Source organism: Streptomyces phaeochromogenes, from assembly GCF_001418655.1.
Classification (GTDB): domain Bacteria; phylum Actinomycetota; class Actinomycetes; order Streptomycetales; family Streptomycetaceae; genus Streptomyces; species Streptomyces phaeochromogenes.
In genome coordinates, this window is sequence record NZ_LIQZ01000149.1 from 1 (window position 1) to 57,371 (window position 57,371).

A 57,371-nucleotide genomic window follows, 5' to 3' on the forward strand; every position below is an offset into this window, starting at 1 on the left:
AGCCCGGGCCGCGAAATCTTCAGCCCCTCCGGCGTTTGAGGAGCGGGGGTTCGGGGGCGGAGCCCCTGAGTAAGGGACGGGATTGGGTAGGGGCGGCGGGGGCGGAAAAAGTCCGCGGCCCCTACCGCAGCTGCCACTTCTGGTTCGCAGCCCCCGTGCAGGACCAGATCTGCCCCCGCGCCCCGTTCGCGGACGAGTTGTCGCTCACGTCCAGGCACTTGTTCGCGGCCGTGTTGACGACGTCACCGGTCGAGGCGTTGTACGACCAGCGTTGGGCGCCGGAGCCGTTGCAGTCGTAGAGCTGGACCTTCGCACCGTCGGCGACGGACGCGCCGGTGACGTCGAGGCACTTCCCGAGGGAACGGACCGAACCGTCCGCGGCGACCGTCCAGTTCTGCGCGGTCGAGCCGTTGCAGTCGTACAGCTGGACCGCCGTGCCGTTGACCGACGAACCGCCCGCCACGTCCAGGCACTTGCCCGCGAGCCCCACGAACGCCCCCGCCCGCTCGCCGCCGCCCGACTGGGTGCCGGACCAGGTGAAGGTCGCGGACGTCTTGCCGGGGAGCGAGTAAGTGGCGTGCTGCGAGCCCCAGTTGATCGTCACGGTCTTCGCCGCGCTCGCGTCGTTGTACGCGATCAGCGCCTTCGAACCGTCCGTGTTGCGCCACGCCACGTTCGGCACCGACGAGCTCGCCGTGGAGGCGATGCGCTGGGCTCCGGGACGTACGAACTTCGTCAGGTGGCCCATCGTGTAGTACTCGACGGTGTAGTCGACCTGGCCGTGCCGGGAGTCCCCGTTGTGGACGGTGACCAGACCGTCGCAGGTGCCGCAGCCGCCGTTGTGCGGGCCGCGGTTCTGGTCCACGGCCAGCGACCACTTGGTCACCGACTTCGCCCAGTTACGGGTGTAGTCGATGATGTTCATCATGTCCTCGCGCTGCTGGTTGGCGATCCAGGTGCCGCCCGAGTGCTCGGTACCGAAGGCGTCCAGCTGCGGATACTGGTTGTGCACGGTGGTCTGCTTGGCGACGTCGCCGCCGTAGCCGTGCCAGGCGATCCCGCCGAAGTTCGGGTGCGAGCGCACCGCCGCGTCGTCGACGGTCTGGGCGGCGTACGCGTCGTACGTGTCCCAGTTCCAGTCGTGTGCCAGCACCTTCGTGGACAGGCCCGCGCCCTGGAGCTTGGGCAGCAGCTCGCTCTTGGTGAAGTACGCGAGGCCCGAGCCGTTCCAGCTCATGGAGGGGTAGCCGGAGCAACAGGTCGGCTCGTTCTGGGCGGTGACGTAGTTGACGGGGACGCCCTGGTCGCGCCACGCCTGGAGGTACTTCACGAAGTAGTTGGCGTACGCCCCGTAGTTCTCGGACTTCAGCCAGCCGCCGTTGAGCTGCCCGTTGTCCTTCATCCAGGCGGGCGCGGTCCACGGCGACGCCATCAGCGTGAGGGACGGATTGAGCTGTCTGGCCTGCCGGGTGAGCGGCAGCACGTCCTGGAGGTCGTGGGCGATCGAGAACTCGGAGAGGTCGGGGTCGGTCTGCCCGGCCGGCATGTCGTCGTACGTGTAGCCGAAGCGGGCCAGGTCCGAGCCGCCCATCGGGTTGCGGAGCAGGGAGAGCCCGATGCCCTCGGTGGGGGAGAACAGCTTGCGCATGGTCGCGTCACGGGTCGCCTGGGTCAGGGCGCCGCTGCCGTCCATCAGCCAGGCCGCGGTGTCCGTGAAGGACGCGCCGCCGCCGGAGAACGACTGGTAACGCGTGTTCTCGTCCACGGAGATGTTCTCGCCGCTGCCGCCACTGCCGGCCTGGAACGCGAAGGGGGTCTGCGCCTGCAGACCCCGCACGACATTCCGGCCGCCGGAGTCGCTCGTCGTGGTGAGCCAGGCCGTGACCTGCTCGCCCGCGGCCTGTGCGGGCGTGGCACCGACGGTCGTCAGCCCCGCGGTGGTGAGCAGCCCGGCGAGGAGGAGCCGGGCCACCCGGAGGGGTCTTCTGGGGGTGCTCATGGTGCGCCGCCCTTCTGGAGGTGGGGGATGTGGGCGTGCGAGGCGTGAGTAAATGACGGCTTCGGACGGGCGTCAAGGGGGTGCGCGTTCAGTTTCTGAAGGAGCAACGGCCCTGATCCGGCCGGGAGTTGGGTGTGTACCGCTTCTGGCGTGAAGTCTTGACGGCTTGGCGGGGCATCAGTTAACTCACGCCGTGAGGTAAGTCCTGAGAGGTCAAGTCATAACAGCTGCACCAGAGCCGAGGGAAGGTCCATGCGAAGAACCGCCCTGCTCGTCTCCGCCACCCTGCTGACCGGGCTGCTTCCGTTCGCCGTGGCGGGCCCCGCCTCCGGGGCGGACGATCCCGCCCCCGTGCCCGTCGACAACTTCGAGGGCGAGATCCCGTTCGCGAACCCGCCCGCCGAGGGCATCTTCACCTGGGGCAGCGACACCGACGACCCGCCCACGCTGGAGCTCGCCGCCCGGGACGACGCGCCGCAGGGCGAGAAGGTCCTCTCCGGTACGTACGACATCAGCGGCTACGGCGGCTTCACGCACGACTTCGCCTTCGACAAGCCGGCCCACGACTGGTCCGCGAGCAAGGGCATCCGCTTCTGGTGGGACGGCCGGAACAACGGCAAGAAGGTCAGCTTCGAGCTCAAGGACGGCGGCGCCAACGGCGAGGCCTCCGAGCTGTGGACGACGTCCTTCACCGACGACTGGACCGGCTGGAAACAGCTGGAGATCCCCTTCACCGACTTCACCTACCGCACGGACTACCAGCCCGTCGGAGGTATCGACCAGATCCTCGGCCTCACCGAGATGTGGGGCTACGCGCTCACGCTCCCGGTCGGGGGCGCGGATCAATTCGCCATGGACGGCGTTGAGTTGTACGGCAAGGCCGACCAGTCCCTGCGCGCCAACGTCGTCACCGACGCGGCCGTCCACCCCGTCAAGGAGGGCCGCTCGGCCGCCGTGAAGATCACGGTCGCCACCACCGGCTCGGCGCCGATCGAGGAGCCCGTCACCGTCGCGTACGAGACGGCCGGCGGCACCGGCGAGTCCGGCAAGGACTACACCCCGGTCGAGGGCGAGCTGACCTTCCCGGCGGGCACGGCCTCCGGGACCTCGCGGACCGTCACCGTGGCGACCCTGCGCGACAAGGCGGGCGAGAACGCCGAGACCGTCCCGCTGAAGCTGACGGTCACCGGCGCCAAGGCGCCCGCCGAGAACCCGCAGGTCGTGATCGACGCCCACGGACTCCCGTACCTGGACGCGAAGTTGCCGGTGAAGAAGCGGGTCGCAGATCTGCTCTCCCGGATGTCCCTCGCGGAGAAGGCCGGCCAGATGACCCAGGCGGAGCGCGGCGCGCTCACCACGCCGGGTGACATCGCCTCGTACGACCTCGGCTCGCTGCTCTCAGGCGGTGGTTCCACACCGACGCCGAACACGCCCGAGGCCTGGGCGAAGATGATCGACGGCTTCCAACTCCGGGCGCAGGCGACCCGGTTCCAGATCCCGCTCATCTACGGCGTGGACGCGGTGCACGGCCACAACAACCTCGTCGGCGCCACGATCATGCCGCACAACATCGGCATCGGTGCGACGCGCGATCCCCAAGTCGCCTACGAGACAGGCAAGGTGACCGCGGCCGAGGTCCGGGCCACCGGCATCCCGTGGGACTTCGCGCCCTGCCTGTGCGTGACGCGCGACGAGCGCTGGGGGCGGACCTACGAGTCGTTCGGCGAGGACCCGGCGCTCGTCGAGTCCATGGAGACCGTCATTCAGGGCCTCCAAGGGGCGGCCAGCGGTAAGGACTTGAAGAAGAACGACAAGGTCCTCGCCACCGCCAAGCACTTCGTCGCCGACGGCGGCACGGAGTACGGCTCGTCCACGACCGGCACGTACACCATCGACCAGGGCATCACCAAGGTCACCCGGCAGGAGCTGGAAGCCGTCCACCTCGCGCCCTATCAGGACGCCGTGGACCGGGGCGTCGGCACGGTCATGCCCTCGTACTCCTCGCTCGACATCCTCGGCGACTCCGAGGGCCCGGTGAAGATGCACGCGGACGCCGCGATGATCAACGGCGTGCTCAAGGACCGCATGGGCTTCGACGGCTTCGTGATCAGCGACTGGCAGGCCATCGACCAGATCCCCGGCGACTACGCGAGCGACGTCCGTACGTCCGTCAACGCGGGCCTCGACATGATCATGGTCCCGTACGCGTACAAGGACTTCCACAAGACGCTGTCGGACGAGGTGACCGCCGGCCGGATCTCCGGGAAGCGGATCGACGACGCCGTGTCCCGCATCCTCACCCAGAAGTTCAAGCTCGGGCTCTTCGAGAAGCCGTACGCCGACACGAGCGGTGCCTCGGCGATCGGCTCGGCGAAGCACCGGGCCGTGGCCCGCGAGGCGGCGGCCGAGTCCCAGGTCCTGCTGAAGAACGCGGGCGGTGTGCTGCCGCTGAAGAAGTCGCAGAAGGTCTACGTCGCCGGGTCCAACGCCGACGACATCGGCAACCAGGCCGGCGGCTGGACCATCACCTGGCAGGGCTCGTCCGGGAAGATCACGGACGGGACGACGATCCTGGAGGGCATGCGGAAGGCCGGGAGCGCGGTCACGTACTCCAAGGACGCGTCGGCGCCGACCGACGGCCATGACGTGGGTGTCGTGGTCGTCGGCGAGACCCCGTACGCCGAGGGCATCGGCGATGTCGGCAACGGCAACGACCTGGCGTTCTCCGCCGCCGACCGGGCCGCCGTCGACAAGGTGTGCGGCGCCATGAAGTGCGCGGTGCTGATCGTCTCCGGGCGGCCTCAGCTCGTCGGCGACCAGCTCGGCGACATCGACGCGCTGGTCGCGTCCTGGCTGCCGGGCACCGAGGGCGACGGCGTCGCGGACGTGCTGTACGGGAAGCGGGCCTTCACCGGTCAGCTCCCGCTCACCTGGCCGAAGTCGGAGGCCCAGCTGCCGATCAACGTCGGCGACTCCTCGTACGATCCGCAGTTCCCGTACGGATGGGGTCTGACCACGCTGACCTCCGTGCCGGGCGGGGGCACCAGTGCCCTGAAGGCCCTCGCCGTCGCTGCCGCCGTGGCGGAGAAGGCCGGGTCCGAGACGGCCGGCCGCGCGATCGTCACCAAGGCGCGGCTGCTCGTCCAGCAGAAGATGGGGCAGACGATCACGGCGGCGAGCGCGAAGCCCTTCGCCGACGCCGATCACCTGCTGCTGACCGGCCGCTACGGGCAGGCGGTGGCGAAGCTGACGGCGGCGTACCGGGCGGTCTGACCCCGCTGGACCGTACATGCCAGGTCCGGTGAGTGGCCCAGGTCCGGTGGGCGGCGAATGCGCCGCCCACCGGACCTGAGGTTCGTTTTCGCCCACGCAGGAGTAGCTTCGAAGGTATGAAGGCCGCACAGACCCTCAGGCTAGGACTCTCCGTACTCCTGATCGCTTTCGCGGCCTTGGCGGTGCTGTCCGTCGGGGCCACGGGCGCCCACGCGGCGACGGACGTCTCGACGGTCGCCGACGCCCTGAAGAAGAGCCCGGTGTACGTCGACCCGTCGATGTCCGGACAACTGTCGTCGGCCGACGCCGACGCCCTCGCCGAGCAGATCGAGAGGGCCGACAAGCCCGTCTTCGTCGCCGTGCTCCCCGCGGACTTCCCGAAGCAGGACCTCTTCCCGAACCTGCGCACCGCGACCGGCATCACCGGCCTGTACGCGATCCGGCTGGGCGACCAGTTCGACGCGAAGGCCGACTCCTCGGTCCTGTCGCAGGACGCCGTGAAGAACCTCGTCACCAGCGTCCGGGGAGAGGACACCAAGACCCAGCTCGACAACTTCACCGACCGGGCCCTCGCCAACGTCGGCGGCTCGGCGCCCAGCGGCTGGAGCGAGGGCGGGGGCGGCGTGGACACGGGCGCCCTGATCGGGGCCGGCGCGGTGATCGTGGCGGGCGGCGCCGGCGCGTACACCCTCGTGCGCCGCAACCGCCGCAGGAAGGAGGCCGAGCGACAGGCCGCGCTCGACAAGCTGCGGGTCGTCGTCGACGAGGACATCACCGCCTTCGGCGAGGAGCTCGACCGGCTCGACTTCCACCCCGCGGAGGCGGGCGCGGACGACGCGATGCGCGCCGACTACGAGCGCGCCCTCGACTCCTACGACAAGTCGAAGTCCTTCATGGCCGCGGCCACCCGCCCCGAGGAGGTGCGGGCCGTCACCCAGTCCCTGGAGGACGGGCGCTTCTCGCTCGCCGTGCTCGCCGCGCGCCGCGAGCACCGGCCCGTCCCCGAGCGCCGGGCCCCCTGCTTCTTCGACCCGCGCCACGGCCCGTCGGTCGCCGACGTCACCTGGACGCCGTCGGGCGGGGCATCGCGCGAGGTGCCCGTCTGCGCCGCCGACGAGGTCCGTCTCGCCGAGGGCCACGACCCCGCCGTCCGCGAGGTCGACACGGAATCCGGCCGCCGCCCCTACTGGGAGGCGGGCCCGGCCTACGGCCCCTGGGCGGGCGGCTACTTCGGCGGAGGCCTGCTGCCCGGCCTCCTCGTCGGCACGATGCTCGGCTCCATGATGGCCAGCCCGTCGTACGCGGCCGACTACGGCTCGGGGTACGGGAACTTCGGCGGCGGAGGATACGAGGGCGGGGACGTGTCCGGCGCCGACTTCGACTCCGGTGACTTCGGCGGCGGCTTCGGAGGCGGTGACTTCGGGGGCGGCGGGGACTTCGGCGGGGGTTTCTGAACCCCGGCTCAACTCCGGCCCACGGCCGAGTCGTTCGTCCTTCGGTGGTGCGGAGCCCTTCGGTGGTGCGGGCACAGGCCCGGCGCTGAGCAGCGCCGGGCCTGTGGAGGTCGTACGGGAGACGGGGCAGGCGTCAGAGAGTCGCTGCCGCTGCCGTGATGGCCGAGGCGAAGGTCGAGACCTCGGAGTAGACGCCGGGCGCGTTGGGCCGGGCGCAGCCGATGCCCCAGCTCACGATGCCGACCTGGATCCACGCGTTGGCGCTGTCCCGGCGGAACATCGGGCCGCCGGAGTCGCCCTGGCAGGTGTCGACACCGCCGGCCGCGTAGCCGGCGCAGATCTCGTCGCCCGCGACGAGGCCGCTGTAGCCGCTGTAGGTGCGGCAGGTGGCGTCGCTCACGAACGGCACGGTCGCCTTGAGCATGTACCGCTGCTGGGCGCCGCCCTCGGAGGCCGAGCCCCAGCCGGCGACGGTGAAGGTGCCGGTGTTGTACTGCGTGGTGGTGGCGATCTTCAGGGTGGCCTGGGTGGTGATGGGCGAGGCGAGCTTGATGAGCGCCCAGTCCTTGCCGTTGCCGTTGTAGCCGGGGGCCCGGTAGACGTAGGTGGACCTGACCTGGACCCGGCCGGTGGTCGACTGGAGGTCCACGACACCGGCGGTGGCCGTGATGCTGGTGTTGGCGCCGGTGCCGCTCACACAGTGCGCGGCGGTGAGCACGATCTGCTGGGTGAGCAGCGAGCCGCCACAGCCCATGGAGAGCCGGACCATGAACGGGAACTCGCCCTGCGCGGCGCGGGTTCCGCCGACCACGGGCGCGGGGGCGGCCTGGGCGTTGGAGACGGGCTGAAGGCTGACGACCGCGAGGGCGGCCGCACCGGCGACCGCGCATCTCTTGAGGGCCTTGACGAGGTTCTTCAACGTGATGCCTTCCGTGGGGGGTTGACATGCGAGCTGGTGGAACCGGATGCGGGTGCGGCAGAAATGGCAGGCACATGCCAAGGAATGCGACAAATAATCGCGTTTGCTGGCATGAGCCGGTCAATTTCTGTTGAGGGATTATGTGAACGCTGTGAGCGCCGCCACAAGGGGTGAAATTCGGCCGCCCCTATCCGGTCAGGCCGATTCCCGTGCTCCTGCCCGGCCGATTCCCGTGCCCCGCTCAGGCCGAGTCCGTGGTCCGGTCAGGTCGAACTCCCGGCCCCCGGCACGACCAGACCCGTCTCGTACGCCATGACCACCGCCTGGGTCCGGTCGCGCAGCCCGAGCTTCGACAGCACCCGGCTGACGTGCGTCTTCACCGTCTCCTCGCCCACGTGCAGACGCCCGGCGAGCTCGGGATTGGACAGCCCCTCGGCGAGCAGCCGCAGCACCTCCGACTCGCGCGGAGTGAGGACCGCGAGCGCGTCCCGGCGCGGCGCCCTGGGCTTCAGCCGGGCGAACTCCGCGATCAGCCGACGCGTGACCCCGGGCGCCAGCAGGGCCTCCCCGGCCGCGACCACACGTACGGCGTCGAAGAGCCGCTCCGCCGTGACGTCCTTGAGGAGGAATCCGCTCGCTCCGGCGATGAGGGCGTCGTACACGTGCTCGTCGAGGTCGAAGGTGGTGAGGATCAGCACGCGGGGCGGCTGCGCGGGCCCGGCGTCGCCCATGAGTTCGGCGGTCGCCTGGATGCCGTCCGACACCGGCATCCGTACGTCCATCAGCACCACGTCGGGCCGCTGCTCCCGGCACACCCGGACCGCCTCCGCCCCGTCCCGCGCGGTGCCCACGACGGTGAAGTCCGGCTGGGTGGCGAGGAGTCCGGCGTATCCGGCACGGACGACCTCGTGGTCGTCGGCGACGACTATGCGGACGGGGTGGGGTCGGTCCGGTACGTCGGCCGTCGTCCTGGCGTCCGGCCCGGTGGTTGCTCCGGGAGCGGCTTCGGGGGTCGTCATGCGAGGGCCTCCGCCCGTACGGGGAGGCGTGCCTCGACCAGGAAGCCGCCGCCGGGTGCCGGGCCGGTGCGGAGGGTGCCGCCCACGGTCGCCGCGCGTTCGTGCATGCCGAGGAGGCCGTGTCCGACGCGGTCACGGTGTGCGGGGTCCGCGAGCTCCGTCGGGTGCGCGGGGTGCCCAGGGCCGGAACCGGGGCCAGGTCCTGGGCCGTTGTCGCGTACGCGGAGCTCCAAGTCGTCCGTCCCGTACCGGAGTTCCACGTCGACGGCGGCGCCCGGAGCGTGCCGGCGGGCGTTCGTCAGGGCCTCCTGGACGATGCGGTAGGCGGTGACCTCGATGCCCGGGTCGAGCGGGGCGACGGTGCCGCTGACGATCAGCCGGGTACGGGTGCCCGCTGCGTCCCGGGAGTCGTCGACCAGCTCCATCAGCTGGCGCAGGCCCGGCTGGGGGCGCCGGGTGACCCCCACGTCAGCGTCCTCGCGCAGCACTCCGAGCAGCCGCCGCATCTCCGTCAGCGCGGCCCGCGCGGTGTCCCCGATGGCGAGCAGCCGGTTGGCGCCGTCGGAGGGCAGCCCCTTGGTGGTCAGCCGGGCGGTCTCGGCCTGTACGGCGATCATCGAGATGTGGTGGGCGACGACATCGTGCAACTCCCTGGCGATACGCGCCCGTTCACCCCGTGCCGCGTGTTCGAGCAGGGTGTCGGCGAAGGCCCGTTCCGTGGCACTGTGCGCCTGCGCGGCCGTCCGTACGTGCCGGGTGATGCCCGTGGCCGCCGCGGCGGAGGCGAGCGTGGCGACCAGGACGGCCACGACACGGACGGTGGAGTCGGCGGGGTCACCTGCCGCGGCCAGCGCGAGACCGACGTACGGCAGCACGAGCAGACCGCTGAGCAGAGGCGTTCCCGCCCGGCCCAGCGCATGGACGGTGACCAGCTGGGCCGCCGCCCCCGCGAGGGTGAGGGCGCGGAAGGGTTCCAGGGCCAGGGCGCAGGCGGTCGTGAGCGCGATGGCCGCGGTGCCGCGGACCGGCGCCCCGCGCTCCGGCGCGAGGACGAACCCCACGGGCAGTGTGGTGCACAGCGCGAGCAGCAGGGCGAGTGCGAGATTCCCGCGAAGCCCGTCGGCACGGACCAGGATCTCGACGGAGGCGAGCACCGCGAGACCGACGGAGAGCACGACGGGGGAGAGGGGCCCGGCACCGGCCGCCCTGACGGCACCGGCGGAGAACAGGGCCGAGGAGCGGGGGCGTGACGCGGGGGAGAGGCGGCGTATCGCCCGGCCGACGGCGTGTACGCCACGGCCGGGGGCGCGTGTGCCGTGGCCGACGGCCCGTACGCCGTGGTCGAGGGTGTCTGCGCCGCCGCCGCGGTCGTGCGAGCGCGTGGCGGCGCGGGAGGCGGCGGCCCGACGCAGCCCCAGCGGCCAGGATCGGCGCAGCCCCGACCGCCCGGGTCGACTCGCCCCCAACTCCCAAGCCGGACAAGGGCGTTCCGCGGGCCGGGGAACCGCCCGCCCTGTCGTCACCTCGCCCGTCTCGTTCGCGTCGCCCGCCTCGTCCACGTCCGCCATTCTGCCGCCGCCCGCGCCGGACCGCGTCCCCCAGGTCAGCAGTGCCGTGTCCCTCACGCGGGGGATGCCGTCCCCCGGGCCGGGGGCGGCGAAGACTGCTCCCGGGCGGGACGACGCCGCGTGCCGGGCTCCCTAGCCTCACTGGCATGGACGCAACCATCGAAGTCCGGGACCTCCGCAAGAGGTTCGGGCAGACCGTCGCCGTGGACGGGCTCTCCTTCACGGTCGAACCGGGCCAGGTCACCGGCTTCGTCGGCCCGAACGGGGCAGGCAAGTCGACGACCATGCGGACCGTACTCGGCCTGGACGCCCCCGACGCGGGCCACGCCCACATCGGCGGGCGCCCCTACCACGCCCTGCGCACCCCGCTGTTGGAGGTCGGCGCGCTGCTCGACGCCGCCGCGCTGCACCCGGCCCGCCGAGGCCGCGACCATCTGCGCTGGCTGGCCCACTCGCACGGCCTGCCCATGCGCCGGGTCGACGAGGTCCTCGAACAGGTCGGCATGGAACAGCCGGCCCGACGCAGGGCGGGCGGCTACTCGCTCGGCATGCGCCAGCGCCTCGGTATCGCCGCCGCGCTGCTCGGCGACCCGCCCGTGCTCCTCCTGGACGAACCGGTCAACGGCCTCGACCCCGAGGGCATCCAGTGGATCCGCGGCCTGCTGCGCCGCCTGGCCGCCGAGGGCCGGGCGATCCTCGTCTCCAGCCATCTCATGAGCGAACTCGAAGACACCGCCGACCACTTGGTCGTCATCGGCCGCGGGCGACTGATAGCCGACACGGCCGTCGCCGACCTGCTGGCCGCCGCGACCGGCGACCGCGTGGCCCTGCGTACGAGTGCGCGTACGGAGGCGATGGAACTGCTCGCCCACAAGGGCGGCACGGTCGCGGTGACCGGCCGCGACACCCTCACCGTCACCGGTCTGCCGCCCGAGCGGATCGTGGCGCTCCTCACCGAGGCCGGGATCGCCTTCGCGGAGGTGGGCTCACACCGGGCCACTCTGGAAGAGGCGTACATGGAACTGACCCGGGACTCCACGGAGTTCGTCTCCGCGGTGGACGGCGAGGTCACGCGATGACGTCCTCCTCGACGCCGCCCTCACTCACTCCCTCGACACCTCCCGAGCGCACGCCGAGCACCCCGTACAGGTCCCAACTCCACCCGGGACGGGACGGGTTCGTACGGTTGCTGCGCGCGGAGTGGAGCAAGTTCTGGACCGTACGGAGCTGGCTGCTGGTCCTCGTGCTGGCCGCCGCCGCGACGGTCGTGATCTCACAACTCGGCGCGAGCGGCTCAGTGAACGACTCCAACGGCCGGGTCCGCATCGTCTCCGCCCCCGACGGCACCCGCGTGGACGACACCTTCCGCTTCGTCCACCGGCCGCTCACCGGGAACGGCAGCGTCACGGTCCAGGTGTCCGGCATCGAGGGACGCGAGGGCAGGTCCCCGGAGCCCTGGGCGAAGGCCGGCGTCATGGTCAAGTCGAGCACGAAGCCCGGCAGTTCGTACGTGGCCCTGATGGTGACCCCGGACCACGGCGTCCGTATGCAGTGGGACTTCACCCACGACGAGCAGGGCTCGTCCTCCGGTGCGCGCTGGCTCCGGCTGACCCGTTCGGGCCAGGAGCTGACGGGCTACGAGTCGCCGGACGGCCGCGAGTGGACGAAGATCGCGACCGTCCGCCCGGCGGACCTGCCGAAGGCGGCCCGGGCGGGTCTCTTCGTCGCCACCCCGCCGCACACCACCCTGCGCCGCTCCTTCGGCGGCACCTCCGCGACCGCCGGAATCGCGACCGCGACGGCGGACTTCGACCACGTGGAACTGCGCGGCAGCGCCGCCGACCCGTCCTGGACCAGCACCGACGTGGGCGCCCCCGACCCGGACGACCCGGACCTCCCGGCGTCGGGCCCGGCCCGGCCGATCCCCGGCAGCACGAAGGTCACCGGCGCCGGCGCCTTCACGGTCACCGGCCAGGGCGACATCGCCCCGGACCAGACCGCCGGCGACACCGTCCAGATGAGCTTCCAGGGTGTCTGGGTGGGCGTCCTGTTCATGGTGGCGCTCGGCGCGCTCTTCATCACCGCCGAGTACAAGCGCGGCATGATCCGTACGACGTTCACGGCGAGTCCGCGCCGGGAACAGGTGCTGGCGGCGAAGGTCCTGGTGATCGGGGGAGTGACGTTCGCCGCGGGGCTCGTGGCGGCGGCGGTGGCGTTCCCGCTCGCCCAGGACACGCTCCGCTCCAACGGTTTCAAGCCACCCGCGTTCCCGGATCTGTCGCTGCTGGAGGGGGCGGCCCCGCGGGCGGTCGTCGGCAGCGCGCTCCTGCTGTCCCTGGTCGCGGTCCTCGCCCTGGCCGTGGGCGCGCTGCTCCGCAGCAGCGCGGGCGCGATCACCGCGGTGGTGGTCCTGGTGATCCTGCCGCAGATCCTGGCGTTCGCCCTCCCGCTGCCGGCCGCCGAGTGGCTGCTGCGGCTGACCCCGGCGGCGGCCTTCGCGATCCAGCAGGGGGTCACCCACTACCCACAGGTGGACCACAACTGCCTGCCGGAGAGCGGCTGTTACCCGATGACCCCCTGGAACGGCCTGGCGGTGCTGGGCGCTTACGTGGCGGTGGCCCTGGCCCTCGCGGTCTGGCGCCTGCGCAGGAGGGACGCGTGAGCCGCTTGAGTGCGCTGCGCCCGCTGCACGCCGAGTGGACGAAACTCCGTACGCTGCACAGCAGTTGGTGGCTGCTGGCGGCGACCGCGGTCCTCACGCTCGCGGTCGGCGCGGCCTCGGTGTCCGCCGTCGGCACGGGTGCGTGCCCGTCGGCGGCCGACTGCCACGAGGACACCGTGAAACTGAGTCTGACGGGCGTCTGGCTGGGCCAGGCGACGGCCCTCGTCCTCGGTGCGCTGTCGATGGGGGCGGAGTACGGCACGGGCACGATCCGCACGACACTGACGGCGATGCCGCACCGGGTGGCGCTGCTGGTGTCGAAGGCGGCGGTCCTGGCCGCCATGACGGCGGCTGCGGGAACGGCGGCGATCCTGGGTTCCCTCTACGCGGGCCGGCTGATCCTCCCCGGCAACGGCTTCACCCCGGAGGCCGGCTACCCGCTCCCGTCCCTTGCCGACGGTCCCACACTCCGCGCCGCCTTCGGTTCGGTCCTCTGCCTGACCCTGACGGCCCTGCTCGGCCTCGGCCTCGCGGCCCTGCTGCGGGACAGCACGGGCGCCATCACGACGGGCCTCGGCCTGCTGTACGCGGTCCCGCTCCTGGCCGGCCTCCTGGGCGACCCGAACTGGCGCGACCGTCTCGAACGCTGGGCCCCGATGCCGGCGGGCCTCGCCATCCAGGCCACGCGTGACCTCTCCCGCCTCCCGATTGGCCCATGGCCGGGCCTCGGGGTACTGGCGGCGTACGCACTGGGGTTGCTGCTGGTGGCGGGGGCGGCTTTCAGGGTGCGGGACGCGTAGGAGTCCGTGGCGCGCAACTGCTGTGACAGTCACGGCAGTTCAACGGCTCGGCGGACAGGTGGTTCAGTGGTTCGGCAGTCAGGTGGCGCGGGGTTCAGTCGGCCAGATCCGGCAGCGCCAGCCATTCCTTCCAGGACAGGTCGCGTCCGATGAACCGAGGCCGCTCGAAGGGCCACGCCTCACCGATCCACCGCGGCACGAGCGCGTCGAGATCCCGCTCCAGAGCGGTCCCCACCTGCTCGTCGACGACCCACCAGGAGACCTCGGCATCGGCCCCGGCCTTCTCCGGCGGATCGATGTAGACGCACCCGTACTCGACGCTCTCCGCCTCGTCGAACAAGACATAGTTGAACGACTCGTGAGCGGTGATCTCGGCCTCGTGCCGCTCCAGGTCCGCCAGGTTCGCCTCGTACGTGATCGTGGCGGCGGGCCATCCCCAGGCCTCCCCGAAGATGGACCACAGCCGCTCCCGGGACCCCATGACCGTCGGGTAGTCGATCGCGGCGTCGCCCCCGGTGATCGGCCGCAGATGATGGCCGCCGGGCACGTCGACGCGCAGCGGATGGACGAAGTCAGCGGGCAGCCAGGTCATCCCCGGAGGCTAACCGCCCGCCCGCCGACCCGCACCGGGTTATTCCATGGGCTGTCCGAGGGCGCGCCCACTGTCATCGGAGCGGACGCCATCCGCGTGGGCGCCGTCCGCGTGGACGCCGTTGCTCACGCGGACCGCGAGAGCCCCTGTCCGTCGCGCGGCCTCTCCCACCACCACGGCGAGCCCCACCAGCACGGCACTCACCCACACCGGCGAGCGGTACCCAAGTCCCGCCCCGATCGCGAGCCCGCCCAGCCACGGCCCCAGCGCCCCGCCCACGTTGAACGCGGCCGTGGCGAAACCGCCCGCCAGGGTGGGTGCGCCGGCCGCCTCGTACAGAACCCGGGAGATCAGCGTGGATCCGACGCCGAACGACAACACGCCCTGTACGAAGGCGAGTACGACCGCCGCCACCGGGTTCCCGGCGGTCAGGCCGAGGAGGCCCCAGCCCACGAGCAGAGCCACTCCGCCCCCGACGAGAACCCGGCCGGGCCGGGCGTCGGCGATCCGCCCGGCGACGGCGACCCCGACGAACGACCCGAACCCGAAGAGCGCGAGCACGAGGGGCACCCAGGCCTCTCCCAGCCGGGCGACCGAGGTGATGAGCGGTGCGAGATAGGTGAAGGTGCAGAAGGTGGCCCCGTTCACCAACGCCCCGAGGAGGAGGGCCACTTGAAGCCTGGGCTCGCGAAGTGCCCGCCCTTCGCTGCGCACACTCGCGCGAGCGGCCCCGGACACCCCGCCCGGCACGGACCGCACGATCGCGAAGAGGGCGGGCACGGAGAGGACGACCACGGCCCAGAAGGCGGCCCGCCATCCCCACAGCTGCCCGAGGACGGCACCTCCCGGCACCCCCGCCACACAGGCGACGGTGACCCCGCCGAGCAGCACGGACGTGGCCCGCCCCTTGGCATCGGCGTCGACCATCGCCACGGCCGTCACCACGGCGATCGCCAGGAACCCGGCGTTGGCGAGCGCGCCCACGACCCGGGTGACCAGCAGCACGGCGAAGCTGTCGGTGACCGCACCGACGACATGAACAACGAGGAAGACGCCGAGAAACCCGAGCAGGGCCGTACGCCGGGACCAGCGCCGCGCCAGGACGGCCATGAGTGGCGCCCCCACCACCATCCCGGCGGCGAACGCCGAGGTCAGCGACCCGGCCGCCGGTACCGACACCCCCATCTCCCGCGCGATGTCCGGCACCAGCCCGGACAACATGAACTCGGAAGTCCCCTGAGCGAAGACAGCGAGCCCCAACAGATACAGACCGAACGGCATGACAGAACTCCGCACACCCGAAAACGAACATGACAGGCTGCACGGCGTTCCGGTGACGGGCACGGTGACGGTGACTGTGAAGACAGTTGTGACTGTGACGACAGCGACAACGGCAGGAGCGTGTACGCGCTCGACCGCGACGCTTCAGCCGGACATCCCGAGCAGCCACCGGAAGGCCGGTGGCCGGAGTCTTGACGCCTCGGGGCTGGACATGGGGGCAGGCTAGCGACGCCCGGCTTCCCCGGTCCACTCAATTGCCGGAGAACCTCTTCGCGAGGTCGCGATGCCGTTCCGCGGCCTGCTTCGCCTCCGTGCCGCTGATGGTCGATCCGGGCATGAGGCCCAAGCGTTCGACCATTTCCGCGAGCCGCAGATGCTCACGCCCCGCGTGCTCACGGCAGGCGAGGCAGGTGACGCGGTCCGGACGAGGAGAGGTCATCGCGTACGGCACCCGCAGCCCGCACCCCGTGTCTACGACACTCGGCACGTCACCGGCCAGCCCGAACGTGGACGCCAGCACATTGCGGACAGCGGCGTCACCCCGGCCGACTTTCGCCTCGACATGGATGTGCGGATCATGACCGTGCTCTTCCATGTGCCCTCCTCACGACCCCGCCGAAGCCGGCTCGTCGAAGATCCACCGCCCTGAATGCCCCGGCGGAAGGGCCAGATCATTGCGCACCGCGGAGTAGTACCGCTCCCGGGCCGCCCGCTGGCGGGCCAGCAGCGTCGACCAGGCCTCGGGGTCGTGGGTGCGGGTGTCCAGGAAGCGTTCCATCTCGATGACCAGGACGACCCACTCGCGGGCCCGTTCCACCACGCCCGGCGATCCGAGCATCAGGAGCGCCTCGCCGACCGGATCGCGGGCTTCGAGGGCCGAGGCCAGCTGGGGCGCCGCCTCCTCGGGGGAGAGGGGATGCGGGTGCGGGTCGTTGCCGAGGTGGGAGGAGACCCGGTAGGTCAGGGTCACGCTCTTCTTCAGGACGCGGGCGTAGTCGGAGTACACGGTGAGGCGCCGTTCCTCCCAGCGCGCCGTCTGCTCGCGCCGGAACCGGACCTTGTCCCCGCGCACGATCGCCAGATACGAGCCGAGGGCGCCGACTATCACGCCTATCAGGGCGGGGAGTTGCTGTATGAACGCGGACACCGGCGCACAGTAACGTCAGAGTTCCGTACCGCCAACCGGCCCTTGTAGGACAGAAGCTGTCCTAGTCCCGCCCTACTGTCTCCCCATGGACGAGACCTCCGGCACTCCCTCCGGTACCCCCGAAGCCCCCGACACCCTCGGCGGCGTGGAGATCAGGACCTTCACGGACGTGGCGGACCTCGAAGCCTGGATGTCCGCCAACATCGGGCTCCGCGGCGGCATCTGGCTGAAGATCGCCAAGAAGGGTTCCGGCCTGCCGTCGGTCACCATCGGGGAGGCCCTCGACGTGGCCCTCTGCCACGGCTGGATCGACGGTCAGCGGCGGGGCCTCGACGACTCGTACTACCTGCAGAAGTACACCCCGCGCAGGCCCGGCAGCCTCTGGTCGATGGTCAACGTGCGCAAGGTCGAGGCCCTCACCGCGGCCGGCCGGATGCGGCCCCCGGGGCTCGCGGCGGTCGCGGCGGCCAAGGCGGACGGCCGGTGGGAGGCGGCGTACGAGTCCCAGCGGAACGCCAAGGTCCCGGACGACCTGGTCGCCGCCCTGGACCGCAGCCCGCGCGCGAAGGCCTTCTTCGAGGGGCTCGGCAGGACGGACCAGTTCCTGGCCTTCCTGGGCCTGCTGACGGCGAGGACCCCTGAGGTCAGGGCGGCCCGGCTGGAGAAGGTGGTCGCCGGGCTGGAGTCGGGGCGCCGGGTCCGGGCCTGAGGAGCTCGTCGAGGCCCCGACAAACCCGAGCGCCCGCCTCCCGCTCCCCGAGGATCAAGGGGAGCCGGACGACGGGCGCGCTCAGAGGGAGACCAGAGGGCGATCAGGGGACTTTGGGAGGTGAATCAGTGGAGAAACAGAACCCCGAACCCGATCAGCCGGCGTTCTTGATCGCCGAGATGTCGAAGTTGAGCTTGATCTTGTCGGAGACGAGCACACCACCGGTCTCCAGCGCCGCGTTCCAGGTGAGGCCCCACTCGGAGCGCAGGATCTCGGCCTTGCCCTCGAAACCGACGCGCTCGTTGCCGAACGGGTCCTTCGCGGCACCGTTGAACTCAAGGTCGATGGAGAGCTGTCGGGTGGTGCCGAGAATCGTCAGGTCACCGGTGATGCGGTAGTCGTCGCCACCGAGGGCCTCGGCCTTGGTGGAGCGGAACGTCATCGTCGGGAACTCGTCCGTCTTGAAGAAGTCCGCGCTCTTCAGGTGACCGTCACGGTCGGCGGAACCGGTGTCGATGCTGTCCATCTTGACGTCGAAGGAAGCCGTCGACTGCGACGGGTCGGCACCGTCGAGGTGCAGGCTGCCGGAGAAGTCCTGGAAGCCGCCCTTGACGTTCGTCACCATGGCGTGACGGGCGACGAAGCCGAGCGTCGTGTGCGACGGGTCGATCGTGTACTCGCCGGTGAGAGCTGCAAGGTCGGGGTTCACGGCGCCGGGCGTCGCGGTCGTGCTGTCGGTCTTGTCCTTGCTGCCGAAGAGGCCCATGACTAACTCCTTGAGGGGACGAGCCCCGGCCCTGCGCCGAAGCTGTTTAACGTTCAACGACATCGACCATAGACCTATTCCCTACGGGTTTCAACAGAGCGCATGGCGTGTCGCGCCGATTACACCCGGTTGCCATTGGTCTAGTCCTAAGATCACCCGTTGCCCCTCTGGTGGGCACATGGGCACCTCGGGCACCATCGCCTGGCATGACCCCCACCCGCCGTACGTTCCTCCTGGCAGCGGCGCTCACGGCGAGCCCGGCGCTCATGCCCACCACGTCCGCCCACGCGGTCCCCGACGAAGACGAGTACGACACCCTCCGCCTCCGCTGGCTGGAGATCGCCCTCGGAGCCCGCTACGACCCGGCCGCCGAGCCGTACGCCTCCCGCCTCGCCGAGACCGGCGAACTGGCCCGCGGCTTCCGGCAGACCATGGCCCCGACCGCGACTTCCCTCTGGCCCGGTTACCCCTACGACCCGCCGACAGGCATCACCCAGAGCTACAGCCGGCTCTGGACGATGACGCAGGCGTACGTCCAGCAGGGCACCGGCTCCACCGGCGACGCGGGCCTGCGAGCGGACATCCTCCGCGGCCTCGACCACCTCTCCGCCACCGTCTACAACCCCTCCACCACCCGTTACGGCAACTGGTGGGAGTGGCAGATCGGCAGCCCACGCCTCCTCATGGACATCGTGGCCGCCCTCCACGGCGAGCTCACCGCCGCCCAGGTCGCCGCCGCCTGCGCGGCCGTCGACCACTTCGTCCCCGACTCGATGCTCCGCGACTACTCGGGCACCTCGACCGGCGCCAACCGCGTCGACCTGTGCCGCTCGGTCGCCCTGCGCGGCATCCTCGGCCGCGCCCCCGAGAAGATCGCGCTGGCCCGGGACGCGCTCTCGCCGGTCTTCCCGTACGTCACGAAGGGGGACGGGCTGTACGCCGACGGGTCGTTCGTCCAGCACACCTGGGTCGCCTACTCGGGAACGTACGGACAGGTCCTGCTCGACGGACTCGGCCGCCTCTTCGCGCTGCTGGCCGGTTCGACGTGGGAGGTGACCGACGCCGACCGGCAGATCATTCTCGACAGCGTGGAGGGTGCCTACGCGCCCCTGATCCACGACGGGCTGATGATGGACAGCGTCAACGGGCGTGCCATCAGCCGCGGTTACCTCAAGAGCGACGACCTCCACGTCATGCGCAGCGACCACTTCCACGGACAGGGGCTGATCGCCGCGATCGCGCTCCTCGCCCAGGGCGCGAGCGCGGCGGAGCGCGAGCGCTGGCACGCGAGCGTCAAGGGCTGGATCGAACGGGACACCGTCACACCGCTCCTGACGGCACCACAGTTCGGCGTCGGCGACCTGGCCCGGCTGCACGCGGTCGCCGGCTCGGCGGTCGAGGCCGCGCCCGAACCGGTCGGCCACCGCCTCTTCGCCGCCATGGACCGGGCCGTCCACCGCCGCCCCGGCTTCACCGCGAACATCGCCATGGCGAGCGACCGGATCGCGTACTACGAGTGCGGCAACGGCGAGAACCCGCGCGGCTGGCACACGGGCGCCGGAATGCTCTATTGGTGGGCCGACAGCCTCGGGGTCTCGTCCGACCAGTACACAGACTGGTACTGGCCCACCGTCGACTGGTACCGGCTGCCCGGCACGACCGTGTCCACCAAGCGGCTCGCGGACAAGGCCGGAGGGGAGTGGGGCGAGCCCAAGCCCGCCGTGCGCTGGGTCGGCGGCGCGACGGACGGGGAGTTCGCGGCCGTCGGTCAGCACCTCTTGGGCCTCGGGTCGACCCTGGAGGCCCGCAAGTCCTGGTTCTGCCTCGCGGACTCGATCGTCTGCCTGGGCGCGGGCATCACGGCCACCGACGGCGTTCCGGTCGAGACGGTCGTCGACAACCGCAACCTGGGGGAGGGCGGCACCCGGACCCTCGTACGGGGCCCCGGGTGGGCGCACCTCGAAGGCCACGGCGGCTGGGTGGTCCTGGACCGGTCAGCCCTGCGCACCCTCCGCGAGGACCGCACCGGCGCCTGGTCCGACATCAACACCACCAGCACCACCGAAGCCCGGACCCGCCGCTGGCAGACCCTCTGGCTCGACCACGGCACGGACCCGGTGGACGCCACGTACGCGTACGCCGTCCTGCCCGGAGCCTCGCGCCGCACGGTCGCCGCCCATGCGGCAGACCCCCGCCGGCTGTCGGTCCTCGCCAACGACTCCGGCCGCCAGGCCGTGTCCGTGCCCTCCCTGGGCCTGACCGCCGCCAACTTCTGGCGGGCGGGCCGGGCGGGCCCGCTCACCGCCTCGGCCCCCGCGAGCGTGCTCGTACGCCGCCGTGGCCGCACCGCTACCCTCTCCGTCAGCGAACCGCCGCGCACCGGAGAGGCCCTGGAGATCGTCTGGGACCGTCCCGTACGCCGGGTCGTGCGCGCCGATCCCGGTGTCGAGGTACTCGCCACCGGACGCCGTCTGAGGGTGCGTGTCACTCCGGGGATGGCATGCGCCACGCACGGATGTGAGGTGACTCTCAGCTGACGGCTTTGTGCGACCCCTACAAGCCACACGCCCCCTGAGCAGTCGGATCGCCTGCATGCGGTCGTGGTTCTGTTCAGGGGTACCAGTAAAACGGGCCGGAGACTGTACGGAGTCGACGGCCCGCTTTCCTTGGTGGGCTTCGTAAGGTCGCTACATGACCGTTTTGGACGAGACCGGATCCTCGGCAGGCGAACCCACCGACGCCCGCGGGCGCGTGGCCGAACTGCACGCGATCCGTGCGGAGGCTCTTCGCGGACCCAGTGACAAGGCGACCGCGGCGCAGCACGCCAAGGGCAAGCTGACATCCCGGGAGCGGATCGAGCTTCTGCTGGACGCCGGCTCGTTCAACGAGGTCGAGCAGCTGCGCCGGCACCGGGCGACCGGCTTCGGCCTGGAGGCCAAGAAGCCGTACACGGACGGTGTGATCACCGGCTGGGGCACGGTCGAGGGCCGCACGGTCTTCGTGTACGCGCACGACTTCCGGATCTTCGGCGGCGCGCTGGGCGAGGCCCACGCCACGAAGATCCACAAGATCATGGACATGGCCATCGCGGCCGGTGCCCCGCTGGTCTCGCTCAACGACGGTGCGGGCGCCCGGATCCAGGAGGGCGTCAGCGCGCTCGCCGGTTACGGCGGCATCTTCCAGCGCAACACCCGCGCCTCGGGCGTCATCCCGCAGATCTCCGTGATGCTCGGCCCGTGCGCGGGCGGCGCGGCCTACAGCCCCGCCCTGACGGACTTCGTGTTCATGGTCCGCGAGACCTCGCAGATGTTCATCACGGGCCCCGACGTCGTCAAGGCGGTCACCGGCGAGGAGATCACCCAGAACGGCCTGGGCGGCGCCGACGTGCACGCCGAGACCTCGGGCGTCGCGCACTTTGCGTACGACGACGAGGAGACCTGCATCCACGAGGTGCGCTACCTCCTGTCGATGCTCCCGCAGAACAACCGCGAGAACCCGCCCCACGCCGACTCCGAGGACCCCGCCGAGCGGCGCTCGGACGTGCTCCTCGACCTGGTCCCGGCGGACGGCAACCGTCCGTACGACATGACCAAGGTCATCGAGGAGCTCGTCGACGACGGCGACTACCTGGAGATCCACGAGCGCTGGGCCCGCAACATCATCTGCGCCCTCGCCCGGCTCGACGGCCAGGTGGTGGGCATCGTCGCCAACCAGCCGCAGAGCCTGGCCGGGGTGCTGGACATCGAGGCGTCGGAGAAAGCTGCGCGTTTCGTCCAGATGTGCGACGCTTTTAACATCCCGATCGTCACGCTGCTGGATGTACCCGGCTTCCTTCCGGGTGTCGATCAGGAGCACGGCGGCATCATCCGCCACGGCGCGAAGCTCCTCTACGCCTACTGCAACGCGACCGTGCCGCGGATCTCACTGATCCTCAGGAAGGCCTACGGCGGCGCGTACATCGTGATGGACAGCCAGTCCATCGGCGCCGACCTCACCTACGCGTGGCCCACCAACGAGATCGCCGTGATGGGCGCCGAGGGCGCCGCCAACGTCATCTTCCGCCGGCAGATCGCCGACGCCGAGGACCCCGAGGCGATGCGCGTGCGCATGGTCAAGGAGTACAAGGCCGAGCTGATGCACCCCTACTACGCGGCCGAACGCGGTCTGGTCGACGACGTCATCGACCCCGCCGAGACCCGCGAGGTACTCATCCGCTCCCTCGCGATGCTGCGTACGAAGCACGCCGATCTGCCCTCCCGCAAGCACGGAAACCCGCCGCAGTAGTAACTCGGCGGACCCACCGCGGCAACCCCGCGGACCCCTCTCTCACGGAGACTCACCCACATGGACATCCCTGATATTCGCGTCGAGAAGGGCCACGCCGAGCCCGAGGAAGTCGCCGCCATCACGGCCATCCTCCTGGCCCGCGCCGCCTCCGCCCCGGCCGCGGCCCCGACCCACCGAGGCCGCGCGAAGGCCGGCTGGCGCCGGCTGGAGCGAGAGCCGGGCTTCCGCGCCCCGCACAGCTGGCACTGAGCTTCCCGAAAGGGCCCCCTCCACACAGGAGGGGGCCCTTTCCCGTGTGCCCGGACCCTGTGGTTGCGCTCGCGCAGTTCCCCGCGCCCCTAAAGGACAAGGGGTGGACCGGTGCTTCTAAGGGGCGCGGGGAACTGCGCGAGCAACCACGGCGTGCCCGCACTCGAAGGCGAACGGGAACCTACCCAACACAAAGGGGACCCCTCCCAATAGGAAGGGGCCCCTTCGTACGGCTGAGCGCCGCAGGCCTACCGCAGGCGGGCCATCAAGGCATGCTCCACCAGCGTGATGAGCGCCGACTTGGCGTCCGCGCGGTGGCGGGCGTCCGTGGTGATGATCGGGGTGTCGGGCCCGATCTGGAGCGCCTCCCGGACCTCGTCCGGGTTGTACGGCTGGTTGCCGTCGAAGCCGTTCAGGGCGATCACGAACGGCAGCCCGCTGTTCTCGAAGTAGTCGACCGCGGGGAAGCAGTCGGCGAGACGGCGGGTGTCGACCAGGACGATCGCACCGATCGCGCCGCGTACCAGGTCGTCCCACATGAACCAGAAACGGTCCTGGCCGGGCGTACCGAACAGGTACAGGATCAGGTCCTGGTCCAGGGTGATACGGCCGAAGTCCATGGCCACCGTGGTGGTGGTCTTGTCTCCCGTGTGGGTGAGGTCGTCGATGCCCGCCGAAGCGGACGTCATCACGGCCTCGGTACGCAGCGGGTTGATCTCCGAGACGGCCCCGACGAACGTGGTCTTGCCCACGCCGAAGCCGCCCGCCACCACGATCTTCGCGGACGTGGTGGAGCGGGAAGGCCCTCCGCTAGAGCTTGCGAAGTCCACTGAGCACCCTTTCGAGCAAAGTCACGTCTGGCTGACCGCCGGCGTTCTCGTCGCCGCCGGGCTGATGGATGGCGACCAGGCCCGCCTCCGCCAAGTCGGCGACGAGGATCCTGGCCACGCCGAGAGGGATCGTCAGGAGGGCCGAGATTTCGGCCACCGACTTGATCTCCCGGCAGAGGTTGCAGATCCGCTGATGCTCGGGCAGCTGGCCCTGCATCTGGTGCGGCTGCGCGGTGGTGTGCACCAGTGCCTCGATGGCGAGCTGATACCGAGGCCTGGTGCGGCCGCCCGTCATGGCGTAGGGGCGGACCAGCGGGTTGCTGGCGCCCCCCGCGGGCGACGGTTCGGGGGAGCGCCGCTGTGGCTGCACGGGCTGGATGCGCGGCGCCGGCGGCTGGTCGTACGGGGAGGGCCCGGGACCCTGGGGTGCGTAGGGCTGCTGGCGCCGCGGAGACGGTGCGGAGGGGAAGTTGTACCGGTTCGGCGAGTCGTTGCCGCCCTGGCCCTGGCCAGGGCCATAGGACCAGTTGCCCGAAGACGAACCGCCTGGGGGTGTTGCCACTTTCTCCTCCTCCGACTGTGCCGGGCCCATCAATGTGGAGCCGCGTCCCGAAACCTTACGGCCACGGGACGCCAAAACGCATCGCTTGTCTGCTAGTTGAGAAGGCTCCCCTGGAGCTCCGCACGCAGATCAGGGGTCAGAACCGTACCGGCACGGTCCACCAGAAGGGCCATCTCGTACCCGACGAGACCGATGTCCGCTTCCGGATGTGCGAGTACTGCGAGCGACGATCCATCGGAAATGGACATGAGGAAGAGAAATCCCCGCTCCATCTCCACAACCGTCTGGTTCACGCTCCCGCCCTCGAAGATGCGGGACGCGCCCGCGGTCAGCGAGGTGAGACCCGACGCGACGGCCGCCAGCTGGTCGGCACGGTCACGCGGGAACCCGTCGGACATCGCCAGAAGGAGTCCGTCGGCGGAGACCACCACCGTGTGCGACACCCCGGGGGTGTTGTCCACGAAGTTGGTGATCAACCAGTTCAGGTTCTGTGCCGCCTGGCTCATCGGGCTCACACTAACGCTCCTGGTTGTAGGTGCTGTCAGGACCGAAGCCCTGGCCGTTCGTTTCGCTTCCTGCGTTACGCCCCCTCTGGACCCCACGGCGCAGGTTGCTCAGCCTGCCCCGTACGTCCTCGGGAGCGCGGGAGACCGAGGGGCCGCCCTGTGGGGTCGATTCCGCGGTGCCCTCGACCAGATTGGCCTTGGGTACCCGCCTCGGCAGGCCGGAGGAGGTGACCCCGCCCGCCTTGGGCTTCTTCAGCTGCTCGGCGCGCTGCCACATCTGGTCGTTGTTCGACCGCCAGTCGCCCTTGCCGGAGCCGTTGCCGCCGCTTGAGTTGCTGTCGTTGCCGCCGCCGAAGAGAGACGGCGATTCCTGGCCCGCGGACTGCTGGCCGCCCGCGGTCGCGGTGGATCCGCGACGGGGAAGCCCGGCGTCGGTGGATCCGCGGCGCGGAAGCCCGGCGTCGGTCAGCGCGTGGGCGGCGGGAGAGGCCGTTCCCGGACGCTCGAAGCCTACGCGGTCCTGCTCGGCCACGTCAGCGGCCTGCGCGGGTTCCGCTTCGGGAGCGTACTCGGAACGGTAGCCGTTCTGGTACGAGTCCTGCTGCGGCCAGTCGTCCTGGTAGGACTGCTCTTCGAAGGCCGAGAAGGTGTCCCGCGCGGGAGCGTGGGACGGCTGGGGCTCCTCCTGGACCGGCTCCGCATAGGCGGTTTCCGGGTACCCGCCGTTGGCCGGGAAGTACGTCTCGTCGTACGACGCCTGCTGCGGCTCCTCGTACGGCGTCTGCTGGTCGTACGCGGGCGCCTCGCTGTACGCGGTGGCTCCGTTGTCGTACGCCGCCGCGCCGTTGTCGAAGGCCTGCTGGCCGTTGTCGTAGCCCTGCTGCGGGTCGAACTCGCCGGTGAACGACGGGGATCCGCCCTCCAGCTCGCCGTGCGTCTGGGCCTCCAGGGCCGCCCGGCGCTCCTCACGCATCAGCGAACGGCCCACGGGGTCCAGCTCGCGTATGTCGTCCGGGACCTCGGCGTAGCGGCTGTCGTCGAAGCCCAGCTCCGCGGCCGTACGCATCGGCTGGCCGCCGCTCTGGAACTCCTCGCCGCCGAAGGGCTGCTGCTGCTCCGGGATGATCTGCGAGACGGTGAACTCGTCGCGCTGCGGTGCCTGCTCGCCGCCACCACCGTGCGTGATGATGTCGGGGAGCATGACGAGCGAGGTCGTACCGGCCTGCTCGCCCGAGGGACGCAGCTGGACGCGGATGCCGTGCCGGTCGGACAGCCGACCGACCACGAACAGGCCCATGCGCTGCGAGATCGCGGCGTCGACGGTCGGCGGGTTGGCCAGCTTGTGGTTGATGTCCGCGAAGTCCTCGGCGGTGAGGCCGATGCCCTTGTCGTGGATCTCGACCATGATGCGGCCGTCAGGAAGACGGGTCGCGGTGACGCGGACCTTGGTCTGCGGCGAGGAGAACGTGGTGGCGTTCTCCAGGAGCTCGGCGAGCAGGTGCACGAGGTCGGTGACCGCGCGGCCGTGGATCTCGGCCTCCGGTACGCCCGACAGCTCGATGCGCTCGTACTGCTCCACCTCGGAGGAGGCGGCGCGCAGCACGTCGACCAGCGGGACCGGCTGGTCCCAGCGGCGGCCCGGCTCCTCGCCGGCGAGGACCAGGAGGTTCTCGCCGTTGCGGCGCATACGGGTCGCGAGGTGGTCCAGGCGGAAGAGGTTCTCCAGCTGGTCCGGGTCGGCCTCGTTGTTCTCCAGCTCGGTGATCAGGGTCAGCTGGCCCTCGATCAGCGACTGGTTGCGGCGCGACAGGTTGGTGAAGATCGCGTTGATGTTTCCACGGAGCAGGGCCTGCTCGGCGGCCAGTCGTACGGCCTCGCGGTGGACCTGGTCGAAGGCGCGGGCGACTTCGCCGATCTCGTCCGTGGTGGTGATCGGGATGGGGGTGACCCGGGTGTCGACCCGGCCCGGGTCGGTGCGCGAGAGCTGGTCGACCAGCATCGGCAGGCGCTGCTCGGCGACACCGAAGGCCGCGTTGCGCAGCTGGCGCATCGAGCGGCTCATCTGGCGGGCCATGAGGCCGGCGATGATGAAGGCGGCGAGCAGGGCCACGATGACGATGGCGCCGTTGACGAAGGCGTCGCGCTGGGCGTCGGTGGCGATGTCACCCGCTTCGTCGACCGCCCGGTTGATGAGATCTTCCTCGACCTCGCCGTAGCCGTCGAACTTGAGGGTGGAGGCCGCCATCCAGGTCTCGGGCGTGATGCCCTGCTGAGCGAGGTCGGAGGGCGAGCTGCCGCTGCCGATGGCCTGGATCATGCCGGTCATGGAGGGCGGGGCCTTGTAGGTCCCGCCGGCCGCCTCGGTCTTGCTCTTCGCTTCGGCGGCCAGCTTCGCGCCCTGGGCGGTCTTCTCCGCCATCACCTGCTTGAGCCGCGCGGCGTCCGCCTCCGTGCCACCGGAGACGTACTCCTGGACGGCTATGTTCTCGAGGTACGCGTACGACGTGAACGCGGTGACCTGCTGCGTACGAATCTTCTCGTTCGAGCTGGGCTTCACCAGGAGGTGCATGCCGATCGAGCGCTGCAGAGACTCCGCGCCCTTGGCCAGCGTGACGGCGTACACGGTGCGGCCGTAGCTCGTGATGTTGCCGGTGCCGAGGCCCAGCTCGTTCGAGAACTCGGCCAGGAGGTGCTCGACGGTGACGTAGCCCTCTTCGGTCTTCGTCGGGTCCATCGCGGTGGTGTACGCGGCCTTGCGCAGCTGGCCCAGCGTGGGCTCGGCGTCCTCCACCAGCTTCAGTCGGCGCTCGAGGCCCTGACCGGCCGGCATCCCGACGACTTCCTCGTGGAACGCGTCGGCCTTCTGGTCCGTGAGAGCACGGGCCTGCTTGACCGTCGCGTTGTCGCGGTCGCCCTCCAGCAGCGGCTGGGCGGAGATGTCGCGCTCGTTGAGGAGCGCCTCGGCGTACTGCCCGGCCGCGTCGACGATCTTGGCGACCTTCTCCGCGTCCTGGGCCTCCTGCCAGGTGTCGATGGAGCTCTTCACCTGGAAGCCGCCCATGACGAGCCCGACGATCACGGGTATGAGGAGAATGGCGTTCAGCCTGGTGGGCACACGCCAGTTGCGCGGGGACAGACGGCCGCCGCTCTTCGCGGGTGGGGCCGCCGGCTCCGGGCCGGACACATGTGCGGGTGCCGCTCCGCGCGGCGGCGGGGTGAAGTTGCCCCGTGCCGACGGCTCGGGACCGTTCTTGCTACGCCTCACTCGACCAACAACCTCTCGGCGTGTGCACCTTCGTCGTGCCGCGTGTGTCTTCCGGCCCTTACTACTGGGCAGTTCTGGCATTCCAGCACGTCAGGGTGTGCTCGTCCAAACACTCGGAACCAAGGATTCCGAGTGATGTAAGCCCTAGATAAAACGGTCATAAAGAGCGAGCCCCGCCAAAAGGCGGGGCCTTTGTGAGCACAGCGGCATCAGACGACCGCGACGCGTGTCGGTACCACTCGATATCTCTGTCGAAACGTTATGAACACCAAGGCCGACCGTGTCAAACGACACAGCCGGCTCCAGTGCGTCTACGACAACTGCCGTACGGCGTTGCCAACTTGTGTGCCAGGTCCGCCAGGACATAGCCCGTTGCCCGATCCTTAGCGGAGACGAGCCATCAGGGCGTGCTCGACCAGGGTGATCAACGCGCTCTTGGCGTCCGCGCGGTGGCGGGCGTCCGTCGTGATGATCGGGGCGTCCGGGCCGATCTGCAGGGCCTCGCGGACCTCGTCGGGCGTGTACGGCTGGTGTCCGTCGAAGCCGTTCAGGGCTATGACGAACGGCAGGCCGCTGTTCTCGAAGTAGTCGACCGCGGGGAAGCAGTCGGCGAGACGACGGGTGTCCACGAGCACGACGGCGCCGATCGCGCCGCGTACCAGGTCGTCCCACATGAACCAGAAACGGTCCTGGCCGGGCGTACCGAACAGGTACAGGATCAGGTCCTGGTCCAGGGTGATACGGCCGAAGTCCATGGCGACGGTGGTCGTCGTCTTGTCCCCGGTGTGGGTGAGGTCGTCGATACCCGCCGAGGCGGACGTCATGACGGCCTCGGTGCGCAGCGGGTTGATCTCGGAGACGGCACCCACGAACGTGGTCTTGCCGACGCCGAAACCACCCGCCACCACGATCTTCGCGGAGGTGGTCGCCCGACCTCCGTCAGAGCTTGCGAAGTCCACTGAGCACCCTTTCGAGCAGTGTCACGTCCGGGGCGCCGCCATTGCTCTCGTCGCCACCCGGCTGGTGGATCGCGACGAGTCCGGCCTCCGCGAGGTCCGCGACGAGAATCCGTGCCACGCCCAGGGGCATGGACAGCAGGGCCGACACCTCGGCCACCGACTTCACCTCACGGCAGAGGTGGCAGATCCGCTGGTGCTCCGGGAGCAGCCCCATCAGCTGCGCCGGGTCGGCCGTGGTGCTGATCAGTGCCTCTATGGCGAGCTGGTAGCGCGGCCGGGTCCGGCCGCCGGTCATCGCGTACGGACGTACCAGCGGCTGGTCGCCCTCGTCCTCGTACGGCTGTGCGTACGGATCATGAGAGGCGGTGGGCGGGGTCATTGATCCTCCGGGCGGGACAGCAGGTCGGTCAGTCGTGCCGTCTGACGGGGCCGGTGGGGGGAGGGCGGCCGACGGATTGTGCGGACGTTCGGTGAAATTCGGACGTACGTAAGAACCTGACTAGTGGAGCAGGCTGCCCTGGAGCTCGGCCCGCAGATCCGGCGTGAGCACCGCACCCGCACGGTCGACGAGCAGAGCCATCTCGTATCCGACAAGGCCGATGTCGCAGTCCGGGTGGGAGAGGACCGCGAGGGACGATCCGTCCGAGACCGACATCAGGAAGAGGAAGCCGCGTTCCATCTCGACGACCGTCTGGGCGACGGTGCCACCCTCGAAGATCCGGGAGGCACCGGCTGTGAGTGAAGTGAGTCCGGAGGCGACGGCCGCGAGCTGGTCGGCGCGGTCGCGCGGAAAGCCCTCGGACATCGCCAGAAGGAGTCCGTCGGCGGAAACGACGACGGTGTGGGACACCCCGGGGGTGTTGTCAACGAAGTTGGTGATCAACCAGTTGAGGTTCTGTGCCGCCTGGCTCATCTGGCTCAACTAACGCTCCTGCTGGTGAGTGGGGCTGGGGAAGCTGCCGGTCTGGCCGGTACCGGCCTGCCGACCTTGCTGGATGCCCCTACGAAGATTGGTCAGCCGGCCGCGTACGTCATCGGGCGCACGCGAGACCTGCGGACCGGTTTGGTGCTGTTGCTGCTGAGCCGTCCCCGCGACGAGGTTCGCGCGGGGGACCCGGCGCGGCAGACCCGAGACGGTCACGCCACCCGCGGAGGGCTGGCGTACCCGCTCGGCCTGCCGGCCGAGTTCGTCATTGGGGGTGGTCCGCCACGAGGCGGACCCGGATGCGGCGGACCCGGAAGCTGCGGGCGCTGCGGGCGCCGGACGCTGAGGTGCCGCGGGAGCAGCCTGTACGGGCTGCTGCGGTGCCTGCTCGTCGTTGCCGGCCTGGGCCGCCTGGGCCTGGTTGAACCAGTTGGTCTCCAGGGTGTCGTACAGCGGCGTACGCCCGTCACCGGGACCCGTCGCCGGCGGCAGTGCCTCGGGCTCCTGGGGGAGCGCGGGACGCCGACGCGACTGCGGACGCTGGGGCCGGGAGCCGTTGGTGCCGTTCGCGCCATTGGCACCGGGACGCTCGAACTGCCCGGTACCGCCGCCCTGCCGCTCGCCGTGGTTCGGCGCCGGGAACTGACCGGTGTGGTTCTGAACGTCCTGCCCGGGCGCCGCGTACTGACCGGTGGAACCACCGTCGTAGCCGGGCATCGAGAACTGGCCGGTGGAGGCGGGGTCCTGGCGGTTGTACTGGCCGCCTGTGGAGCCGTTCTGGCCCGCGCCGGAAGGATTCGGCGTACCGAAGACGTCCGGGCGGACGAACTGCCCGCTGTTCTGCTGCGTACCCGCGCCGGAACGCGGGGCGTCGTAGTCCGGCTGCGGGTACTCGCCCGTGGAACCGGCACCCTGACGGTCGTCGATCCGCGGGAACTCCGACGTGGACGCCGGGCCCTGACGGTCGTTGATCCGCGGCATCTGCGAGGTGGCGTCCGGCTCCTCGTGGCCGCGCGGGGCGTCCATCGAGGAACGCGGCACCGGCGGCTGCGCGTTGTCGTCGCTCCAGCTGGGCACCCGCGGCTGCGGGTTGCCGCCGGGCAGCTCGGCGCGCGGGCCACCGCGCGGCGGCAGCTGCGGCTGCTGAGGCGGCCGACGGCCCTGGTCGCCACCGGTCGGACGCTGCTGGGGCTGCGGGGGCACGGGGCCGCGGTTGTTGCCGCCCATCGTGTCCTGGCGACCACCGCCGAACGCGTCCTGCCGACCGCCACCGAAGGCGTCCTGCCGGCCGGAGTCGTTGTTGCCGAAGTCGTTGAAGGCCTGCGGGGCACCGGCACCGGCCGGGGCCGGCCTGCCCTGCGGGGGCTGCTGGGGACCACGTGATCCGCCCGGTCCGCCCGGGCGACCGCCCGCGTCAGGCCTGGGCAGCGCGGCACGCGCTCCGGTACCGGCACCGACCTGGCCGCGCTGCGGAGGGGCGTTGAGCCGTCCGCCGTTGCCGCCGTTGCCGCCGCTGGGAGCACCCGCGCCGAGGGCGGGACCGCCTCCGGCGCCGCCCCGACGGGCCGCCGCGACACCGGCCGCGGCCTGCGCTGCTGCGGGGCCGCCGCCGTTGGGCATGCCCTGGCCCTGCTTGTTGCCCGGAACCTTCTTGCCGCCCTGGGCGACATCGACGGGCAGCATGACCAGCGCGGTCGTACCACCGGAGTCGGACGGACGCAGCTGGATGCGGATGCCGTGGCGCTGGGACAGCCGGCCGACCACGAACAGACCCATGCGGCGGGAGACCGAGACGTCCACGGTGGGCGGCGAGGCGAGCCGCTCGTTGATCGCCGCGAGGTCCTCGGGCGAGAGGCCGATACCGGTGTCGTGGATCTCGATCAGTACGCGGCCGTCGGGCAGCGCGTGACCGGTGACCTTGACCTTGGTCTGCGGGGAGGAGAACGACGTGGCGTTCTCCAGCAGCTCGGCGAGCAGGTGCACGAGGTCGTTGACCACGCGGCCGGCGACCTCGGTGGTGGGCACGGCCGACAGCTCGATGCGCTCGTACTGCTCCACCTCGGAGGCGGCGGCACGGAGCACGTCGACCAGCGGGACCGGACGGGTCCAGCGGCGGCCGGGCTCTTCACCGGCGAGGACCAGGAGGTTCTCACCGTTACGGCGCATGCGGGTCGCGAGGTGGTCGAGCTTGAACAGCGAGGACAGCTGGTCCGGGTCGGCCTCGCGGGACTCCAGTTCGGAGATGAGCGACAGCTGACGCTGGATGAGGCCCTGGGAGCGGCGCGAGAGGTTGGTGAACATCGCGTTGACGTTGCCTCGCAGGAGGGCCTGCTCGGCGGCGAGTCGTACGGCCTCGCGGTGCACGTCGTCGAAGGCCGCGGCCACCTGGCCGATCTCGTCCTTGGAGTGCACACCGACCGACTCGACGGACGTGTCGACGTCCTGCGGGTCGGACTCGGAGAGCTGCTTGACGAGCTCGGGCAGCCGCTCCTGGGCGACCTTCGTCGCGGTGTCCTGGAGGCGGCGCAGCGAGCGGATCATGGAGCGGGCCACCACGAAGGCACCGACCAGCGAGACACCGAGCACCAGCAGGATCAGCGCACCGGAGATGATCGCTTCCTGCTCGGCCTCGTTGCGCAGCTCGCGGGCCTTCTGCTCCATCTCGTTGAGCAGCGTGAGCTCGATGTTCGACATCTGCTGGTACCTGGCGGAGTCGGCGTCCACCCAGTCCAGGTACGAGCGCTTGTCGCGCAGCTGGAGACCGTTCTCCCGCTTGAGCACGCGCTCCGCGTAGCTGTCGGCTTCCTTGATGGTCGGGCTCGGCTCGTCGAGTGGCTTGGTGAGCTTGGCGGCGTTGCCCTCGTAGATGCTGGCGAAGCTGGTGAGTTCGGCCTTCTGGTTCTCGAAGGCCGAGAGGCCGTACTGCCGGTCGTTCTCGGAGAGGTCGCCGTACGTCGCGTCGGTGGCCGGCAGGGCCGCGGCGATGACCGCGCGCTGGATGGACGCGTACTCCTTGGCGGTGGAGAAGGCCGCCAGGGCACGCGTGCGCTGGATCATCTCCGGGTTGCTGGTCGCCTGGGCCATGTCCTGGGACAGGCCGAGCAGCTGCTCGATCAGCCGGTGGTACGCCTCGACCGACTGGGAGGAGTTCTTCTCGTCCTGGAAGGCGTTGTTGCGGATGCCGCTCAGGGTGTTCAGCTGGGTGGCGATGGCCACCACGTTGTCCCGGACGCCGTCGAGGTTCTCGCCGTTGCCCGCGTCGTCGAGCTCGTGGGTGCCGTCCATGAAGGCGGCGCGCGCACGGTCCGTCTTGTCGCGGACGCCCTTGACGGTGAAGTCGGACGCCTTGGTGCCGTTGGCGAGCGGACCGGCCGACTTGTCGCGCTCCTCCTGGAGCGCGACGGCGAGCTGGGTCGCCTGCTTCGTCATGTCGGTCAGCAGCTTCATGTTCTCGAGCTGCTGGATCTCGTCCATCGTGTCGCTGATGCGCAGGGCGCCCAGCGAGGTGGCGGCGACCACGGGCAGCGCGAGCAGCGACACCAGGCGCGTGGAGATGCGCCAGTTGCGCAGAGCTATTCGCGAGCCGGGGCCACTGGGGCTGCTCGCCTTGGGCGGCGCGGTCGGCGGTGCGCCGGGGCCACCGGTCACCGCGGTCGGACCGCCCTTGCCCTGGGGGCCCTTGGGCGCACCTGGGCGCGAGGAGCGGTCACCCCCGTCGCCGGCCCCTGCCGGTCCTTGGTTCTGGGCGTGCTGGGGCGAGGAACCGGTGCCGGTCCCGCCGTGCGGCTCCGGCTCCGCCGAAGCGCTGCCATCCCTCTTGAAACGTCCCTGCACTAGCGTCGCAACCTCTGGACCAGGCGCCTCTCCGCGTGAACGGCGAGACGGTGTCGGCGTCTACGGGGGCGCCCTGAACGCGCCCCCATGTGTGGTCGTGAGTGACCGGCGCAGGCCCCCCTTCCCGCCGCCACTCGGCGCTGCGTTCGCGCCCCTTGCGCGCCGGTTCGATCCCGCGGCGGTTCCGTGGAATTCCAGCACAGTGCCGGATCTCCAACAAGGCCCATGGGTCATGCTGTGACCATCGTGACACCTAGTGAAGGCGGTGTTACGGCATGTGGAAAGCGATTCCGTTTATATCGGACACAGGTGCACGAGTCATTCGCCTGTAAGCGGTGCCCCAGTCGCCATGATCGGGAGTGGAATGGGGGCTTCGGTAGGGCAATGTCCGTTTCGGTGGCGGAAGTTGAGGGTCCGTATTGACCGGATTGCCTACCTGTGAGTGAGGAAACTCACACGACGATCACGCCGTCTTCACGCGTTCCACAGGGAGGCGCATGTTTAGCCTGACGCTTTACAGGGATGGCAAATCCGACAACCAGCGCCCGAGCGGCGGTTATTGAAGCCGCCCGGCGCCCGTACCGACAGGGTCCGAAACCGCAGATGAAGACGACGATGATGTTCCTCAACATAGCGAACCCGCGACGCACGACACTGGCGCACCTCGAGGACGCCGAAGAGCTGCGTACGCCGGAGCAGCAGGAGCACTCCGTCGAGCTCCCCGCACAGACCGCCAACCCCCGCCGCACGATCCTGATGGACGTCCCGGTAGCGGCCATGGCGGCGGAGTAGCCCTTCCGCACCCCGCCCCCAGCAGTTCCGCGAGGTCGCGCCCCTCTCCCGCGTTAGCCTGGAGCCTCAGACTCCAGCCAGCTCAGTGAGGGGCGCAGGCATCTCGTGCGCATCGCCAGGTTCTCCATCGACGGCAACGTCGCGTTCGGCGCGGTCGAGGGCGAGAGCCCTCCTGGGTCGACCGACGGGCTCGTGCTCGACATCATCAAGGGCCATCCGTTCACGGACTTCGAGCTCTCCGGCACGAAGGTCCCGCTGAACAAGGTCCGGCTCCTGCCGCCCATGCTCCCCAACAAGGTCGTGGCCTTCGGCCGCAACTACGCGGAGCACGCCAGGGAAATGGGCAACGAGGTGCCGGACGCCCCGTTCGCCTTCTTCAAGCCCTCCACCTCGGTGATCGGCCCCGGCGACGAGATCGCGTACCCCTCCTTCTCGAACGAGGTGCACCACGAGGCCGAGCTGGCCGTGGTCATCGGCCGGATGTGCCGGGAGGTCCCGCGCGAGCGCGTCAAGGACGTCATCCTCGGCTACACCTGCGCCAACGACGTCACCGCACGCGACGTCCAGAAGCGCGAGAAGCAGTGGGCCAGGGCCAAGGGCTTCGACTCCTCCTGCCCGCTCGGCCCCTGGGTGGAGACGGACCTCGACCCGTCCGACCTGACCATCATGTGCACGGTCAACGGCCAGCAGCGCCAGCTGGGCCGCACCAGCGAGATGATCCACTCGGTCGAGGACCTGATCGTCAACATCACCGAGGCCATGACGCTGCTCCCCGGCGACGTGATCCTCACGGGCACCCCCGCGGGGGTCGGCCCCCTCACCGTCGGCGACGAGGTCGCCGTCACCATCGAAGGCATCGGCACTCTCACCAACAAGGTGATCAAGCGTGGCTAACGCGAACTCCCCCAAGATCTCGACTTCGCTCGGACAGGGGGTGCCCCCACGCGTACGTTTCTGTCCCTCCCCGACCGGCAACCCCCACGTGGGCCTGGTCCGCACCGCCCTGTTCAACTGGGCGTTCGCCCGGCACAACGAGGGCACCCTGGTCTTCCGCATCGAGGACACCGACGCGGCCCGCGACTCCGAGGAGTCGTACGGCCAGCTGCTCGACTCGATGCGCTGGCTGGGCTTCGACTGGGACGAGGGCCCCGAGGTCGGCGGCCCGCACGAGCCGTACCGCCAGTCGCAGCGGATGGACATCTACCGCGATGTGGCCGCCAAGCTCCTGGAAGCGGGCCGCGCCTACCACTGCTACTGCTCCACGGAGGAGCTGGACGCCCGCCGCGAGGCCGCCCGCGCCGCCGGCAAGCCGTCCGGTTACGACGGCCACTGCCGCGAGCTGACCGCCGAGCAGAAGGCCGCGTACGAGGCCGAGGGCCGCACCCCCATCGTCCGCTTCCGCATGCCCGACGAGACGATCACCTTCACGGACCTGGTCCGCGGCGAGATCACGTACCTCCCGGAGAACGTGCCGGACTACGGGATCGTACGAGCCAACGGAGCCCCGCTCTACACGCTCGTGAACCCCGTCGACGACGCCCTGATGGAGATCACCCACGTCCTGCGCGGCGAGGACCTGCTCTCCTCCACCCCGCGCCAGGTCGCCCTCTACAAGGCGCTCACCGAGCTGGGCATCGCGAAGCAGATCCCCGCCTTCGGGCACCTGCCGTACGTGATGGGCGAGGGCAACAAGAAGCTCTCCAAGCGTGACCCGCAGGCGTCGCTGAACCTCTACCGGGAGCGCGGCTTCCTCCCCGAGGGCCTGCTCAACTACCTCTCCCTGCTCGGCTGGTCGCTCTCCGCCGACCAGGACATCTTCACGATGGACGAGATGGTCGCGGCCTTCGACGTGACGGACGTGAACCCGAACCCGGCCCGCTTCGACCTCAAGAAGGCCGAGGCGATCAACGGCGACCACATCCGCCTGCTGGATGTGAAGGACTTCGCCGAGCGCTGCGCCCCCTGGCTGAAGGCCCCCTTCGCGCCCTGGGCGCCGGAGGACTTCGACCAGTCCGCGTGGGACGCGATCGCCCCGCACGCCCAGACCCGCCTCAAGGTCCTCTCCGAGATCACGGACAACGTCGACTTCCTGTTCCTGCCGGAGCCGGCCTTCGACGAGGCGTCCTGGACGAAGGCCATGAAGGAGGGCAGCGACGCGCTGCTCCGTACGGCCCGCGAGAAGCTGGACGCCGCCGACTGGTCCTCGCCCGAGTCCCTCAAGGAGGCCGTCCTGGCCGCCGGCGAGGCCCACGGCCTCAAGCTCGGCAAGGCCCAGGCCCCGGTCCGCGTCGCCGTCACCGGCCGCACGATCGGCCTGCCGCTCTTCGAGTCCCTGGAGATCCTGGGCAAGGAGAAGACGCTGGCCCGCGTCGACGCGGCGCTGGCGAAGCTGACCGCCTAGGCGTTACGAGCGAGAGGGGCGGTGTCCGGTTCGGGCGCCGCCCCTCTCGCGTACACGGAGCCGACACCCGGAGTTCACTCCTCCGGCCAACTCCCGCTCTCCCGGCGGACATTGGATGTTTCGGGCGCACATGATGCGCGCGTTCACCATGTTTCAGGGGAGGGGAACGTGACCCGTTCACGAAGACTTGTGGGATTCGCTCTTGGCGGGGCGATGGCGTTGTCGGGGGCCGTACTGACCGTGCCGGCCGAGGCCGCGCCGAACGCCGACACCCCGGTCGCCACCACGCAGTTGAACAACATCAACCCGGTCCCCGTCCGATACGGCTGGGTGGGGGCCTCCGGATTCCAGTACGCGCTGGGCAACGCGGGCAACTTCCAGTGGGCCGAGTACCCCGGTGTCACGCCGCCGGCGCATGCGGGCCCCGAAGATCTGGCCACCGGCACCGACGTCCAGATCACCGGGACGTCGGGCGTCGTCATCACCCAGAAGCACCGCTCCACCGGCACGACCGCCACCGTCACGATCCCGACCGGCCAGACCTACCGGGCGGCGTCCGGCTGGAGCGTGCTCACCCAGGACGCCGACGGCGCCCTGCACGTGCTGCGATCCGCCGCCGACGGCACGACCACCGACCTCCCGGTCACCGGCCTGCCGTCCGGAGCCCAGACCACCGGCACCTACGCGACCGGCGGCTCGGTCCGCCGCCTCGCCGTCACCTACACCCTGGACGGCACCTCCTCGCTGGGCCTCGTCGACCTCGCGGACGGCACCTTCCGTACGTACGTCGGAGGCGTCGGCACCGAACCGTCGATCACCTTCAACGACAGCTGGCTCGTGGTGAACCGCAAGGCGATCCGGGTGGACTCGGAGCCCGGCACCGCACCCGCCGCGGTGAGCTTCCCTGCCAAGCCCCTCGCGGTCGTCGGCGACCAACTCCTCAGCGGCGACCCGGACTTCGTCTCCTCGCCCGACGACGAGGCGCTCACCGCCACTTCGCTCGCCACCGGCGCCAGGCGCGCGGTCCTCGCCGACGCCGACGGCGCCTTCCGTGCCACCCCGGACGGCGGCCTGCTCGCCACGGCTGGCGCCACGGCCGACGACTTCCACGTGTACCGCGTCCTGCCCGCCGTGGGCGGGGACGTTTCGGCCCGGCCCGTATTCACGGTGCCGCCGGTCCGGGCCAAGGTCGACGGCCTGATGGTCGCGGGCGGCGAACTCCTGATGTTCGGCAACGCCACTCCCACCCCCGGCTGGGACGCCGCGTACGCCGTACCGCTGGACCCCACGGGCAAGCCCACCGGCATCCAGGCCCGCCGCAGCCCGTTCATCGGCTCCTCGCCGTGCCTCGGCGGAGACGCCGCCTGTCCCCAGCTGGAAGCTCTCGGCGACGGCCGCTTCGCCTACCTCTACACCGGCACGGACGGCAAGGAGTCCGTGCACGTCGCCGGGCTCGGCACCGACACCTACAGCACCGAACCCACCGGCTCCTCCGGTGGCCGCATAGGCACCGGCACCGGCCGCTACGTCCTCTACAACGGCGGAACCCCCGCCACCCAGAAGATCGCCGACTTCCCCCGCGGAGCCGACGGGGAGACCACGCTCGACCGCACCCGCAGCGCCGCCGCGATCTGGGGCCAGCGCCTGTGGACCCCCGGCACCACCCAGGGTGGCGTCGTCGCGTACGACCTCAAGGCCAAGCGGAACGTCGCCACCGTGAACACCGGCGCCCCCTGCACCCCCAGCGAGATCCAGGCCGTCAACACCTGGCTCTACTGGAGCTGCGGCAGTGCCGGACCCGCCGGCGTCCACGACCGGGCCACGGGCCGGAACATCACGGTCCCGGCCGGCCCGTCCCGGCTCGCCGACGGCTACCTCGTCCGGGAGAACCGCACCACCCACGAGCTGCTGCTCACGGACTTCCACACCGGTACGGCGACCACCCGGACCGCGGCCGTGCTGCCGACGGCGGACCAGAACACCGGCGGCAACACCGGGCGCTGGGCCGTCGACCGCTTCGGCGGCAACATCGCGTACCTCACCGCCCAGGGCCAGGTGGCGATCGTCACCGCGGGCGTCCCCACCTCGCCGCTCGCGCAGATGGAGGCCCAGACCGACGCCGCCGCGGGCCCCACCACCCAGGACCCCTGGCAGCCCGTCTGGCAGTTGAGCAAGCCCTCGACGTGGACCCTGACCCTGACCGACGCGAGCGGCAACGTCGTGCGCGACCTCACCGGCGACTCCAGGGCCGCCGCCGTCCGCGCCTCCTGGGACGGCCGCCGGGGCGACGGCAACCGGGTCGCGGGAACGTACACCTGGCGCCTGACCGCCAAGTCCCGCGACGGCCAGGGCCCCGACCTGGTCACGACTGGCACGACAACCGTCAGCTGAGCAACGCGCCCTACGACTCGGACCCGCCCCGGGTTACCGTCGAACCATGACGATCAGAGCCGTGGTCTGGGACGTAGACGACACGATCTTCGACTACACCACGGCCGACCGTGCCGGCATGCGCGGACATCTCACGGCCGAGGGCCTGCTCGACGGGTACGCCTCCGTCGAGCAGGCCCTCGACCACTGGCGCGACCTCACCGACCAGCAGTGGGCGAGGTACGCGGCGGGGGAGGTGGACTGGGAGGGGGGCCGCCGGGACCGGGTCCGGGCCTTTCTGGGCAAACCCCTCACCGACCCGGAGGCGGAGGACTGGTTCCTCCGGTATCTCGGGCACTACGAGTCGGCCTGGGCGCTGTTCCCGGACGTCCTGCCCGTCCTCGACACCCTGGCGGGCAGCCACCGCCACTCCGTGCTGTCCAACTCCAGCATCCGGGTCCAGGACCACAAGCTGCGCGTTCTCGGCGTACGGGACCGGTTCGAGTCCGTGCTCTGCGCGGCCGAACTGGGTGTCTCGAAGCCCGCGGCGGAGGCGTTCCACGCGGCCTGCGAGGCGCTGGAGCTTCCGCCTCACGAGGTCGCGTACGTCGGGGACCACCCGGAGATCGACGGACAGGGCGCGGCCGACGCCGGAATGTTCTCGGTCTGGATCGACCGCGGGGGAGTGAGAGCCGTCACGGCCCCGGACCCCGACGCCGCACCGGGCGGGGCGCCGGATCGGCTCACCGGCCTGCGCCGGATCGCCTCGCTGGCCGAACTCCCCGCGATCCTGCAGCCTGATACCCGTTTTGGAGCGCCGTCCACCTTCAGGTAATGTTCTTCCTGCGCCGCCGGAGAGCGGGTCGAAAGGCCGGACCGGAGGCGCACGCTAAAGCAGGATCCCTGCGGGGGTTTGTGTTTCAGTGGCCTATGGTGTAATTGGCAGCACGACGGTTTCTGGTTCCGTTAGTCTAGGTTCGAGTCCTGGTAGGCCAGCTCGCAGAGCTCATCTGCAACCGCGGAGATCAACTCCGCAAAGCCCCCGTTGTGTAGCGGCCTAGCACGCTGCCCTCTCAAGGCAGTAGCGCCGGTTCGAATCCGGTCGGGGGTACAGATCCTTCCCAGGGAGACAGTCCGGGTCGCACCCGCTGATTCTCATGCAGGATCGCTAGGGCCCCCGTTGTGTAGCGGCCTAGCACGCCGCCCTCTCAAGGCGGTAGCGCCGGTTCGAATCCGGTCGGGGGTACGAACTGGTATGAACCACATTGGTCTATGGTGTAATTGGCAACACTACGGTTTCTGGTACCGTCATTCTAGGTTCGAGTCCTGGTAGACCAGCTTGGATCTGCGGAAACGCAGGATCGCTAGGGCCCCCGTTGTGTAGCGGCCTAGCACGCCGCCCTCTCAAGGCGGTAGCGCCGGTTCGAATCCGGTCGGGGGTACATCATCGAAGAAGCCCTCCCCAGCATGGGGAGGGCTTCTTCGCGTTGAGCGTTCGTGTTGAGCGCCGGGTCGACGTCAACTCCTGTCGGTCGCTGCGGCGTTGAAGCGACCGGCGGGAGGAAGTCGGATCGGGCGTAAGCCTGCGACGCACGTCAGCCGGTGCGGCGCAGGGCCTCCGAGAGGCGGCCGGCCGCGTCGATGATCGCCTGGGCGTGCATGCGGCCGGGGTGACGTGTGAGGCGCTCGATCGGTCCCGAGACCGAGACGGCGGCGACCACGCGGTTCGACGGCCCGCGCACGGGGGCCGAGACGGACGCGACGCCCGGCTCGCGCTCGCCGATCGACTGGGCCCAGCCCCGGCGCCGTACCCCCGACAGTGCCGTCGCCGTGAAGCGGGCGCCCTGGAGGCCGCGGTGCAGACGCTCCGGCTCCTCCCAGGCCATCAGGATCTGGGCCGAGGAGCCGGCTTTCATGGTGAGCGTCGAGCCGACCGGGACCGTGTCCCTGAGGCCCGACAGGCGCTCCGCCGCGGCGACGCAGATGCGCATGTCGCCCTGGCGGCGGTAGAGCTGCGCGCTCTCGCCCGTGATGTCGCGGAGGTGGGTGAGCACCGGGCCCGCCGTCGCGAGGAGGCGGTCCTCGCCCGCAGCCGCGGCCAGCTCGGCGAGGCGGGGGCCGAGAATGAAGCGGCCCTGCATGTCGCGCGCCACCATCCGGTGGTGTTCAAGTGCCACGGCGAGGCGATGTGCCGTGGGTCGTGCCAGCCCGGTTGCCGCGACCAGCCCTGCGAGGGTGGCCGGACCGGACTCCAGGGCGCTCAGGACAAGGGCTGCCTTGTCCAGAACGCCGACGCCGCTACTGTTGTCCATGAAACGATACTCGCGTCTCACTCTGTGAAACGCAAGTTCAATTTTCCGTGGAACGCGCCACCCTGGTAGGTACAGCGGCCCGCGGACCAACGGGCCCGGCGGAGGGCGCCCGGTACGAGGGGTACGGGCGCGCCGCACCGGAAATCTCTAGTTGGGCCGGCGCCACACAGGCCGGCCGGAGGGAAAGCGATGGGTAGGACACTCGCGGAGAAGGTCTGGGACGACCACGTCGTCCGGCGCGCGGAGGGCGAGCCCGACCTTCTCTTCATCGATCTGCACCTGCTGCACGAGGTGACCAGCCCCCAGGCCTTCGACGGTCTCCGTCAGGCGGGGCGCCCGGTGCGCCGTCTCGACCTCACCATCGCGACCGAGGATCACAACACCCCGACCCTCGACATCGACAAGCCCATCGCGGACCCGGTCTCCCGCGTCCAGCTGGAGACGCTGCGCAAGAACGCCGCCGAGTTCGGTGTGCGCCTGCACTCGCTGGGCGACGTCGAGCAGGGTGTCGTGCACGTCGTGGGCCCCCAGCTGGGTCTGACCCAGCCCGGCACCACGGTCGTGTGCGGTGACTCCCACACCTCCACGCACGGCGCCTTCGGCGCGCTCGCGTTCGGCATCGGCACCTCCCAGGTCGAGCACGTGCTGGCCACCCAGACGCTGCCGCTGGCCCGCCCCAAGACCATGGCCATCACGGTCGACGGCGAACTGCCCGAGGACGTCACGGCCAAGGATCTGATCCTGGCGATCATCACCAAGATCGGTACGGGCGGCGGCCAGGGCTACATCCTGGAGTACCGCGGCTCCGCCATCGAGAAACTCTCGATGGAGGCCCGCATGACCATCTGCAACATGTCGATCGAGGCCGGCGCCCGCGCGGGCATGATCGCCCCGGACGAGACCACCTTCGCGTACATCAAGGGCCGCGCCCACGCGCCCGAGGGCGAGGACTGGGACGCCGCCGTCGCGTACTGGAAGACCCTGAAGACGGACGAGGACGCGGAATTCGACGCCGAGGTCGTCATCGACGGCGCCTCCCTCGCGCCGTTCGTCACCTGGGGCACCAACCCCGGCCAGGGAGCGCCGCTTTCGGCGTCCGTCCCCGACCCGGCTTCGTACGAAGACGCTTCGGAGCGCTTCGCCGCCGAAAAGGCCCTGGAATACATGGGGTTGGAGGCCGGCCAGGCGCTGCGCGACATCAAGGTGGACACCGTCTTCGTAGGTTCGTGCACCAACGGCCGTATCGAGGACCTGCGCGCTGCCGCCTCGATCGTCGAGGGCCGCAAAGTCGCCGACGGCGTACGGATGCTGGTGGTCCCCGGCTCCGCGCGCGTCGGTCTGCAGGCCGTTTCCGAGGGTCTGGACCTGGTCTTCAAGGAGGCCGGCGCCGAATGGCGGCACGCGGGCTGCTCGATGTGTCTGGGCATGAACCCGGACCAGCTGGCACCCGGTGAGCGCTCCGCGTCCACCTCCAACCGCAACTTCGAGGGCAGGCAGGGCAAGGGCGGCCGTACGCACCTGGTCTCGCCGCAGGTCGCCGCCGCCACCGCCGTGCTGGGCCATCTGGCCTCTCCCGCCGACCTGAACGACCAGTCGTCTGCCGCCCGCACGCCCGCTGGAGTCTGAGAGTCATGGAAGCATTCACCACGCACACCGGCCGGGCCGTCCCGCTGCGCCGCAGCAACGTGGACACCGACCAGATCATCCCTGCTCACTGGCTCAAGAAGGTGACCAGGGACGGTTTTGAGGACGGGCTCTTCGAGGCCTGGCGCAAGGACTCCTCCTTCGTCCTCAACCAGCCCGAGCGCACGGGCGCCACGGTCCTGATCGCCGGACCCGACTTCGGTACGGGATCCTCGCGCGAGCACGCCGTCTGGGCGCTGCAGAACTACGGCTTCAAGGCCGTCATCTCGTCCCGCTTCGCGGACATCTTCCGCGGCAACTCGCTCAAGAACGGCCTGCTCACAGTGGTTCTGGAGCAGAAGATCGTGGACGCGCTGCAGGAGCTCACGGAGAAGGATCCAAAGGCCCCGGTCACGGTCGACCTGGAGGCCCGTGAGGTGCGTGCCGAGGGCATCACGGCCGCCTTCGAGCTCGACGAGAACGCCCGCTGGCGGCTGCTGAACGGGCTGGACGACATCTCCATCACCCTGCAGAACGAGGCGGACATCTCCGCGTACGAGTCCAAGCGGCCCTCCCACAAGCCGCGGACCGTGCAGGTGTGATCGCCTTCGGGGCTCCGAACCCCTCCGGATCCGATCGGAGTCGCACCCCACAAGGCTGATTCCAGCCAGCGCAACAGGCCTCTGTACCCCCAATCGTGGACGGTTGGGGGTACATCTGTGTCTGCCTCCGGAAGGGGTGTTCAGGACTTTGTGATTGGCCTCAACTGCCCTTGTTTCAAGGGACTTTGATGGGGTAGCCGAGTCTCGGCAGAGTCTTGTGGGGAACGGCGCAGGAGGCCCTCGGGAGGCGGTAGTTACCCCCTGCGCAGGCGACAACTCGCCCCAGATGGCACAATCTGTGCATGGAACACGACGGCCAACTCGAGCTCTATGCGGCAGTCGCGTCCCAACTCAAGGAAGCGCACACAAGGGTGCGCGCACTGCAAGTCCCGGAGGGCGTACGGATGGCGCTGACCCGGAAGCTGCTGGTCATTACGGCCGTGGCCAAGCACGATCTCGCCGACGCGACAAGGCGGCTGGAGCGGTTCACGACGGACCTCGACGAGGGCCGAATCCCCGAAGAGGAACGCTGAGGAACTTCGCAACAGCCCCAGTTCGTTGCGGCACAAGGGTGATTAGCCCGTTTCGTGTTTGATTTGCGGTATATATCTGCCTAACGTGCGAAAAAGCTTGAACACTTTCGTTCTGGCAATGTCTCCGAAGGGGAAGACGTGAACAAGGCGCAGCTCGTAGAAGCGATTGCCGACAAGGTCGGCGGGCGTCAGCAGGCCGCGGAAGCGGTCGACGCCGTACTGGACGCCATCGTGCGTGCAGTTGTCAGCGGGGACCGGGTGTCGGTCACCGGCTTCGGTTCCTTCGAGAAGGTGGACCGTCCGGCCCGCTACGCCCGCAACCCGCAGACCGGGGAGCGCGTTCGGGTCAAGAAGACCTCGGTGCCGCGCTTCCGTGCGGGCCAGGGCTTCAAGGACCTGGTGAGCGGCTCGAAGAAGCTGCCGCGCGGTGGCGAGGTCGCGGTCAAGAAGGCCCCGAAGGGCAGCCTGTCCGGCGGCGCTTCCGCGACGGTCAAGAAGGCCGCCGCCAAGAAGGCCACCGCGAAGAAGGCCGCGGCGAAGAAGACCACCGCCAAGAGGACTGTCGCGAAGAAGACGACGGCCAAGAAGACCACGGCGACGGCCAAGAAGACGACCGCCAAGAAGACCTCGGCGGCTGCCAAGAAGACCACGGCCAAGAAGACCACCGCGAAGAAGGCGGCGGCGAAGAAGGCCCCGGCGAAGAAGGCCGCGGCGAAGAAGGCGCCGGCCAAGAAGTCGGCGGCCCGCAAGACCACCGCCAAGAAGGCCACCGCCCGCAGGTAGACAGGGGCGCTGGGATACTCACGCGCCGGGCCGTGTCCTCACCGGCCCCGCCCTCGACCTCGATCCGCACGCGCTGACCCGGGCGGAGCAGTCGGAGGCCGCCCCTGTCGAACGCCGGGGCGTCGAAGGGGACGGGGGTGCCGTCGTCCAGCAGTACCTGGCCTGTGCGGGTTTCTGGGTCGTATGTGTACGCGGTCGCCTGCATGGGGGAAGGGTATGCGGTTTGTTCGGGGACGCGCCTGCCTGAAAGGGCTGAGAGGTTCAGGCTGCCTTGATGCGCTCCACCGCCGCCGCCGTGCGCGGGCCCACCCCCAGTGCCAATGCCGCTCGGAGATCCGCGCCCGTGTCCACGTCCTGGCGTACGGAGGGCACGTCGGGCAGAAGGAGTTCCGCGGCGCCCGAGGCACGGTGGCGGGAGCGGGAATCGGGGCCGAATGCGGGGAGCAATTCGCGGTTCGGGGACGCGGCCAGGAGAGTGGTACCGATTCCGGCGGCGTCCGGGAGGAAAGCGCGGGGGAATTCGGCTGCCGCATCGAGCACTCGGGCCAATTCAAGAGGGCGCAGGGCGGGCAGATCGGCGTTCAGGGCCGCCAGCGGACTTCGCGGGCTTCTGGTGCGTACGACCGAGGCGGCGTGCGCCAGAGCGGCGTTGAGGCCGCCCCCGGGCTCGTCCGGGACGATGCGGGCGCCCAGGGCCGCCAGCTCGCGTCCGGCCAGCACATCACCCGTGACTACGGCCACATCCCCGACCGCCGGGCAGGCCAGTGCCGCGGCCACCGTGTCCTGCGCGAACGCCAGGGCGAGCCCCGGGCGCAGACCGTCGGCCGCGGTGTCCGAGAGCCTGCTCTTCGCCCGCGACAGGGCTTTCAGGGGTATGACCAAGGTCCACTGCACGTGCGCTCCGTCCCTCCCTCGTCGCGCCCATTGTGACCCGCGTACCCTGGCGGGCCGGTGGCCGGGGCGTACGGTGTTCTCGACAGACAGGCGGCCTGGAGCGACACTTGTGCGGCCCCCCAGGCCCCAGGAGGAAGGTGTACGCGTGTCCCGCCGCAGAATCGGCTTCTGGTACCGCTTCGCAGCGGTTCTCTGCAAACCGCCGCTGATGGTTCTGATCAAGCGGGACTGGCGCGGAATGGAGAACATTCCTGCCGAGGGCGGATTTATCACCGCGGTGAACCACAATTCCCACGTGGATCCGTTCGCGTACGGGCACTTTCAGTACAACACGGGCCGGGTTCCGCGATTCCTCGCCAAGAGCAGTCTTTTCAGGAAGGGCTTCGTCGGGGCGGCCATGCGCGGGACCGGGCAGATCCCGGTGTACCGCGAGAGCACCGACGCGCTCAGCGCGTATCGCGCCGCTATCGACGCCGTGGAGCGCGGGGAGTGCGTCGCGTTCTATCCCGAGGCCACCCTGACCCGCGACCCCGACCTGTGGCCGATGACCGGCAAGACGGGTGCCGCGCGGGTCGCGCTGCAGACCAGGTGCCCGGTGATTCCGGTGGCCCAGTGGGGCGCCAACCACCTGCTGGCCCCGTACGCCAAGAAGCCCGACCTCCTGCCGCGCAAGACGCACCAGGTGCTCGCGGGCCCGCCCGTGGACCTCTCGCGCTTCTACGACAAGGAGATGACCCCCGACCTCCTGAAGGAGGCGACCGAGGTCATCATGGCCGCGATCACCGCGCAGCTGGAGCTGATCCGCGGCGAGAAGGCGCCCGCGACGCCGTACGACCCGCGCCAGGTGCGTATCGAGCAGCGGCGCAGGACGCGGGGCAAGGAAGAGATGCGGGTGCAGGAAGAGCAGGAAACCGCTGTGCGGGAGAAGACGGCGCAGGGAAACACCGCGCCGGAGAACGCCGTGCGGGAAATGACCGAGGTTGAGCACGAAAAGGGGCACGGCAAGTGACGACATCCGGCAAGCCCGTCAAGGCGGCCGTCTTCGGGACCGGATCGTGGGGCACGGCCTTCGGCATGGTGCTCGCCGACGCCGGGTGCGACGTGACGCTGTGGGGACGGCGGGCCGGGCTCGCCGAAGCGGTCAACTCCACCCACACGAACCCCGACTACCTGCCGGGCATCGAGCTCCCGGAGAACCTGCGGGCCACCACGGACGCCGCCGAGGCCGCCCACGACGCCGACTTCACGGTGCTCGCCGTGCCCTCCCAGACGCTGCGCGGGAACCTCGCGGACTGGGCGCCGCTGCTCGCTCCCGGCACGGTCCTCGTCTCCCTGATGAAGGGCGTCGAACTCGGCTCCGCCATGCGGATGAGCGAGGTGATCGAGGACGTGTCGAAGGTCGGTGCCGACCGGATCGCAGTGGTCACCGGGCCCAACCTCGCCCGTGAGATCGCCGCCCGCATGCCGGCCGCCGCGGTGGTCGCGTGCAGCGACGAGGCGGTGGCCCAGCGACTCCAGGCCGCCTGCCACACGCCGTACTTCCGCCCCTACACCAACACCGACGTGGTCGGCTGCGAACTGGGCGGCGCCGTCAAGAACGTCATCGGTCTCGCCGTCGGGATCGCGGACGGCATGGGGCTCGGCGACAACGCCAAGGGGTCCCTGATCACACGGGGGTTGGCGGAGACGACCCGGCTCGGCCTCGCCATGGGCGCCGACCCGCTGACGTTCTCCGGGCTCGCGGGCCTCGGCGACCTCGTGGCGACCTGCTCCTCGCCGCTCTCGCGCAACCACACCTTCGGCACCAACCTCGGCAAGGGCATGACCCTCCAGGAGACCATCGCGGTCACCAAGCAGACCGCCGAGGGCGTCAAGTCCTGTGAATCCGTACTGGACTTGGCGCGCCGGCACGGCGTCGACATGCCCATCACGGAGACCGTCGTCGACATCGTCCACGACGGCAAGCCCCCGGTCGTCGCGCTCAAGGAAATGATGTCGCGCAGCGCCAAGCCCGAACGACGCTGAGCAACCGCCCCCTTTTTTTCAGCGCTCGGTTCGCCTCCGGGGCGCCAAAGCCGGTGTCGAGAGGCCGACCGTGCTCGACCCTCCTCCGTCGGGCCTCCGCGCTCCCCACTCTCGGCTTCGCTCGGGCGGGGGACCCCCATCCCTCTCGACACAGGCGCGCCCCTTCGGCTCACTCGCGGCCGACGCACGCTGACTCAGGGCCTTACCAACGGGTACTCTCAACGCGATATGAGCACTGAGAACCTTCCCCAGAGCCCTGAGCAGCAGCCGCCTCGCAAGCCGCGCGTGGCCGTCGTCTTCGGCGGGCGCAGCTCCGAACACGGGATCTCCATGGTCACCGCCGGAGCCGTACTGCGGGCCATCGACCGGACCAAGTACGACGTCCTGCCGATCGGAATCACCCGGGAAGGCCGCTGGGTGCTCACCGCGGACGAACCGGAGCGGATGGCGATCACCGAGCGCCGTACGCCCGACGTCGAGGAACTCGCCGAGTCGAGCGAGGGCGGCGTGATCCTGCCCGTCGACCCCGCCAACCGCGAAGTCGTCTACAGCGAGCCCGGATCGGTCCCCAAGGCGCTCGGCGAGGTCGACGTCGTCTTCCCGATGCTGCACGGCCCGTACGGCGAGGACGGCACCCTCCAGGGCCTCCTGGAGCTCTCCGGTGTCCCGTACGTCGGCTCGGGCGTACTCGCCTCGGCCGTCGGCCAGGACAAGGAGTACATGAAGCGGGTCTTCATCTCCTTCGGGCTGCCGGTCGGCCCGTACGTGGTGATCAGGCCCCGCGAGTGGGAGCTCGACGAGTCGACGGCCCGTAAGAAGATCATCGACTTCGCGGGGGAGCACGGCTGGCCGCTCTTCGTGAAGCCCGCGCGCGCGGGGTCCTCGATCGGCATCACCAAGGTCGACGACCTGTCCGGCCTCGACGAGGCGATCGCGGCGGCCCGTCAGCACGACCCGAAGTTCCTCGTGGAGGCGCTGCTGCGAGGCCGCGAGATCGAGTGCGGGGTCCTGGAGTTCGAGGACGGCCCGCGGGCCTCCGTACCCGCCGAGATCCCGCCGGTGCAGTCGCACGACTACTACGACTTCGAGGCGAAGTACATCGACTCGACGCCCGGTCTCGTGCCCGCCCCGCTGACCCCCGAACAGACCGCCGAGGTCAGGCGCCTGGCCGTCGAGGCCTTCGATGCCGCCTCCTGCGAGGGCCTGGTCCGCGCGGACTTCTTCCTCACCGAGGACGGCACGTTCGTCATCAACGAGATCAACACCATGCCCGGCTTCACGCCCATCTCCATGTACCCGCAGATGTGGGAGGCGACGGGAGTGCCCTACCCGGAACTGGTCGACCGCCTGATCCAGGCGGCACTGCGCCGTTCGACAGGCCTGCGCTGAGTTCTTGGTTCTCCGCGGACCCGCAGCCGACCAACGGCCGAGGCCATCTCAGTCGGCGATCCCCTTGGGGATCGCCTTCTTGATGGCCCCGGCCAGGTCGACAAGGACAGAGGCGGTGTCCCGCCCCTCCGGCACGGTCACCTCGACATACGCCAGACGCTGAGCGGAGGTGAAGCGGGTCGACCCGTCGTCCCGCTTCTCCATCAGCCAGCCCACCCCGTTCACCCCACCGCCGACCGCGTCGGGGTCACCGCCCTCGGCGACCTTGGGGTCGACCATCTTGGGCGGCCGTTGTACACCACAGCGCAGTATGATCGCCGGGCTTCCCCAGCCCGCGGTCAGCGCGGACCGGGGCTCGGGATCCTCCCGGTCGAGTCCGTCCACCTTCGCCGGCAGCGACTTGTCCAGGTTCTGACACAACCCGGTGGCCTTCGTGCCCGGACTGGGAACCGCGGTCCGGGTGTTGTCGTCTGCTGAGGAGCAGCCTGTGGCCGCGATCAGCAGAACGAGGGCGGGCAGCCCGGGATAAGAGAAGAGCCGGTGACGGAAGAAGTCCACCGGCCAAGGGTAGACGGGGGCTACAGGTGCACGACCGGGCAGGTCAGCGTACGCGTGATGCCGTCCACTTGCTGGACCTTCGCGACCACCATGCGGCCGAGATCGTCCACTGTGTCGGCTTGGGCCCGCACGATCACGTCGTACGGTCCTGTCACATCCTCGGCCTGGATCACCCCTTGTATCTTGCTGATCATTTCGGCGACGGTCGACGCTTTGCCGACCTCCGTCTGGATCAGGATGTACGCCTGTACCACGGAACCTCCAGGGCGGCCACGAGGATCATGTGGGGAAAAGGAACGCCACGGTATCGCGTCGCCGCGCGCCGCGGGGAGACCCGCGGGGGCAGGGGCCCCCGCGAAGGGGTGCACGGACCGCGCAGGTTGACGGTCGAATCGACCGTACCCAGGTCGGAGGCGGCCCGCGACCGGGCGGACGCAGCAACAAAAGGAGACGTACAACGATGAAGGGCACCGTGGGCGAGTTGGGGGAGTTCGGGCTCATCAAGGAGCTCACCTCACGGCTCACCACCACTCCGGCGGTACGCGTCGGGCCGGGCGACGACGCCGCCGTGGTGGCCGCCCCCGACCGCAGGGTCGTGGCGAGCACCGACATCCTCCTGGAGGGTCGGCACTTCCGTCGCGACTGGTCCACGGCGTACGACGTCGGCCGCAAGGCGGCGGCGCAGAACCTCGCGGACATCGCCGCGATGGGCGCCGTGCCGACCGCGCTGCTGCTCGGCCTGGTCGTCCCGGCCGAACTCCCGGCCACCTGGCCGTCCGAGCTGATGGACGGCATCCGCGACGAGTGCCAGGTCGCCGGCGCGGCCGTGGTCGGCGGCGATGTCGTACGCGGCGACACGATCACCGTGGCGATCACCGCGCTCGGCGATCTGCGCAACCACGAGCCGGTCACGCGCGCGGGCGCCCAGCCCGGTGACGTGGTGGCCGTGACGGGCTGGCTGGGCTGGTCCGCGGCCGGGCACGCCGTGCTCTCCCGCGGCTTCCGCTCGCCGCGCGCCTTCGTCGAGGCCCACCGGCGTCCGGAACCGCCGTACCACGCGGGCCCCGCCGCCGCCGGGCTCGGCGCCACCTCGATGACGGACGTCAGCGACGGGCTGATCGCCGACCTCGGGCACATTGCCGAGGCCAGCAAGGTACGCATCGACGTCCGCTCCGGCGCCGTCGACATCCCCACGCAGATGAACGACATCGGTCAGGCCGTCGGCGTCGACCCGCTCCAGTGGGTGCTCACCGGCGGCGAGGACCACGCGATCGTGGCGACCTTCCCGCCGGACGTGAAACTGCCCGCCCGCTGGAAGGTGATCGGCGAGGTCCTCAACCCGTCGGCGCTGCCGCAGGTGACGGTCGACGGGGCGCCGTGGACCAGCAAGGGCGGCTGGGACCACTTCGCGGACATCGAGTCATGAGTGCCTCGTCCCGTGCGAGTGCCCCGCCCAGGGTTCTGACGGTCGCCGGCTCCGACTCCGGAGGCGGCGCCGGGATCCAGGCCGACCTGAAGACGATGCTCGCGCTCGGCGTGCACGGCATGAGCGTGCTCACCGCCGTCACCGCGCAGAACTCCCTCGGCGTACAAGGCGCTTGGGAACTGCCGGTGGAGGCGGTGCGCGCGCAGTACCGCAGCGTGGTCGACGACATCGGCGTCGACGCGGTGAAGACCGGAATGCTCTCCTCGGCCGAACTCGTCGAGACCGTCGCCGAGTTGATCGGCGGCACGGCCGTGCCCTCCGTCGTCGACCCGGTCGGTGTCTCCAAGCACGGCGACTCGCTGCTCGCCGCGTCGGCGCTGGATTCCGTACGCACGAAGCTGCTGCCCGTCGCGACGGTGGCGACGCCGAACCTCGACGAGGTGGCCCAGCTGGCCGGTGTGGAGGTCGAGTCGGAGGACGGGATGCGGCGCGCGGCGGCGGCCGTGCTGGCGTACGGGCCGACGTGGGTGCTGATCAAGGGCGGTCACCTCAGTGGCGACGCCGTTGATTTCCTCACGGACGGCTCGGAGGAGCACTGGCTGCGGGCCCCCCGGTTCGACAACCGGCACACGCACGGCACGGGGTGCACCCTCGCGAGCGCCATCGCTTCGGGGCTCGCGAAGGGGCAGTCGGTGCCGGAGGCGGTCGCGGCGGCGAAGGAGTACGTCACCGGGGCGATCGCGGGCGGCTTCGCGCTCGGCGGCGGGATCGGGCCGGTGGATCATGGGTGGCGGTTCGGGGCGGGCGACGCGTAAACGCTTGCGCAAGCGTTTACGTCCGCAGGCGAGGCAGTCGCGGGCCCGTCCCGTCTTCGGCTCTTCGGGCTCAGTGAACTTGGCGAACTCTGCGGACACAGCAAAAAGCCGGTCCACCGTGAAGTGGACCGGCTTTGAGCAGCGAACCAGCAGTGGCCGCGCGCTAGCAGAGCGTCAGCGCGAGACCTTGCCGGCCTTGATGCACGAGGTGCAAGCGTTCACGCGCTTCGGCGTCCCGCCCACTACGGTACGAACGCGCTGGATGTTCGGGTTCCAGCGACGGGGCGTACGGCGGTGAGAGTGCGAGATGTTGTTGCCGAAGCCCGGCCCCTTGCCGCAGACGTCGCAGTTGGCAGCCACGGGTCACTCCAAAGACTTCAGATGCTCTTACGGATGATCCCGGCATGCCGGGATCAAGATCTAGGATCTGAGTGGCGGTGCCAGGAGGAAGGCCCGATCGGATCGGGCAACCGGAGCAGCATACAACGACTGCGTCCGTACAACGAAACTACCATGGCTGGCCCGGGGACCTGGCCCGGCCCTCTTCCGGTGGAGACCTGACCGGGGTCTACGCTGCGTCGGACGTTCGGCTGTTCAAGGAGGCGCAGGTGCCGCAGGTGCCGCAGAGACTGGACGCGTCCGCGGTGCGTGCATGGTGCGGCTTCGCGCTGCGGGCGCTCGGCCGCGCGCGCGAGGAGATCGACGCGATCAACGTGTATCCCGTGGCGGACGGGGACACCGGCACCAATCTGTACCTGACTGTGGAGTCGGCGACCGCGGCGGTCGAGGCCGTCTTCGCGGGTCATGCCGCACTTGAGGGCGGCAAGAAAGCCCCCCATGGACCGGAAGCCTTCGACGGCCGGGAAGCTCTGGACGGGCACGAAGCCGTCGCCGGGCAGGCGGTCTCCCACGGCCGGGTGCCCGAAGGGCCGGCCCTCGCCGACGCGGTGCACGCGATGGCGCACGGCGCGCTCATAGGGGCCCGGGGGAACTCCGGGACGATCCTCGCGCAGCTCCTGAGGGGCATGGCCCAGGTGCTCGCCGCCGACAGTGACGCGACACACACCGACGGGCAGGGTCTGGGGCTCGCTCTGCGGCGTGCGGCCGACTCGGCCCGGCAGGCGGTCGTGCACCCGGTCGAGGGCACGGTCCTCACGGTCGCCTCGGCCGCCGCCGACGCGGCCTCCGGCGCCGAGGGGGACTGCGGGGCGGTCGCGCGTGCGGCGTACGAGGGCGCGCGGGCGGCGCTCGCGGCGACTCCCGGGCAGCTGGCGGTCCTGGAGCGGGCCGGGGTGGTCGACGCGGGCGGACGCGGGCTCGTGGCCGTACTGGGCGCGCTGGTGGAGACGTTCACGGGCGAGGCGCCCGCCGCGGCGGCGGTGCCGGTTCTCGCGGGGCACGCGCGCGTGGGGGCGGATTCGGACGCGACGGGGCTCCACGCGCGCGCGGACGCCGCTGTGACGGAACATCCCGGAGAAGTGGGGGAGTGCGCGGATGGCGCCCCCGCGTCTGAGGAGGGCGGGCCTGCCTTCGAGGTGATCTACCTCCTGGAGGCGGAGGACGCGGCGGTGGCGCGGCTGCGGGACCGGCTCGACGCGCTCGGCGACTCGCTCGTCGTGGTCGGCGGGGACGGCCTGTGGAACGTCCATGTGCATGTCGACGACGCAGGCGCGGCCGTGGAGGCGGGCGTCGAGGCCGGGCGGCCGTACCGGATCCGGATCACGCACTTCGGGCTGGACGACGCGCACACGACGGGCGCCGGGAGCCGACCGGTCCGGGAGAGGGTCGAGCGCGCGGTCGTGGCCGTCGTCCCCGGAGAGGGCCTCGCGGGGCTCTACACCGAGGCGGGGGCCACCACGGTCCTCGCGCGTCCCGGGGAGCCGCCCGCCAGCGGTGAGCTCGTCGAGGCCGTACGGCGGGCCCACGCACGCGAGGTGGTGCTGTTGCCGAACGACGCCGAGCTGCGCCACACCGCCGCCGCGGCGGCCGAGCAGGCCCGCACCGAGGGCGTCAGGGTCGCGCTGATCCCCACCCGGTCCGCGGTGCAGGGCATCGCGGCACTGGCCGTGCACGAGCCAGGGCGGCGCTTCGACGAGGATGTCGTCGCGATGACCTCGGCCGCCGGTGCGACCCGGTACGCCGAGGTCGAGGTCGCGGAACGCCAGTCCTGGACCATGGCCGGCATCTGCCAGGCCGGTGACATCCTCGGCCTCATCGAGGGCGACGTCGCCGTGATCGGCTCCGACGTCACGGCCACCGCCGAGGCGGTCCTGAACCGCATGCTCGCGGCGGGCGGCGAGATGGTCACCCTGGTCCTCGGCGACGAGGCCCCCGACACGATCGCGGCCCACCTCGAATCCCGCGTCCGGGAGTCCTACCTGGCCGTGGACACGGTCGTGTACCGGGGAGGCCGCCAGGGGGCGCTGCTCCTGATCGGCGTGGAGTAGGCGGCCATTCCTTCCGTGCCCTGAAGGGGCGCGGGGCTGTGACATATGCGGCTACGCCGCGTGGGCGCGACCAGCCACAGCGGGCCCGCAGACCAGACAAGGACCGGCCTCCAAGCGGAGCGCTACGCGGTCGACTCCGTCGCCCGCAGCAACCGCTCCGCCTCGGCCCGCCGGGCCACCACCGTCTCGTTCGCCCCGTCCCCCTCGGCGTACGCGGCGAGCACCTCACGCGCGCGTGCCGCCGCCCAGCCGGGGTGTTCGAGGTCCGCCTCCAGCCACCCGGCGGCGAGTTGGGCGCCGGTGCGGCTGTGCAGGGCGTCCTCGCCGAGGGAGAGAAAGCCCGCGACGGCCAGCGTGACGTGGGCCAGGGCCTCCTCGAACAGGGCGTGGATCGCCTCGTCGTCGGCGTCGTCGGGCGTGGAGCGGGCGACGAGGTCGCCGAACTGCCGGTGCGTCTGGGCGAGTTCGGCGACGAGTTGTGCGCGTGCCTCGTCGTCCTCAGGCACCTCGTCCTCGCACACGCGGACCGCCTCGCCCATCAACTCGCGTGCCGTGTCGAGCCCCGAGCCCTCCTCGCGCACCGCGAGCCACGCGCGCGCCCGCAGGGAGCGGATCAGCCCGTGGACGTTGCCGAGGGACCGCCAGAGGCCACCGGCGCGCGCGTAGGCCTGCTCCGCCTCCGGGAGCAGTTCCGCGTGGCCGAGGGCCTCCGCGGCGAGATGGGCGAGCATCGCGTGGTCGTGCTGCTCGGGCCAGTGCCGGGCGATCTCGGCCGCCTGGAGCCAGTGTTCTGCGGCCTCGCGGTGTTCGCCGAGCTCGGTGAGACAGTCGCCGAGCCACCAGTGGGTCTGCACGATCGCCCCGTCGCCGTGCGTCTGCGCGCTCAGCTCGGGCAGCGCCGACTCCAGGACCTCCGCGGCCTCGGCCCAGTGCCCCTGACGCAGCAGGAAGCCGCCGAGCTGATGTCTGGCCCAGGCACCGAGCGTGGCCCCCTCGCCGCCCTCGTCGGCCCAGTGCGACGCCTCCAGGGCGTGGTCGGCGGCGGGCCCGAACCGACCGGTGGCGCCGAGTATCTCGGCCAGTTGGAGGTGCAGTTGGGCGTGGCCGGTCGGCTCCAGGAAATCCGCGCCGTGCTCCAGCGCCCCCCGGGCCGCGCGCTCGGCCGCCTCGGCGTCGCCCAGGTGGCGTGCGATTCCGGTGAGCCGGGCCTCGTACTCCACCGCGAACCACGGCAGCCCGGCCGCCACGAACGCCTCCGAGCCACGCGTGAGCAGCTCCGCGGCCCTCTCCGCGTCCCCGGCGTGCGCGGCGAGCTCCCCGAGCATGGCCTGTGCCTCCGCGGCCCGGGAGGCGACCAGGACGTCGTTCCCGGCCTCCGGCTCGGCGAGGGCAAGCAGCTCCCGTGCGGCCGTCTCCGCGGCGGCCAGGGCCTCGGTGCCGTCTCCAGCGCCGTTCACCTCCGCCGCCTCGTGCACCCGCTGCAGCAGGATGCGTGCCCGTCCCACCAGTACCGAGGCGGCCTGCTGGACACCGGTCCCGCCCTCCGCGTAGAGGGCGAGCACCCGCTCGTACGGCTCCGAGACCGCGGCCAGCGCCTCGCGGGTCCGGCCGGAGAGGGCCAGTACGTACGCTCCACGCGCGCGTGCCGCCAGGGCCTCGCCCGGGTCGCCCGCGGCCTCGTACAGCTCGGCGGCGCGGGCGAACAGCTCCACGCCCTCGGGGCCCAGGCCCATCGCCTCGTGGTCGGTCAGCTCCGCGCGGTCGCGGGGAGTCAGGTCCTCGTCGTCCGCCGCCTCCGCCTCCGCGACCGCGGCCCATGCCGCGACGGAATCCGGGTGCAGGGCGGCCGAGAGCCGACGGGCCTCGGCGAGCAGCGCGGCCAGATCCGGCTCGGAGTCGGCAGTGGCATCCGTGGACGGGGCCGGCGCGGGCCGGGCGGGAGCGGCCACGGTCGGTGTCGTGCGTATGCCCAGGGGCAGCCGCTCCACCAGCGGCGGCTGGTCCATGCGCTCCCGGACGCGTCCGCTCACGTACGCCGTGCCGTTGCGCTCGTCGAAGCGGCCCGCCAGCGAAAGGGCCTCCACGCGCGCGTGGGCGGCGAGTTCGGCCGCGGTCCAGGTGCGGCCGGCCGGTCCCGGCACGGTCTGCGCGCCGAGCCCGAGCGAGGTCAGCCGGTCCGTCAGCAGGGCGACCACGGCCAGGAAGTCCATCCGGCTGCGCGGTTCCCCGGCGTCCGTGAAGTAGGCGGGACGTTCCGCCAGCAGCTCCAGGGCCCGCGCCTCGTTGCCGGTGAGCACGCAGAACTCCACGTGGTCCGCGTACGCGCCGCGCATGCTCTCCATGGGACGTACGAGCCGGAAGCCGCGCAGATGGTGGGCCCGCGCCTCGTCCGGGCGGCCGAGCCGCAGCAGGGGCACCAGCGAGGACGCGAGGACCGCGTGCGGCTCGTGGGCGCACGTGTACTCGCCCTCCAGGACGGGCCGCCACAGCTCCAGGGCCTCGGCGTCGGAACCCTGCTCGGCCCGCCACCAGCCCTGGTCGTGCAGTTCGCAGGCGTGGCAGTCGGCCATGCTGTCCCGGTCGGCGGCCAGCCACGCGGTGTACGCCCGCTCGGCCCGCGCCAGGTCCCCGATGGACCGCGCCACCGTGAACTCGGTGCTGCGGACCGCCCGTTCGGAGTGACCGGCGAGCCGGTAGCGGTGCTCCATCTCGCCGAGCCACTTCTCGATGGAGGCGAGCGGAACATGCGGCTGGCCGACCATTCCGGAGGACACCCACTTGAAGACCCAGTGCAG

At 70.6% G+C, this 57,371-nt stretch carries 47 protein-coding genes, 5 tRNA genes and 1 pseudogene (1 of these 53 running past the window's edge); 29 read left to right on the forward strand and 24 right to left on the reverse strand.

Going from position 1 to position 57,371, the window contains the following annotated elements:
- Nucleotides 1–121: 121 nt before the first annotated feature.
- Entirely contained in the window at nt 122–1,999 is a 1,878-nt protein-coding gene (locus AOK17_RS20575) for a ricin-type beta-trefoil lectin domain protein (RefSeq protein ID WP_055613987.1), read from the reverse strand.
- A 252-nt stretch (nt 2,000–2,251) separates the two neighbouring features.
- Here AOK17_RS20575 and AOK17_RS20580 point away from each other — a divergent pair, with 252 nt between their 5' ends.
- Nucleotides 2,252–5,272, forward strand: coding sequence for a glycoside hydrolase family 3 protein (locus AOK17_RS20580; protein ID WP_055613988.1), 3,021 nt, complete (start codon nt 2,252–2,254; stop codon nt 5,270–5,272).
- A gap of 116 nt (nt 5,273–5,388) precedes the next feature.
- Complete coding sequence (locus tag AOK17_RS20585) at nt 5,389–6,726, forward strand: hypothetical protein (protein ID WP_055613989.1); 1,338 nt, start codon at nt 5,389–5,391, stop codon at nt 6,724–6,726.
- A gap of 133 nt (nt 6,727–6,859) precedes the next feature.
- Here the strand turns inward: AOK17_RS20585 and AOK17_RS20590 are convergent, their stop codons facing one another.
- The 3 genes from AOK17_RS20590 to AOK17_RS20600 all read right to left on the reverse strand — a co-directional run bounded on the left by AOK17_RS20590 (nt 6,860) and on the right by AOK17_RS20600 (nt 10,289).
- On the reverse strand, nt 6,860–7,645 hold the full coding sequence (locus AOK17_RS20590) for a S1 family peptidase (RefSeq protein ID WP_055613990.1): 786 nt from the start codon (nt 7,643–7,645) through the stop codon (nt 6,860–6,862).
- Between the two features lie 263 nt (nt 7,646–7,908).
- On the reverse strand, nt 7,909–8,664 hold the full coding sequence (locus AOK17_RS20595; RefSeq protein ID WP_079053166.1) for a response regulator: 756 nt from the start codon (nt 8,662–8,664) through the stop codon (nt 7,909–7,911).
- Nucleotides 8,661–10,289, reverse strand: a complete 1,629-nt coding sequence (locus AOK17_RS20600) for a sensor histidine kinase (RefSeq protein WP_245697254.1) — start codon at nt 10,287–10,289, stop codon at nt 8,661–8,663. Before AOK17_RS20600 ends, AOK17_RS20595 begins: the two co-directional genes overlap by 4 nt.
- 89 nt (nt 10,290–10,378) lie before the next feature.
- On the opposite strand from AOK17_RS20600, the gene AOK17_RS20605 reads away from it, so the two are divergent.
- From AOK17_RS20605 to AOK17_RS20615, 3 genes are read left to right on the forward strand one after another with little or no spacing between them, the layout of a single operon-like run.
- Complete coding sequence (locus AOK17_RS20605) at nt 10,379–11,311, forward strand: ABC transporter ATP-binding protein (protein WP_055613991.1); 933 nt, start codon at nt 10,379–10,381, stop codon at nt 11,309–11,311.
- Complete coding sequence (locus AOK17_RS20610) at nt 11,308–12,894, forward strand: DUF1349 domain-containing protein (RefSeq protein ID WP_079053167.1); 1,587 nt, start codon at nt 11,308–11,310, stop codon at nt 12,892–12,894. Before AOK17_RS20605 ends, AOK17_RS20610 begins: the two co-directional genes overlap by 4 nt.
- On the forward strand, nt 12,891–13,694 hold the full coding sequence (locus AOK17_RS20615; RefSeq protein ID WP_245697255.1) for an ABC transporter permease subunit: 804 nt from the start codon (nt 12,891–12,893) through the stop codon (nt 13,692–13,694). Before AOK17_RS20610 ends, AOK17_RS20615 begins: the two co-directional genes overlap by 4 nt.
- Nucleotides 13,695–13,788: 94 nt before the next feature.
- Here the strand turns inward: AOK17_RS20615 and AOK17_RS20620 are convergent, their stop codons facing one another.
- The 4 genes from AOK17_RS20620 to AOK17_RS20635 form a co-directional block, all read right to left on the reverse strand.
- Nucleotides 13,789–14,286: a hypothetical protein gene (locus tag AOK17_RS20620; protein WP_055613993.1), complete on the reverse strand. Its 498-nt coding sequence runs from the start codon at nt 14,284–14,286 to the stop codon at nt 13,789–13,791.
- A 39-nt stretch (nt 14,287–14,325) separates the two neighbouring features.
- On the reverse strand, nt 14,326–15,567 hold the full coding sequence (locus AOK17_RS20625; RefSeq protein WP_079053168.1) for a Cmx/CmrA family chloramphenicol efflux MFS transporter: 1,242 nt from the start codon (nt 15,565–15,567) through the stop codon (nt 14,326–14,328).
- 250 nt (nt 15,568–15,817) lie between these two features.
- The gene (locus tag AOK17_RS20630) at nt 15,818–16,162 is read right to left on the reverse strand and encodes a hypothetical protein (protein WP_055613994.1); all 345 of its coding nucleotides are present in this window, start codon (nt 16,160–16,162) and stop codon (nt 15,818–15,820) included.
- Between the two features lie 9 nt (nt 16,163–16,171).
- Complete coding sequence (locus tag AOK17_RS20635; RefSeq protein WP_055613995.1) at nt 16,172–16,714, reverse strand: hypothetical protein; 543 nt, start codon at nt 16,712–16,714, stop codon at nt 16,172–16,174.
- 85 nt (nt 16,715–16,799) lie between these two features.
- Here AOK17_RS20635 and AOK17_RS20640 point away from each other — a divergent pair, with 85 nt between their 5' ends.
- The gene (locus tag AOK17_RS20640; protein WP_055613996.1) at nt 16,800–17,423 is read left to right on the forward strand and encodes a YdeI/OmpD-associated family protein; all 624 of its coding nucleotides are present in this window, start codon (nt 16,800–16,802) and stop codon (nt 17,421–17,423) included.
- A gap of 154 nt (nt 17,424–17,577) precedes the next feature.
- Here the strand turns inward: AOK17_RS20640 and AOK17_RS20645 are convergent, their stop codons facing one another.
- Nucleotides 17,578–18,189, reverse strand: a complete 612-nt coding sequence (locus AOK17_RS20645; RefSeq protein WP_055613997.1) for a YceI family protein — start codon at nt 18,187–18,189, stop codon at nt 17,578–17,580.
- Nucleotides 18,190–18,395: 206 nt separating this feature from the next.
- On the opposite strand from AOK17_RS20645, the gene AOK17_RS20650 reads away from it, so the two are divergent.
- From AOK17_RS20650 to AOK17_RS20660, 3 genes are all read left to right on the forward strand, one after another.
- Complete coding sequence (locus tag AOK17_RS20650) at nt 18,396–20,726, forward strand: polysaccharide lyase 8 family protein (RefSeq protein WP_055613998.1); 2,331 nt, start codon at nt 18,396–18,398, stop codon at nt 20,724–20,726.
- A gap of 154 nt (nt 20,727–20,880) precedes the next feature.
- On the forward strand, nt 20,881–22,473 hold the full coding sequence (locus tag AOK17_RS20655; protein WP_055613999.1) for an acyl-CoA carboxylase subunit beta: 1,593 nt from the start codon (nt 20,881–20,883) through the stop codon (nt 22,471–22,473).
- Nucleotides 22,474–22,533: 60 nt separating this feature from the next.
- Nucleotides 22,534–22,725 carry an acyl-CoA carboxylase subunit epsilon gene (locus tag AOK17_RS20660; protein WP_055614000.1) on the forward strand — a complete coding sequence of 64 codons (192 nt, stop codon included), beginning with the start codon at nt 22,534–22,536 and terminating at the stop codon, nt 22,723–22,725.
- 248 nt (nt 22,726–22,973) lie between these two features.
- Here AOK17_RS20660 and AOK17_RS20665 read toward each other — a convergent pair whose 3' ends face one another.
- From AOK17_RS20665 to AOK17_RS20700, 8 genes are all read right to left on the reverse strand, one after another.
- Nucleotides 22,974–23,555, reverse strand: a complete 582-nt coding sequence (locus AOK17_RS20665; protein ID WP_026248371.1) for a GTP-binding protein — start codon at nt 23,553–23,555, stop codon at nt 22,974–22,976.
- Nucleotides 23,536–24,117, reverse strand: coding sequence for a DUF742 domain-containing protein (locus AOK17_RS20670; protein ID WP_055614001.1), 582 nt, complete (start codon nt 24,115–24,117; stop codon nt 23,536–23,538). The genes AOK17_RS20665 and AOK17_RS20670 overlap by 20 nt, the downstream gene beginning before the upstream one ends.
- A 92-nt stretch (nt 24,118–24,209) precedes the next feature.
- On the reverse strand, nt 24,210–24,623 hold the full coding sequence (locus AOK17_RS20675; protein WP_055614026.1) for a roadblock/LC7 domain-containing protein: 414 nt from the start codon (nt 24,621–24,623) through the stop codon (nt 24,210–24,212).
- Nucleotides 24,624–24,633: 10 nt separating this feature from the next.
- Nucleotides 24,634–27,888, reverse strand: a complete 3,255-nt coding sequence (locus tag AOK17_RS20680) for a sensor histidine kinase (protein ID WP_206190793.1) — start codon at nt 27,886–27,888, stop codon at nt 24,634–24,636.
- A 383-nt stretch (nt 27,889–28,271) separates the two neighbouring features.
- The gene (locus tag AOK17_RS20685) at nt 28,272–28,847 is read right to left on the reverse strand and encodes a GTP-binding protein (protein WP_055614002.1); all 576 of its coding nucleotides are present in this window, start codon (nt 28,845–28,847) and stop codon (nt 28,272–28,274) included.
- On the reverse strand, nt 28,828–29,226 hold the full coding sequence (locus AOK17_RS20690) for a DUF742 domain-containing protein (RefSeq protein ID WP_055614003.1): 399 nt from the start codon (nt 29,224–29,226) through the stop codon (nt 28,828–28,830). Before AOK17_RS20690 ends, AOK17_RS20685 begins: the two co-directional genes overlap by 20 nt.
- Nucleotides 29,227–29,346: 120 nt before the next feature.
- Nucleotides 29,347–29,760: a roadblock/LC7 domain-containing protein gene (locus tag AOK17_RS20695; RefSeq protein ID WP_044471908.1), complete on the reverse strand. Its 414-nt coding sequence runs from the start codon at nt 29,758–29,760 to the stop codon at nt 29,347–29,349.
- Nucleotides 29,761–29,769: 9 nt separating this feature from the next.
- Nucleotides 29,770–33,606, reverse strand: coding sequence for a sensor histidine kinase (locus tag AOK17_RS20700; RefSeq protein WP_055614004.1), 3,837 nt, complete (start codon nt 33,604–33,606; stop codon nt 29,770–29,772).
- Nucleotides 33,607–34,209: 603 nt separating this feature from the next.
- On the opposite strand from AOK17_RS20700, the gene AOK17_RS20705 reads away from it, so the two are divergent.
- The 10 genes from AOK17_RS20705 to AOK17_RS20750 all read left to right on the forward strand — a co-directional run bounded on the left by AOK17_RS20705 (nt 34,210) and on the right by AOK17_RS20750 (nt 40,611).
- Nucleotides 34,210–34,398 carry a hypothetical protein gene (locus tag AOK17_RS20705; protein WP_055614005.1) on the forward strand — a complete coding sequence of 63 codons (189 nt, stop codon included), beginning with the start codon at nt 34,210–34,212 and terminating at the stop codon, nt 34,396–34,398.
- 105 nt (nt 34,399–34,503) lie between these two features.
- Nucleotides 34,504–35,292, forward strand: coding sequence for a fumarylacetoacetate hydrolase family protein (locus AOK17_RS20710; protein WP_055614006.1), 789 nt, complete (start codon nt 34,504–34,506; stop codon nt 35,290–35,292).
- Entirely contained in the window at nt 35,285–36,799 is a 1,515-nt protein-coding gene (gltX, locus tag AOK17_RS20715) for a glutamate--tRNA ligase (protein WP_206190794.1), read from the forward strand. The genes AOK17_RS20710 and gltX overlap by 8 nt, the downstream gene beginning before the upstream one ends.
- A 168-nt stretch (nt 36,800–36,967) precedes the next feature.
- Complete coding sequence (locus AOK17_RS20720) at nt 36,968–39,190, forward strand: FlgD immunoglobulin-like domain containing protein (protein ID WP_157881364.1); 2,223 nt, start codon at nt 36,968–36,970, stop codon at nt 39,188–39,190.
- 46 nt (nt 39,191–39,236) lie between these two features.
- On the forward strand, nt 39,237–40,004 hold the full coding sequence (locus tag AOK17_RS20725; protein WP_055614009.1) for an HAD family hydrolase: 768 nt from the start codon (nt 39,237–39,239) through the stop codon (nt 40,002–40,004).
- An 89-nt stretch (nt 40,005–40,093) separates the two neighbouring features.
- Nucleotides 40,094–40,165, forward strand: a tRNA-Gln gene (locus AOK17_RS20730).
- A 42-nt stretch (nt 40,166–40,207) separates the two neighbouring features.
- Nucleotides 40,208–40,280 (forward strand) — tRNA-Glu (locus AOK17_RS20735).
- Nucleotides 40,281–40,342: 62 nt separating this feature from the next.
- Nucleotides 40,343–40,415 (forward strand) — tRNA-Glu (locus tag AOK17_RS20740).
- Between the two features lie 20 nt (nt 40,416–40,435).
- Nucleotides 40,436–40,507 (forward strand) — tRNA-Gln (locus tag AOK17_RS20745).
- A gap of 31 nt (nt 40,508–40,538) precedes the next feature.
- Nucleotides 40,539–40,611 (forward strand) — tRNA-Glu (locus AOK17_RS20750).
- A 153-nt stretch (nt 40,612–40,764) separates the two neighbouring features.
- Here AOK17_RS20750 and ndgR read toward each other — a convergent pair.
- The gene (ndgR, locus tag AOK17_RS20755; protein ID WP_031034192.1) at nt 40,765–41,481 is read right to left on the reverse strand and encodes an IclR family transcriptional regulator NdgR; all 717 of its coding nucleotides are present in this window, start codon (nt 41,479–41,481) and stop codon (nt 40,765–40,767) included.
- A 189-nt stretch (nt 41,482–41,670) separates the two neighbouring features.
- Here ndgR and leuC point away from each other — a divergent pair, with 189 nt between their 5' ends.
- From leuC to AOK17_RS20775, 4 genes are all read left to right on the forward strand, one after another.
- Complete coding sequence (leuC, locus tag AOK17_RS20760) at nt 41,671–43,107, forward strand: 3-isopropylmalate dehydratase large subunit (protein WP_055614010.1); 1,437 nt, start codon at nt 41,671–41,673, stop codon at nt 43,105–43,107.
- A gap of 5 nt (nt 43,108–43,112) precedes the next feature.
- Nucleotides 43,113–43,706 carry a 3-isopropylmalate dehydratase small subunit gene (leuD, locus tag AOK17_RS20765; RefSeq protein ID WP_055614011.1) on the forward strand — a complete coding sequence of 198 codons (594 nt, stop codon included), beginning with the start codon at nt 43,113–43,115 and terminating at the stop codon, nt 43,704–43,706.
- Between the two features lie 302 nt (nt 43,707–44,008).
- Nucleotides 44,009–44,239: an SCO5555 family protein gene (locus AOK17_RS20770; protein ID WP_055614012.1), complete on the forward strand. Its 231-nt coding sequence runs from the start codon at nt 44,009–44,011 to the stop codon at nt 44,237–44,239.
- 138 nt (nt 44,240–44,377) lie between these two features.
- Nucleotides 44,378–45,022, forward strand: a complete 645-nt coding sequence (locus AOK17_RS20775) for an HU family DNA-binding protein (RefSeq protein ID WP_055614013.1) — start codon at nt 44,378–44,380, stop codon at nt 45,020–45,022.
- Between the two features lie 13 nt (nt 45,023–45,035).
- On the opposite strand, the pseudogene AOK17_RS52310 reads toward AOK17_RS20775, so the two are convergent.
- Both AOK17_RS52310 and cofC read right to left on the reverse strand, forming a co-directional pair.
- Nucleotides 45,036–45,227, reverse strand: a pseudogene (locus AOK17_RS52310) (hypothetical protein); the annotation flags it as partial.
- 56 nt (nt 45,228–45,283) lie between these two features.
- A complete protein-coding gene (gene cofC / locus AOK17_RS20780) occupies nt 45,284–45,916 on the reverse strand; it encodes a 2-phospho-L-lactate guanylyltransferase (protein WP_055614014.1) in 633 nt (210 codons plus the stop codon).
- 145 nt (nt 45,917–46,061) lie between these two features.
- On the opposite strand from cofC, the gene AOK17_RS20785 reads away from it, so the two are divergent.
- The 3 genes from AOK17_RS20785 (at nt 46,062) to AOK17_RS20795 (ending at nt 49,330) form a co-directional block, all read left to right on the forward strand.
- Entirely contained in the window at nt 46,062–46,925 is an 864-nt protein-coding gene (locus AOK17_RS20785; protein ID WP_063997267.1) for a lysophospholipid acyltransferase family protein, read from the forward strand.
- The gene (locus AOK17_RS20790) at nt 46,922–47,941 is read left to right on the forward strand and encodes an NAD(P)H-dependent glycerol-3-phosphate dehydrogenase (protein WP_079053170.1); all 1,020 of its coding nucleotides are present in this window, start codon (nt 46,922–46,924) and stop codon (nt 47,939–47,941) included. The genes AOK17_RS20785 and AOK17_RS20790 overlap by 4 nt, the downstream gene beginning before the upstream one ends.
- A gap of 228 nt (nt 47,942–48,169) precedes the next feature.
- Entirely contained in the window at nt 48,170–49,330 is a 1,161-nt protein-coding gene (locus AOK17_RS20795) for a D-alanine--D-alanine ligase family protein (RefSeq protein ID WP_055614015.1), read from the forward strand.
- Between the two features lie 48 nt (nt 49,331–49,378).
- Here AOK17_RS20795 and AOK17_RS20800 read toward each other — a convergent pair whose 3' ends face one another.
- Both AOK17_RS20800 and AOK17_RS20805 read right to left on the reverse strand, forming a co-directional pair.
- On the reverse strand, nt 49,379–49,888 hold the full coding sequence (locus AOK17_RS20800; protein ID WP_055614016.1) for a DUF3515 domain-containing protein: 510 nt from the start codon (nt 49,886–49,888) through the stop codon (nt 49,379–49,381).
- 20 nt (nt 49,889–49,908) lie between these two features.
- Nucleotides 49,909–50,142 (reverse strand): Lrp/AsnC ligand binding domain-containing protein, encoded by a 234-nt coding sequence (locus tag AOK17_RS20805; protein WP_055614017.1) that lies wholly within the window; start codon nt 50,140–50,142, stop codon nt 49,909–49,911.
- Between the two features lie 206 nt (nt 50,143–50,348).
- Between AOK17_RS20805 and AOK17_RS20810 the strand changes: the two genes are divergently transcribed.
- Nucleotides 50,349–51,314 carry a thiamine-phosphate kinase gene (locus AOK17_RS20810; protein WP_055614018.1) on the forward strand — a complete coding sequence of 322 codons (966 nt, stop codon included), beginning with the start codon at nt 50,349–50,351 and terminating at the stop codon, nt 51,312–51,314.
- Nucleotides 51,311–52,129: a bifunctional hydroxymethylpyrimidine kinase/phosphomethylpyrimidine kinase gene (gene thiD / locus AOK17_RS20815; protein ID WP_055614019.1), complete on the forward strand. Its 819-nt coding sequence runs from the start codon at nt 51,311–51,313 to the stop codon at nt 52,127–52,129. The genes AOK17_RS20810 and thiD overlap by 4 nt, the downstream gene beginning before the upstream one ends.
- Before the next feature lie 174 nt (nt 52,130–52,303).
- On the opposite strand, the gene rpmB is transcribed toward thiD, so the two are convergent.
- Nucleotides 52,304–52,489: a 50S ribosomal protein L28 gene (gene rpmB / locus AOK17_RS48605; RefSeq protein ID WP_004924906.1), complete on the reverse strand. Its 186-nt coding sequence runs from the start codon at nt 52,487–52,489 to the stop codon at nt 52,304–52,306.
- Between the two features lie 248 nt (nt 52,490–52,737).
- On the opposite strand from rpmB, the gene AOK17_RS20820 reads away from it, so the two are divergent.
- Nucleotides 52,738–54,576 (forward strand): DAK2 domain-containing protein, encoded by a 1,839-nt coding sequence (locus AOK17_RS20820; RefSeq protein WP_055614020.1) that lies wholly within the window; start codon nt 52,738–52,740, stop codon nt 54,574–54,576.
- 122 nt (nt 54,577–54,698) lie between these two features.
- On the opposite strand, the gene AOK17_RS20825 is transcribed toward AOK17_RS20820, so the two are convergent.
- On the reverse strand, nt 54,699–57,371 hold the 3' portion of the coding sequence (locus tag AOK17_RS20825) for a tetratricopeptide repeat protein (protein ID WP_245697256.1). The gene runs 282 nt beyond the window's last position; only the last 2,673 of its 2,955 coding nucleotides appear in the window; its start codon lies off the right edge, out of view; it ends in the stop codon at nt 54,699–54,701.

What these genes read in the sequence shown, in the direction of transcription:
- AOK17_RS20575 (WP_055613987.1), bottom strand. Translation starts at nt 1,999, where the DNA reads ATGAGCACCCCCAGAAGACCCCTCCGGGTGGCCCGGCTCCTCCTCGCC.
- AOK17_RS20580 (WP_055613988.1), top strand. Translation starts at nt 2,252, where the DNA reads ATGCGAAGAACCGCCCTGCTCGTCTCCGCCACCCTGCTGACCGGGCTG.
- AOK17_RS20585 (WP_055613989.1), top strand. Translation starts at nt 5,389, where the DNA reads ATGAAGGCCGCACAGACCCTCAGGCTAGGACTCTCCGTACTCCTGATC.
- AOK17_RS20595 (WP_079053166.1), bottom strand. Translation starts at nt 8,664, where the DNA reads ATGACGACCCCCGAAGCCGCTCCCGGAGCAACCACCGGGCCGGACGCC.
- AOK17_RS20605 (WP_055613991.1), top strand. Translation starts at nt 10,379, where the DNA reads ATGGACGCAACCATCGAAGTCCGGGACCTCCGCAAGAGGTTCGGGCAG.
- AOK17_RS20610 (WP_079053167.1), top strand. Translation starts at nt 11,308, where the DNA reads ATGACGTCCTCCTCGACGCCGCCCTCACTCACTCCCTCGACACCTCCC.
- AOK17_RS20620 (WP_055613993.1), bottom strand. Translation starts at nt 14,286, where the DNA reads ATGACCTGGCTGCCCGCTGACTTCGTCCATCCGCTGCGCGTCGACGTG.
- AOK17_RS20625 (WP_079053168.1), bottom strand. Translation starts at nt 15,567, where the DNA reads ATGCCGTTCGGTCTGTATCTGTTGGGGCTCGCTGTCTTCGCTCAGGGG.
- AOK17_RS20630 (WP_055613994.1), bottom strand. Translation starts at nt 16,162, where the DNA reads ATGGAAGAGCACGGTCATGATCCGCACATCCATGTCGAGGCGAAAGTC.
- AOK17_RS20640 (WP_055613996.1), top strand. Translation starts at nt 16,800, where the DNA reads ATGGACGAGACCTCCGGCACTCCCTCCGGTACCCCCGAAGCCCCCGAC.
- AOK17_RS20645 (WP_055613997.1), bottom strand. Translation starts at nt 18,189, where the DNA reads ATGGGCCTCTTCGGCAGCAAGGACAAGACCGACAGCACGACCGCGACG.
- AOK17_RS20650 (WP_055613998.1), top strand. Translation starts at nt 18,396, where the DNA reads ATGACCCCCACCCGCCGTACGTTCCTCCTGGCAGCGGCGCTCACGGCG.
- AOK17_RS20655 (WP_055613999.1), top strand. Translation starts at nt 20,881, where the DNA reads ATGACCGTTTTGGACGAGACCGGATCCTCGGCAGGCGAACCCACCGAC.
- AOK17_RS20660 (WP_055614000.1), top strand. Translation starts at nt 22,534, where the DNA reads ATGGACATCCCTGATATTCGCGTCGAGAAGGGCCACGCCGAGCCCGAG.
- AOK17_RS20675 (WP_055614026.1), bottom strand. Translation starts at nt 24,623, where the DNA reads ATGAGCCAGGCGGCACAGAACCTGAACTGGTTGATCACCAACTTCGTG.
- AOK17_RS20690 (WP_055614003.1), bottom strand. Translation starts at nt 29,226, where the DNA reads ATGACCCCGCCCACCGCCTCTCATGATCCGTACGCACAGCCGTACGAG.
- AOK17_RS20695 (WP_044471908.1), bottom strand. Translation starts at nt 29,760, where the DNA reads ATGAGCCAGGCGGCACAGAACCTCAACTGGTTGATCACCAACTTCGTT.
- AOK17_RS20705 (WP_055614005.1), top strand. Translation starts at nt 34,210, where the DNA reads ATGAAGACGACGATGATGTTCCTCAACATAGCGAACCCGCGACGCACG.
- AOK17_RS20725 (WP_055614009.1), top strand. Translation starts at nt 39,237, where the DNA reads ATGACGATCAGAGCCGTGGTCTGGGACGTAGACGACACGATCTTCGAC.
- ndgR (WP_031034192.1), bottom strand. Translation starts at nt 41,481, where the DNA reads ATGGACAACAGTAGCGGCGTCGGCGTTCTGGACAAGGCAGCCCTTGTC.
- leuC (WP_055614010.1), top strand. Translation starts at nt 41,671, where the DNA reads ATGGGTAGGACACTCGCGGAGAAGGTCTGGGACGACCACGTCGTCCGG.
- leuD (WP_055614011.1), top strand. Translation starts at nt 43,113, where the DNA reads ATGGAAGCATTCACCACGCACACCGGCCGGGCCGTCCCGCTGCGCCGC.
- AOK17_RS20770 (WP_055614012.1), top strand. Translation starts at nt 44,009, where the DNA reads ATGGAACACGACGGCCAACTCGAGCTCTATGCGGCAGTCGCGTCCCAA.
- AOK17_RS20795 (WP_055614015.1), top strand. Translation starts at nt 48,170, where the DNA reads ATGAGCACTGAGAACCTTCCCCAGAGCCCTGAGCAGCAGCCGCCTCGC.
- AOK17_RS20810 (WP_055614018.1), top strand. Translation starts at nt 50,349, where the DNA reads ATGAAGGGCACCGTGGGCGAGTTGGGGGAGTTCGGGCTCATCAAGGAG.
- thiD (WP_055614019.1), top strand. Translation starts at nt 51,311, where the DNA reads ATGAGTGCCTCGTCCCGTGCGAGTGCCCCGCCCAGGGTTCTGACGGTC.